The organism is Mycolicibacterium austroafricanum (assembly GCF_000612725.1).
Taxonomy (GTDB): Bacteria; Actinomycetota; Actinomycetes; order Mycobacteriales; family Mycobacteriaceae; genus Mycobacterium; species Mycobacterium austroafricanum.
Genome location: NZ_HG964453.1, coordinates 1 through 57,543, shown reverse-complemented (window position 1 = coordinate 57,543; position 57,543 = coordinate 1). Strand labels below are relative to the sequence as shown.

The 57,543-nt window shown below is 67.1% G+C and carries 54 protein-coding genes and 1 tRNA gene (1 of these 55 only partly in view); 14 read left to right on the top strand and 41 right to left on the bottom strand.

Annotated features, from left to right (window positions below):
- Positions 1–1,253, bottom strand: partial view of a fatty-acid--CoA ligase FadD1 gene (fadD1, locus tag BN976_RS14140; protein ID WP_036371549.1) — the 5' portion only. It extends 328 nt beyond the left edge of the window; only the first 1,253 of its 1,581 coding nucleotides appear in the window; the start codon lies at positions 1,251–1,253; the stop codon falls past the left edge of the window.
- Between the two features lie 102 nt (positions 1,254–1,355).
- Between fadD1 and BN976_RS14135 the strand changes: the two genes are divergently transcribed.
- The gene (locus BN976_RS14135; RefSeq protein ID WP_036371548.1) at positions 1,356–2,012 is read left to right on the top strand and encodes a TetR/AcrR family transcriptional regulator; all 657 of its coding nucleotides are present in this window, start codon (positions 1,356–1,358) and stop codon (positions 2,010–2,012) included.
- Between the two features lie 45 nt (positions 2,013–2,057).
- Here the strand turns inward: BN976_RS14135 and BN976_RS14130 are convergent, their stop codons facing one another.
- Complete coding sequence (locus tag BN976_RS14130; RefSeq protein ID WP_036371547.1) at positions 2,058–2,636, bottom strand: maleylpyruvate isomerase family mycothiol-dependent enzyme; 579 nt, start codon at positions 2,634–2,636, stop codon at positions 2,058–2,060.
- Positions 2,637–2,708: 72 nt separating this feature from the next.
- On the opposite strand from BN976_RS14130, the gene BN976_RS14125 reads away from it, so the two are divergent.
- Positions 2,709–3,143, top strand: a complete 435-nt coding sequence (locus tag BN976_RS14125; RefSeq protein WP_036371546.1) for a MarR family winged helix-turn-helix transcriptional regulator — start codon at positions 2,709–2,711, stop codon at positions 3,141–3,143.
- 49 nt (positions 3,144–3,192) lie between these two features.
- Here the strand turns inward: BN976_RS14125 and rho are convergent, their stop codons facing one another.
- The 6 genes from rho to argS all read right to left on the bottom strand — a co-directional run bounded on the left by rho (position 3,193) and on the right by argS (position 11,893).
- A complete protein-coding gene (gene rho, locus BN976_RS14120; protein WP_036371545.1) occupies positions 3,193–5,172 on the bottom strand; it encodes a transcription termination factor Rho in 1,980 nt (659 codons plus the stop codon).
- Between the two features lie 296 nt (positions 5,173–5,468).
- Complete coding sequence (gene thrB / locus BN976_RS14115) at positions 5,469–6,413, bottom strand: homoserine kinase (protein ID WP_036371544.1); 945 nt, start codon at positions 6,411–6,413, stop codon at positions 5,469–5,471.
- A gap of 11 nt (positions 6,414–6,424) precedes the next feature.
- Complete coding sequence (thrC, locus tag BN976_RS14110; RefSeq protein ID WP_011781502.1) at positions 6,425–7,504, bottom strand: threonine synthase; 1,080 nt, start codon at positions 7,502–7,504, stop codon at positions 6,425–6,427.
- Positions 7,501–8,817 (bottom strand): homoserine dehydrogenase, encoded by a 1,317-nt coding sequence (locus BN976_RS14105; protein WP_036371543.1) that lies wholly within the window; start codon positions 8,815–8,817, stop codon positions 7,501–7,503. Before BN976_RS14105 ends, thrC begins: the two co-directional genes overlap by 4 nt.
- A complete protein-coding gene (gene lysA / locus BN976_RS14100) occupies positions 8,814–10,244 on the bottom strand; it encodes a diaminopimelate decarboxylase (protein WP_036371541.1) in 1,431 nt (476 codons plus the stop codon). Before lysA ends, BN976_RS14105 begins: the two co-directional genes overlap by 4 nt.
- The gene (gene argS, locus BN976_RS14095) at positions 10,241–11,893 is read right to left on the bottom strand and encodes an arginine--tRNA ligase (protein ID WP_011781505.1); all 1,653 of its coding nucleotides are present in this window, start codon (positions 11,891–11,893) and stop codon (positions 10,241–10,243) included. The genes lysA and argS overlap by 4 nt, the downstream gene beginning before the upstream one ends.
- A gap of 100 nt (positions 11,894–11,993) precedes the next feature.
- Here argS and BN976_RS14090 point away from each other — a divergent pair.
- Positions 11,994–12,066 (top strand) — tRNA-Arg (locus BN976_RS14090).
- 63 nt (positions 12,067–12,129) lie between these two features.
- Here the strand turns inward: BN976_RS14090 and BN976_RS14085 are convergent.
- The 4 genes from BN976_RS14085 to BN976_RS14070 all read right to left on the bottom strand — a co-directional run bounded on the left by BN976_RS14085 (position 12,130) and on the right by BN976_RS14070 (position 15,445).
- The gene (locus BN976_RS14085) at positions 12,130–12,627 is read right to left on the bottom strand and encodes a site-specific integrase (RefSeq protein ID WP_051558433.1); all 498 of its coding nucleotides are present in this window, start codon (positions 12,625–12,627) and stop codon (positions 12,130–12,132) included.
- A gap of 365 nt (positions 12,628–12,992) precedes the next feature.
- On the bottom strand, positions 12,993–13,694 hold the full coding sequence (locus BN976_RS14080) for a hypothetical protein (RefSeq protein ID WP_036371539.1): 702 nt from the start codon (positions 13,692–13,694) through the stop codon (positions 12,993–12,995).
- Between the two features lie 392 nt (positions 13,695–14,086).
- Complete coding sequence (locus BN976_RS14075; RefSeq protein WP_036371538.1) at positions 14,087–14,749, bottom strand: pyridoxamine 5'-phosphate oxidase family protein; 663 nt, start codon at positions 14,747–14,749, stop codon at positions 14,087–14,089.
- Positions 14,750–14,812: 63 nt separating this feature from the next.
- Positions 14,813–15,445 (bottom strand): GIY-YIG nuclease family protein, encoded by a 633-nt coding sequence (locus tag BN976_RS14070; protein WP_036371536.1) that lies wholly within the window; start codon positions 15,443–15,445, stop codon positions 14,813–14,815.
- A 196-nt stretch (positions 15,446–15,641) separates the two neighbouring features.
- On the opposite strand from BN976_RS14070, the gene BN976_RS14065 reads away from it, so the two are divergent.
- Positions 15,642–16,544, top strand: a complete 903-nt coding sequence (locus BN976_RS14065) for a hypothetical protein (protein ID WP_036371534.1) — start codon at positions 15,642–15,644, stop codon at positions 16,542–16,544.
- A gap of 16 nt (positions 16,545–16,560) precedes the next feature.
- Here the strand turns inward: BN976_RS14065 and BN976_RS14060 are convergent, their stop codons facing one another.
- Both BN976_RS14060 and BN976_RS14055 read right to left on the bottom strand, forming a co-directional pair.
- Positions 16,561–17,742 carry a TolB family protein gene (locus tag BN976_RS14060; RefSeq protein WP_036371532.1) on the bottom strand — a complete coding sequence of 394 codons (1,182 nt, stop codon included), beginning with the start codon at positions 17,740–17,742 and terminating at the stop codon, positions 16,561–16,563.
- A 12-nt stretch (positions 17,743–17,754) separates the two neighbouring features.
- Positions 17,755–18,279: a hypothetical protein gene (locus tag BN976_RS14055; protein ID WP_133167731.1), complete on the bottom strand. Its 525-nt coding sequence runs from the start codon at positions 18,277–18,279 to the stop codon at positions 17,755–17,757.
- Positions 18,280–18,418: 139 nt separating this feature from the next.
- On the opposite strand from BN976_RS14055, the gene BN976_RS14050 reads away from it, so the two are divergent.
- The gene (locus tag BN976_RS14050) at positions 18,419–18,769 is read left to right on the top strand and encodes a hypothetical protein (RefSeq protein ID WP_133167730.1); all 351 of its coding nucleotides are present in this window, start codon (positions 18,419–18,421) and stop codon (positions 18,767–18,769) included.
- 42 nt (positions 18,770–18,811) lie between these two features.
- Here the strand turns inward: BN976_RS14050 and BN976_RS14045 are convergent, their stop codons facing one another.
- From BN976_RS14045 to BN976_RS14030, 4 genes are all read right to left on the bottom strand, one after another.
- Positions 18,812–21,289, bottom strand: a complete 2,478-nt coding sequence (locus BN976_RS14045; RefSeq protein WP_105387761.1) for a M50 family metallopeptidase — start codon at positions 21,287–21,289, stop codon at positions 18,812–18,814.
- A 37-nt stretch (positions 21,290–21,326) separates the two neighbouring features.
- On the bottom strand, positions 21,327–22,094 hold the full coding sequence (locus BN976_RS14040; protein ID WP_011781528.1) for a hypothetical protein: 768 nt from the start codon (positions 22,092–22,094) through the stop codon (positions 21,327–21,329).
- A 184-nt stretch (positions 22,095–22,278) separates the two neighbouring features.
- Positions 22,279–23,493, bottom strand: a complete 1,215-nt coding sequence (locus BN976_RS32095; protein WP_051558432.1) for a hypothetical protein — start codon at positions 23,491–23,493, stop codon at positions 22,279–22,281.
- Positions 23,494–23,547: 54 nt separating this feature from the next.
- On the bottom strand, positions 23,548–24,489 hold the full coding sequence (locus tag BN976_RS14030) for a lytic transglycosylase domain-containing protein (RefSeq protein ID WP_036371528.1): 942 nt from the start codon (positions 24,487–24,489) through the stop codon (positions 23,548–23,550).
- Between the two features lie 64 nt (positions 24,490–24,553).
- Between BN976_RS14030 and BN976_RS14025 the strand changes: the two genes are divergently transcribed.
- Complete coding sequence (locus BN976_RS14025; protein ID WP_234935334.1) at positions 24,554–25,348, top strand: DUF1460 domain-containing protein; 795 nt, start codon at positions 24,554–24,556, stop codon at positions 25,346–25,348.
- 4 nt (positions 25,349–25,352) lie between these two features.
- On the opposite strand, the gene BN976_RS14020 is transcribed toward BN976_RS14025, so the two are convergent.
- Positions 25,353–26,234, bottom strand: a complete 882-nt coding sequence (locus tag BN976_RS14020; protein ID WP_036372218.1) for an SDR family NAD(P)-dependent oxidoreductase — start codon at positions 26,232–26,234, stop codon at positions 25,353–25,355.
- A 228-nt stretch (positions 26,235–26,462) separates the two neighbouring features.
- Here BN976_RS14020 and BN976_RS14015 point away from each other — a divergent pair, with 228 nt between their 5' ends.
- The 4 genes from BN976_RS14015 (at position 26,463) to BN976_RS14000 (ending at position 30,351) form a co-directional block, all read left to right on the top strand.
- The gene (locus tag BN976_RS14015; RefSeq protein ID WP_036371526.1) at positions 26,463–27,620 is read left to right on the top strand and encodes an acyl-CoA dehydrogenase family protein; all 1,158 of its coding nucleotides are present in this window, start codon (positions 26,463–26,465) and stop codon (positions 27,618–27,620) included.
- 8 nt (positions 27,621–27,628) lie between these two features.
- A complete protein-coding gene (locus BN976_RS14010) occupies positions 27,629–28,744 on the top strand; it encodes an acyl-CoA dehydrogenase family protein (protein WP_036371524.1) in 1,116 nt (371 codons plus the stop codon).
- A gap of 154 nt (positions 28,745–28,898) precedes the next feature.
- Entirely contained in the window at positions 28,899–29,123 is a 225-nt protein-coding gene (locus tag BN976_RS14005) for a hypothetical protein (protein ID WP_036371523.1), read from the top strand.
- Between the two features lie 106 nt (positions 29,124–29,229).
- Positions 29,230–30,351 (top strand): hypothetical protein, encoded by a 1,122-nt coding sequence (locus tag BN976_RS14000; RefSeq protein WP_011781535.1) that lies wholly within the window; start codon positions 29,230–29,232, stop codon positions 30,349–30,351.
- Here BN976_RS14000 and BN976_RS13995 read toward each other — a convergent pair.
- From BN976_RS13995 to BN976_RS13985, 3 genes are read right to left on the bottom strand one after another with little or no spacing between them, the layout of a single operon-like run.
- Entirely contained in the window at positions 30,254–30,928 is a 675-nt protein-coding gene (locus BN976_RS13995; protein ID WP_011781536.1) for a DUF899 domain-containing protein, read from the bottom strand. The genes BN976_RS14000 and BN976_RS13995 overlap by 98 nt on opposite strands.
- 22 nt (positions 30,929–30,950) lie before the next feature.
- Positions 30,951–31,826: an LLM class flavin-dependent oxidoreductase gene (locus BN976_RS13990; RefSeq protein ID WP_011781537.1), complete on the bottom strand. Its 876-nt coding sequence runs from the start codon at positions 31,824–31,826 to the stop codon at positions 30,951–30,953.
- Between the two features lie 52 nt (positions 31,827–31,878).
- On the bottom strand, positions 31,879–33,003 hold the full coding sequence (locus BN976_RS13985; RefSeq protein WP_011781538.1) for a TDT family transporter: 1,125 nt from the start codon (positions 33,001–33,003) through the stop codon (positions 31,879–31,881).
- 161 nt (positions 33,004–33,164) lie between these two features.
- On the opposite strand from BN976_RS13985, the gene BN976_RS13980 reads away from it, so the two are divergent.
- Genes BN976_RS13980 through BN976_RS13970 form a run of 3 tightly spaced genes read left to right on the top strand, consistent with a single transcriptional unit; the run spans position 33,165 to position 36,040 of the window.
- Positions 33,165–34,502 (top strand): sensor histidine kinase, encoded by a 1,338-nt coding sequence (locus BN976_RS13980; RefSeq protein WP_011781539.1) that lies wholly within the window; start codon positions 33,165–33,167, stop codon positions 34,500–34,502.
- Positions 34,490–35,128: a response regulator transcription factor gene (locus tag BN976_RS13975; protein ID WP_036371520.1), complete on the top strand. Its 639-nt coding sequence runs from the start codon at positions 34,490–34,492 to the stop codon at positions 35,126–35,128. The genes BN976_RS13980 and BN976_RS13975 overlap by 13 nt, the downstream gene beginning before the upstream one ends.
- An 18-nt stretch (positions 35,129–35,146) precedes the next feature.
- Positions 35,147–36,040: a DUF4097 family beta strand repeat-containing protein gene (locus BN976_RS13970; protein WP_036371516.1), complete on the top strand. Its 894-nt coding sequence runs from the start codon at positions 35,147–35,149 to the stop codon at positions 36,038–36,040.
- Here the strand turns inward: BN976_RS13970 and BN976_RS13965 are convergent.
- Together BN976_RS13965 and BN976_RS13960 are read right to left on the bottom strand one after the other, a co-directional pair.
- A complete protein-coding gene (locus tag BN976_RS13965; RefSeq protein WP_036371514.1) occupies positions 36,037–37,374 on the bottom strand; it encodes a flavin monoamine oxidase family protein in 1,338 nt (445 codons plus the stop codon). The two genes, BN976_RS13970 and BN976_RS13965, sit on opposite strands and share 4 nt — an antisense overlap.
- The gene (locus tag BN976_RS13960; RefSeq protein ID WP_036371511.1) at positions 37,374–38,396 is read right to left on the bottom strand and encodes a nitronate monooxygenase; all 1,023 of its coding nucleotides are present in this window, start codon (positions 38,394–38,396) and stop codon (positions 37,374–37,376) included. Before BN976_RS13960 ends, BN976_RS13965 begins: the two co-directional genes overlap by 1 nt.
- 73 nt (positions 38,397–38,469) lie before the next feature.
- Here BN976_RS13960 and BN976_RS13955 point away from each other — a divergent pair, with 73 nt between their 5' ends.
- Positions 38,470–38,877, top strand: a complete 408-nt coding sequence (locus BN976_RS13955) for a VOC family protein (protein ID WP_036371509.1) — start codon at positions 38,470–38,472, stop codon at positions 38,875–38,877.
- Between the two features lie 67 nt (positions 38,878–38,944).
- On the opposite strand, the gene dmpG is transcribed toward BN976_RS13955, so the two are convergent.
- The 17 genes from dmpG to BN976_RS13870 form a co-directional block, all read right to left on the bottom strand.
- Positions 38,945–39,958 carry a 4-hydroxy-2-oxovalerate aldolase gene (gene dmpG / locus BN976_RS13950; protein ID WP_011781545.1) on the bottom strand — a complete coding sequence of 338 codons (1,014 nt, stop codon included), beginning with the start codon at positions 39,956–39,958 and terminating at the stop codon, positions 38,945–38,947.
- Complete coding sequence (locus BN976_RS13945; RefSeq protein WP_049778253.1) at positions 39,955–40,863, bottom strand: acetaldehyde dehydrogenase (acetylating); 909 nt, start codon at positions 40,861–40,863, stop codon at positions 39,955–39,957. Before BN976_RS13945 ends, dmpG begins: the two co-directional genes overlap by 4 nt.
- A 44-nt stretch (positions 40,864–40,907) precedes the next feature.
- Positions 40,908–41,759, bottom strand: a complete 852-nt coding sequence (locus BN976_RS13940; protein ID WP_199558949.1) for a 2-keto-4-pentenoate hydratase — start codon at positions 41,757–41,759, stop codon at positions 40,908–40,910.
- 105 nt (positions 41,760–41,864) lie between these two features.
- Entirely contained in the window at positions 41,865–43,316 is a 1,452-nt protein-coding gene (locus BN976_RS13935; protein WP_011781548.1) for an MCE family protein, read from the bottom strand.
- Complete coding sequence (locus tag BN976_RS13930) at positions 43,317–44,447, bottom strand: MCE family protein (protein ID WP_011781549.1); 1,131 nt, start codon at positions 44,445–44,447, stop codon at positions 43,317–43,319. It lies immediately after the preceding gene.
- A complete protein-coding gene (locus BN976_RS13925) occupies positions 44,444–45,763 on the bottom strand; it encodes an MCE family protein (RefSeq protein ID WP_011781550.1) in 1,320 nt (439 codons plus the stop codon). The genes BN976_RS13930 and BN976_RS13925 overlap by 4 nt, the downstream gene beginning before the upstream one ends.
- Positions 45,760–47,052 (bottom strand): MCE family protein, encoded by a 1,293-nt coding sequence (locus BN976_RS13920; protein ID WP_011781551.1) that lies wholly within the window; start codon positions 47,050–47,052, stop codon positions 45,760–45,762. The genes BN976_RS13925 and BN976_RS13920 overlap by 4 nt, the downstream gene beginning before the upstream one ends.
- Entirely contained in the window at positions 47,049–48,077 is a 1,029-nt protein-coding gene (locus tag BN976_RS13915; RefSeq protein WP_011781552.1) for an MCE family protein, read from the bottom strand. The genes BN976_RS13920 and BN976_RS13915 overlap by 4 nt, the downstream gene beginning before the upstream one ends.
- Positions 48,078–48,107: 30 nt before the next feature.
- Complete coding sequence (locus BN976_RS13910) at positions 48,108–49,520, bottom strand: MCE family protein (protein ID WP_011781553.1); 1,413 nt, start codon at positions 49,518–49,520, stop codon at positions 48,108–48,110.
- A 3-nt stretch (positions 49,521–49,523) separates the two neighbouring features.
- Positions 49,524–50,369: an MlaE family ABC transporter permease gene (locus BN976_RS13905; protein WP_036371505.1), complete on the bottom strand. Its 846-nt coding sequence runs from the start codon at positions 50,367–50,369 to the stop codon at positions 49,524–49,526.
- Entirely contained in the window at positions 50,366–51,076 is a 711-nt protein-coding gene (locus tag BN976_RS13900) for an MlaE family ABC transporter permease (RefSeq protein WP_051558453.1), read from the bottom strand. The genes BN976_RS13905 and BN976_RS13900 overlap by 4 nt, the downstream gene beginning before the upstream one ends.
- 226 nt (positions 51,077–51,302) lie before the next feature.
- Positions 51,303–51,935: a 3-oxoacid CoA-transferase subunit B gene (locus tag BN976_RS13895; protein WP_199558960.1), complete on the bottom strand. Its 633-nt coding sequence runs from the start codon at positions 51,933–51,935 to the stop codon at positions 51,303–51,305.
- Between the two features lie 47 nt (positions 51,936–51,982).
- Entirely contained in the window at positions 51,983–52,681 is a 699-nt protein-coding gene (locus BN976_RS13890) for a 3-oxoacid CoA-transferase subunit A (RefSeq protein WP_036371501.1), read from the bottom strand.
- Positions 52,682–52,684: 3 nt separating this feature from the next.
- Positions 52,685–53,572: a hydroxyquinol 1,2-dioxygenase gene (locus tag BN976_RS13885; protein ID WP_036371499.1), complete on the bottom strand. Its 888-nt coding sequence runs from the start codon at positions 53,570–53,572 to the stop codon at positions 52,685–52,687.
- A 2-nt stretch (positions 53,573–53,574) separates the two neighbouring features.
- Entirely contained in the window at positions 53,575–54,630 is a 1,056-nt protein-coding gene (locus BN976_RS13880; RefSeq protein ID WP_036371498.1) for a maleylacetate reductase, read from the bottom strand.
- Complete coding sequence (locus tag BN976_RS13875; RefSeq protein WP_036371496.1) at positions 54,630–56,423, bottom strand: FAD-dependent oxidoreductase; 1,794 nt, start codon at positions 56,421–56,423, stop codon at positions 54,630–54,632. The genes BN976_RS13880 and BN976_RS13875 overlap by 1 nt, the downstream gene beginning before the upstream one ends.
- Positions 56,424–56,651: 228 nt before the next feature.
- The gene (locus BN976_RS13870; RefSeq protein WP_051558431.1) at positions 56,652–57,440 is read right to left on the bottom strand and encodes a PucR family transcriptional regulator; all 789 of its coding nucleotides are present in this window, start codon (positions 57,438–57,440) and stop codon (positions 56,652–56,654) included.
- Positions 57,441–57,543: the final 103 nt, after the last annotated feature.

Sequence of the window (57,543 nt, the reverse complement as noted above, 5' to 3'; positions counted from 1 at the left end):
TCGATCGGTGCCGAGGTCATGTTCTCGCCGTCGACCCGCATCCAGTCCGCGGTGCGGCCGGCGAGGTAGATCCAGCCGTCGGCGTCCCGGTAGGCCAGGTCGCCGGACCAGAACATGCCGTGCCGCATCCGCTCGTCGGTCGCGCCCTGGTCGTTGTAGTAGCCGGCGAACATGCCGGCGCCCTGGGTGTTGACCAGCTCCCCGATCGCGTCGTCGGCGTTGGCCAGGGCGCCGTGCTCGTCGAACTCGGCGACCGCACACTCGGTCAGCGTCTCGGCGTCGTAGATCGCGACTCCGGGAAAGCCCTTGCCGATCGACCCCGGCGGGCAGCCGTCCTCCCGCGTCACCGTCACGGCGTTCTCGGTGGACCCGAACCCGTCCCACACCTGGCACCCGAACCGGCGGGCGAACTCGGCGATGTCCCGATCGCTGGCCTCGTTGCCGAACGCCACCCGCAGCGGGTTGTCGGCGTCGTCGGGGCGTTCGGGGCCGGCCAGGATGTACGCCAGCGGCTTACCCACGTAGTTCATGTAGGTGGCGCCGTAACGGCGGATGTCGTCGACGAAGCGCGACGCGCTGAACTGCGCCGGGGCCATCGCCGCGCCCGAATTGACCGCCACCGACCATCCGGCGAGCACGGCGTTGCTGTGGAACAGCGGCATCGACAGGTAGCAGACATCGTCGGAGGTCAGCTCGTAGCGGCCCATCAGCGCCGCGCCGGCCAGCAACACCATCGCGTGCATCATCTTGACGGCCTTCGGGTCGCCGCTGGTGCCCGAGGTGAAGATCAGCATGTAGGTGTCGGTGGCGGTGACCTCGCGGTGCGGCGTCAGGGTGCCAGCCCGCCCCGTCAGCTCCATCCATTCCGGTGTGCCGACCACCAGCACCCGCACACCGGACAGGTCGAGGCCGTCGAGCAGATGGCGGTGGGCGTCGTCGGTGATCAGGAACTGGCAGTCGGCCCGGCGGATGTCCCGGGCCAGCGCGTCGCCGCGCCGGGTGTTGTTGATGCCGCACAGCACATAACCCCCGAGCCCGGCGGCGGCCATCGCGGTCAGCATGTCCGGTGTGTTGCCGAGCAGCACCCCCACGTGGAGCGGCCGTTCGGGATCCGCGGCGCCGATCAACGCCGCCGCCTGCATCGCGGCCTCGCCGAGATGCTCCCGCCAGGTCCAGGTACTGCCCTCGTATTTCAGCGCGATGCCGTCGCTGTCCAGGCGTTCCCGCAGCAGTTGCTGAACTGTCTCGGCCAAACCCTCGCCCTCCGACGCTGGTGAACAGATCTTGATACTTGTCTACTGGATCAACCGCGCGCAGCGTACCGCAGCCACGGCAGCCCCTTCATTTGCGAAGATATGTCGATGAGCGTGGGTACTGTGCCGAATTCCGCGGGGTCGAACTCCGCGGCCTCCGCCAGAGCCGAGCCCGGATCCGTCCGGGATCGACTGATCGACGCGGCCGAACAGTGCCTGACCGCCAAGGGGATTCGCGCCACCACCGTGTCCGAGGTCGCCGAGGTGGCCGGAGTGAGCCGCGGCTGGCTCTACCGCCATTTCCCCGACAAGGCAGAACTCCTCGGGGCCGCGATCGTGCGGCTCAACGACGCGTTCTGGTCCGAATCGCGGACCCGCCTCGACGCGGTGGCCGGGCTCGACCAGCAGATCGCCGTGGGTGTCGAGCTGGCGCGGAAAGAGTCCGAGACGCCCGGCGCGCTCGTCCTCAAACTCCGTCAGGAGGAACCCGAGGCCTTCACCGCGTGTGTCGGACTCGGTGTTCGCGGGCTCATCCCCGAGATCGCCGCGTTCTGGGTGCCGTACATCCAGGCGGCGGTCGATCGCGGCGAGATCCATCCGGACACAAACTCCGCCGAGGCCGCCGAGTGGATCGCGCGGATCATGATGAGCCTGGCCACCGTCCCCGGCGAGCAGTGCAATGTCGATGACCACGATTCGGTGCTGCGGCACGCCCGTCGGTACATCGTCGCCGCGCTGCGCAGCGATCCGCGCCAGTGATTTCGGCGTGGTCGGTCGCGGTGAGCGCGACCGACCACGCCGAAATCACTTTCGACCGGTCAGCAGCATCAGCAGCGCACTGATCGGCGCGGCCACCTCCCGACCCTCACCGACGGTGAAATCCGCGTCGGTGGCAACCAGCCGGGTGCCGGCCAGGCGCTTGCGGGCATGGAACGGAAAGTCGGCGTTCCAGATGCGTTCGGCAGCTGCGACCGCGGCGTCGACGGGCATCGGCCGGTCGATACCGAGCGGGACGCAGATGTCCTGGGTGTGCACCAGCACGTCGGTCAACGGGTCGCGCTCGGTGGTTCCGGGTGGATGCCTCCGACAACCGACGACGGCGCGCAGGTTCGCCGCGATCTGCGCGGGCGACCTGTCGTCGCTGACGGCCATCCGGTTCACGACGGCGTTGAAGCGGAAGCCGCTTCGGGCCGCCTCGAAGAACATGCGGGGCATCCCGATCGTCGAATGCGTGAGGTGGGCAGCGACATTGCGGACGGTCCACCCGGCACACAGCGACGGCGTGTCCCACAGCGCCTGGTCGCGGGCGTCGATCGCGTCGATGAGGTCGGCGAGTTCGAGACGCTGGTTGTCGATGTGACGCCACACGGTGTCGCGGTCCACGGGTCGCTCCAGCCTGTCGATTAGTCAGGATCACTGACGAATATAGTCAGGAGTTCGTACTAAAGTCAACGCATGGACGCGCAACCGGGCACCGCGGTACTGATGTACATCGCGCACCGCGAGGTCGAGAGTCGTGTGATGGCCGCGTTGGCCCGCTCCGGTGTCGGCGACGTGACCGTCGCGCAGTCGCGGCTGCTGCAGCGGCTCGATCCGGGGGGCATGCGGTTGACCGATCTGGCCGAACAGGCGCGCGTGACCAAACAGACCGCAGGTGCGCTGGTCGACCAACTCGAGCGGGCCGGATACGTCACGCGCCTTCCGGATCCCTCCGACGCGAGGGCGCGCCTGGTGACGCTGACCGACAAGGGTGCCGAGATGTGCCGACGGGCGGGCGCCGAGGTGGCTCGTGTCGAGCAGGAATGGCGGCGACATCTCGGCGACGACGCTTACGCCGCGCTGCGGGCGGCACTTCTCTCGCTGCGCGAGATCACCGACCCGTACCGGTGATTTCGGTGTAGTTGGTCAACCTCTGCGAGACCAACTACGCCGAAATCACTCAGTCGTTGTCGACGCCGCCGGGCGTGTTCTTGGAGACCTGAACCAGGAACTCGTAGTTGTTCTTGGTCTTGCGCAGCTGACTCATCAGCAGGTCGATCGCCTGATGCGGGTCGAGGCCGGACAGCACTCGGCGCAGCTTGTGCACGACCGCGAACTCGTCGGGCGAGAGCAGCAGCTCGTCCTTGCGGGTGCCGGACGGATTGACGTCGACCGCCGGGAACACGCGGCGCTCGGCGATCTTGCGGTCGAGTTTGAGCTCGGCGTTGCCGGTGCCCTTGAACTCCTCGAAGATCACCGTGTCACCGGTGGAGCCGGTCTCGACCATGGCCGTGGCGATGATCGTCAGCGAGCCGCCCTCTTCGATGTTGCGTGCCGCGCCGAGGAATCGCTTCGGCGGGTACAGCGCCGTCGAATCCACACCACCGGACAGGATGCGGCCCGACGCCGGCGACGCATTGTTGTACGCACGTCCCAGACGGGTGATCGAGTCGAGCAGCACCACGACGTCCTTGCCCTGCTCGACCAGGCGCTTGGCCCGTTCGATGGCGAGCTCGGCGGCCTGCGTGTGATCTGACGGCGGCCGGTCGAAGGTCGACGCGATGACCTCGCCCTTGACCGAGCGCTGCATGTCGGTGACCTCTTCCGGGCGCTCGTCGACGAGCACGACCATCAGATGGCATTCCGGGTTGTTGCGGGTGATCGCGTTCGCGATGTCCTGCATGATCGTCGTCTTGCCGGCCTTGGGCGGCGACACGATCAGCGCACGCTGCCCCTTGCCGATCGGCATGATCAGATCGATCACGCGGGTGGTGAGCTTGTCCGAACTGGTCTCCAGGCGCAGGCGGGTGTTCGGGTAGAGCGGTGTGAGCTTCTGGAACTCAGGCCGCTTCCTGGCCTCTTCGACAGGCCCGCCGTTGACGGAGTCGAGGCGCACCAGCGGGTTGAACTTCTGCCGCTGATTGGACTGCTCTCCGTCTTTGGGAACGCGGACCGCACCGGTCACCGCGTCGCCGCGACGCAGTCCGTTCTTGCGGACCATGTTCATCGAGACGTAGACGTCGTTCGGCCCGGCGAGATAGCCCGAGGTCCGGACGAACGCATAGTTGTCGAGGACATCGAGGATGCCCGCGACGGGTTGCACGACGTCGTCCTCGCGGAGTTCGGTGTCGCGGTCACCGCCGCCACCACCCTCGCCGCCGCGCTCACGGCGCCTGCGGTCGCGGAATCGCCGACCCCGCCGGCCCTGACGCCCGTCGCCGTCGTCGTCGTTGTCGGCAGCGCGATTGCCGCCACCTTCGCCGCCGCGGCCGCGGTTCTGCCCGCCCTGCTGGTCACCGCCGTCGGAGCGGGTATCCGAGTCGGCCCTGCCCTCGGCCTTGGAGGTCTGGCCGCCCTGGTTGTCTTTGTGCTCGCGGGTCTCGCGGCCGCCGCCCTGCTGCTCCTGCGGGGCGTTCTTGCCGCGCCCTTCGGCCTGACCCGACTCGGGCCGTCCGGCTTCGGTCTTGTCCTGGTCGCCGGCCTGTTCGCCGGCGTTGGGGCCACCCTGCTCACGCGAGGATCCGCGGCGCTCACGACGCCGCTGCTGCGGCTGCGCTTCGGCGGCCTGCTCGGGGGCCGTGCTGTCGGCCGCGGTATCGCCGGCCGGGGCGGCGGCAGGGGCCTCCGCGATGTCGCTCTTGGCCGCGGGCTTGCCGTTGGCTTCGCCGCGACGCTCGCGGATGGCGGCGATCAGCTCGCTCTTGCGCATGCCGGAGGCGCCTTCGACGCCGATCTCTTTGGCCATGGCCCGCAGCTCGGGCAGCACGAGGCTGGTCAGAGCACCACGGCGGGCGCGGGTCGCCGCCGGGGCCTCGTCCGCGGCGGGCGCCGCAGCGGGCGCACCTGCCTGCTCGGATGAGGCGCTGTTTGTTGCAGTCACGGTGTTCGGCAGCTCGCCGCTGTCGGCGCTGCCAGCCGTGAAGAGGTCCGTATCGGTCACGGATTTCCTTTCTTCCCTCGCTGACCGAGTCACGCGGGGGTTAGTACGTTCAGCAGAACCGCTGAACGCCGAGGTCACACCATTGCCATCGCAACGGTGATCGCCGGGTCTCGCCGGGATACGGCGAACCGTCAGTCCACAAGTTTGAACACCTGAAAGAAGAGTCGTCCTAGTGTCGGCGCAGGTGAAGAAGCTGCGATTGCTGGACGTCAGCGAGAATAACCCGCATCCGGGACGGAAGCAAGAAACGCCATGATTCGCATGGTGCGGGTGTTACTCCCGATCACGACGTCGAACTAGGTTCGGACCGCGACGCCGGAGGTCCAGCTCACCCCGTGTCCCACGGACATTCTCTTGACCGCGAACCCGTGATCGGCACCGTATCGGAGGGCCTCGGCGGGCAACTCGGTCTCGGTGCTCAACGCAAGCACTGCAGGTCCGGCACCTGACAACATTGCTGCCACGCCACAACGCCGGAGCATCGCGAGGTATTCCGCAGAGGCAGGCATCGCGGCAGCGCGCTGGGGCTGGTGCAGCACATCCTCGGTCGCCTCCATCAGCAGGTCCGGTCGCTCCGTGAGCGCGACGACGAGAAGCGCGGCGCGGCTCAGGTTGAAGCGGGCATCGGTGTGGCGGACGTGCTCGGGCAGCAACACCCGGGTTTCGGCGGTCGACGAGCGCACCTGCGGGACGGCGGCGAAGATCGCGATGTCGGGGTGTAACCGGATCGGCGCCGCGGCGTATCGGGGATCGCCCGCGCCGGCCGCGGTCCAGGAGACCACCGCACCGCCGAGCACGGCCGCGGCGGCGTTGTCCGGATGCCCTTCGAACTCCGACGAGACCTGAACCAGCCGCTCCGGCGACATGGGTGTCGAATCCGACTGCGCGGCAAGCCCATTGGCAGCGGCAAGGCCACCCACTACGGCGGCCGCGGACGATCCCAGGCCGCGTGAATGCGGAATATCGTTGCGGCAGCGCACAATCAACCCGGGCGCTGATACCCCCGTCTCGCGCAGGCCACGCTCGATCGCCCGCACCACGAGGTGGGAACCGTCGAGCGGAACCTGACCCGAACCCTCGCCCTCCACCTCGACAACGAGGCCGGATTCCGTTGTCTCGACCACAATTTCGTCGTACAGGCCAATCGCCAGGCCCATGCTGTCGAAGCCTGGGCCGAGGTTGGCGCTGGAAGCGGCCACAACGGCGGTGGCCGTCAGACCGGGTGGCAATGTGCGGGTCACGGTGTCCGTTCCTAGACCAGGCCGAGCTTGGCGACGACGGCGACCGGGTCGACGGGAACCGGGATCACCGCGGGCATGCCCTTGAGCGCGGTGTCGGGGTCCTTCAAGCCGTTTCCGGTCACGGTACAGACGACCGTCGATCCCTTGGCGACCCAACCGTCTTCGATGGACTTCAACAGCCCGGCGATACTGGCCGCCGACGCCGGCTCGACGAACACGCCCTCGGCGCGGGCGACGAGGTGGTAGGCGGCCAGGATCTCCTCGTCAGTGGCGGCCACGAAGCGGCCACCCGACTGCTGTTGCGCCTCGACCGCCGAACTCCACGACGCCGGTGAGCCGATGCGGATCGCGGTGGCGATGGTCTCGGGGTCGCTCACCGGCTCGCCGAGCACCAACGGTGCGGCACCGGCGGCCTGCGTGCCGAGCATGCGCGGCAACCGGGCGGCCAGGCCGTCGCGGTGGTACTCCGTGTAACCCTTCCAGTAGGCCGTGATGTTGCCCGCGTTGCCGACCGGAAGCGAGTGCACGTCGGGGGCGTCACCGAGCGCGTCGACGATCTCGAACGCCGCGGTCTTCTGCCCCTCGATACGAAACGGGTTGACCGAGTTGACAAGCGACACCGTCGGGAAGTCGCTCGTCAGCTTGCGGGCGAGCTCGAGGCAGTCGTCGAAGTTGCCGTCGATCTGGATGATCTTCGCACCGTGCATGACGGCCTGCGCCAGCTTGCCCATGGCGATCTTGCCTTGGGGCACCAGCACGGCACAGGTGATCCCGGCCCGCGCCGCATACGCGGCCGCCGAGGCCGAGGTGTTGCCCGTCGAGGCGCACAGCACCGCCTGCTGTCCCCGCGACACCGCCTCGGTGACCGCCATCGTCATACCGCGGTCCTTGAACGAACCGGTCGGGTTGAGCCCCTCCACCTTCAGATGCACTGTGCAGCCGGTGTATTCGGACAACCGGGGCGCCGGGAGCAGCGGGGTGCCGCCCTCACGCAGGGTGATGGTCGTCCAACTGTCCTCGATCGGCAGTCGGTCGCGGTAGGCCTCGATCAGGCCCGGCCAGGGCTGGTGCACGGCACGAGCGGTACTCACTCGGAGGTCCCTTCCATCCGGAGAACGCTGTTGATGCTCTGGACGACGTCGAGATCAGCCAGCGCGGCGACAGTTTCCGACAGTGCGGCGTCCTTGGCCTGGTGGGTGACGACGACGATGCGGGCACCGCAGCGCTGCCCCTCGTCGTCGACCATGCCTTCCTGGCGCACCTCGGCGATGCTGACCTCCCGCTTGCTGAACTCCGCCGACACCGCGGAGAGCACACCGGGGCGATCGGCGACGTTCATGTTGACGTAGTAGCGGGTCGGGATCACACCGATCGGCGCGACCGGAAGCTTGGCGTACTTGGACTCACGCGGACCGCGACCGCCCTGCACGCGGTTGCGCGCCGCCATCACCAGGTCGCCGAGCACCGCCGAGGCCGTGGGCGCCCCACCGGCGCCCTGACCGTAGAACATCAGCCGCCCGGCCGCCTCCGCCTCGACGACGACGGCGTTGAACGCACCGTTGACCGATGCCAGCGGATGCTCCAACGGCACCAATGCCGGGTAGACGCGGGCCGAGACCTGTTGCTTGCCTTTACCGGTGGTGAGTCGCTCACAGATGGCCAGCAGCTTGATCGTGCAGCCGAGCGCCCGCGCGGAGGCGAAGTCGGCGGCGGACACCTTGGTGATGCCCTCGCGGTAGACGTCGTCGGCGGTGACCCTGGTGTGGAACGCGATGGACGCCAGGATCGCGGCCTTGGCCGCCGCGTCGTACCCCTCCACATCGGCGGTCGGGTCGGCTTCGGCGTACCCGAGTGCGCTCGCGTCGGCCAGCGCGCTCGCGTAGTCCGCTCCTGTGCTGTCCATCTCGGACAGGATGTAATTGGTGGTGCCGTTGACGATGCCGGCCACCCGCAGCACCGTGTCACCGGCCAGCGACTGGGTCAGCGGACGGATGACCGGAATCGCACCGGCCACCGCAGCCTCGAAATACAGGTCCACATGGGCCTTCTCGGCGGCCTCGGCCAGTTTGCCGGCGGACACCGCCATCAACGCCTTGTTCGCGGTGACCACGGACTTGCCCTGCTCCAGCGCGGCCAGGATCGCCTTGCGGGCCGGCTCGACAGGACCCATGAGCTCGACGACGATGTCGACGTCGTCGCGCGAGACCAACGCCTCGATGTCATCGGTCAACAGTTCCACCGGAACGCCGCGGTCCGCGTCGACCCGGCGCACCCCGATGCCGCGGATGACCAGCGGCGCCCCGATACGGGCGGTCAGGTCGGCCGCGCTCTCCTCGATGATGCGCACCACCTCGCTGCCGACATTGCCCAGCCCCAATACGGCTACGCCGATTTCGTCACTCACCGCTTCACCTCACTCACTTCCAGACTCAAGAGGTCGTCGACCGTCTCCCGGCGCAGGATCAGGCGCGCCCGCCCGTCACGCACGGCCACCACGGCCGGCCGGCCGATCAGGTTGTAGCGGCTCGACATCGAATAGCAGTATGCGCCGGTGGCCGCTACGCCCAGCAGGTCCCCCGGACCGACGTCGTCGGGTATCCAGGCGTCGCGCACCACGATGTCGCCGCTTTCACAGTGTTTCCCCACCACCCGGGACAGCGTCGGCTCTGCGTTGCTGGTCCGCGACACCAACCGGACGTCGTATTCGGCGTCGTAGAGCGACGTCCTGATGTTGTCGCTCATACCGCCGTCGACGCTCACGTACCGACGGTTCCTGTCCGACGAGATCGCCACGTCTTTGACGGTGCCGACCTCGTAGAGCGTGATCGTGCCGGGACCCGCGATGGCGCGGCCGGGTTCCACCACCAGCCTGGGGGCGGGCAGCCCGACGGCGGCGGACTCGTGGCGCACGATCGCGTGCAGCTTGTCCGCGAGTTCACCCATCGGGGGCGGGTCGTCGTGTGGAAGATACGAGATACCCAGTCCGCCACCGAGATCGACGATCGACATCTGAGAGGTCTTCTCGACACCGAACTCCGCGACCGCGTCCCGAAGCAGCCCGATCACGCGGTGGGCCGCCAACTCGAAACCGGCGACGTCGAAGATCTGTGAACCGATGTGGCTGTGCAGGCCGACCAGGCGCAGGTGGTCGGTCTCGAACACCCGGCGCACCGCGGTCATCGCCGCCCCGCTGGCCAGCGACAGCCCGAACTTCTGGTCCTCGTGCGCGGTGGAGATGAACTCGTGGGTGTGCGCCTCGACTCCGACGGTGACGCGGATGAGCACGTCCTGCACCACACCGGCCTCGCCGGCGATCTTGTCCAGACGGTCGATCTCGGTCATCGAGTCGACCACCACGTGCTCGATGCCGGCCTCGACCGCCGCGGTCAGCTCGGCGACCGATTTGTTGTTGCCGTGCAACGCAATACGTTCCGCGGGAAAGCCGGCGTGCAGCGCGACGGCCAGCTCTCCCCCACTGGCGACGTCGAGGGACAGACCCTCTTCGTCGATCCAACGCGCCACCTCGGTGCACAGGAACGCCTTGGCGGCGTACCGGACGTGCTCACCACCACCGAAAGCGGCGGCGATGTCGCGGCAGCGCGCCCGGAAATCCGCCTCGTCGATGACGAACACCGGCGTGCCGAACTCCGCGGCGATGTCGGCCACCGACACGCCTGCGATCGACACCACACCGTCCGCTCCGCGAACCGCGTTCTGCGGCCATACATTCGGAGCCAACTGCAGCACCTCGGCAGCGGTCCGTGGCCGATCGGGCGTGGCGACGGGATGCACCTCTTCGGCGTGCCGGGGGCCGGCCGGATGCGCGATCACATTCGCTCCGGAGCGCTGACGCCGAGGATGCCCAGCCCGTTGGCGATCACCTGGCGGGTCGCCGCACACAGCGCCAGCCGCGCCGCATGCAGGTCGCCCGGTGTCTCGTCGCCCTGCGGCAGCACCCGGCACGAGTCGTAGAACCGGTGGTAATCCCCGGCCAGATCCTCGAGGTAGCGCGAAACGCGGTGTGGCTCACGCAGACTCGCGGCGGTCTTGAGCACCCGGGGGAACTCGCCGATGTTGCGAATCAGCGTGCCCTCCTTGTCATGGGTGAGCAGATCCAGATGTGCGGTGTCGGCGGCGACACCGAGTTCGGCGGCGTTGCGGGCCAGCGCCGACAGCCGCGCATGCGCGTACTGCACGTAATAGACCGGGTTCTCGTTGGACGCCGAGGACCACAGCGCCAGGTCGATGTCGATCGGGGTGTCCACCGAGCTGCGGATCAACGCGTAACGGGCGGCGTCCACCCCGATCGCGTCGACGAGGTCGTCGAGCGTGATGACGGTGCCCGCCCGCTTGCTCATCCGGACCGGCTGGCCGTCACGCACCAGGTTGACCATCTGGCCGATGAGCACCTCGACGGTGTCGGGGTCGTCACCGAGGGCCGCCGCGGCGGCCTTGAGCCTGGCGATGTAGCCGTGATGGTCGGCGCCCAGCATGTAGATGCACAGGTCGAAACCGCGCTTGCGCTTGTCCAGGAAGTACGCCAGATCACCGGCGATGTAGGCGGGCTGGCCGTCGCTCTTGATGACCACGCGGTCCTTGTCGTCACCGAAGTCGGTGGTGCGCAACCAGACTGCGCCGTCCTTCTCGTAGATGCTGCCGGTCTCGCGGAGCTTGGCAATGGCCTGGTCGACGCGCCCCGAGGTGTGCATCGAGTCTTCGTGGGTGTAGACGTCGAAGTCGGTGCCGAACTCGTGCAGCGATTCCTTGATGTGGTCGAACATCAGGTTCACGCCGACCGCCCGGAACGTCTCGCGCATCTCGGCGTCGGGCAACTCCAGCGCCCCGGGCTCCTTGGCCAGCACCTGCGCGGCGATGTCGGCGATGTAGGTGCCCGCGTAGCCGTCCTCGGGGGCCGGCTCGCCCTTGGCGGCCGCGATCAATGAGTTGGTGAACCGGTCGATCTGCGCGCCGTGGTCGTTGAAGTAGTACTCGCGCACCACCTCGGCGCCCTGCGTGCTCAGCAGCCGGCCGAGCGCGTCACCCACCGCGGCCCACCGGGTGCCGCCGATGTGGATCGGGCCGGTCGGGTTGGCCGAGACGAACTCCAGGTTCACCCGCCGGCCGTCCAGCTCCCCCGATGCCCCGTAGGTTGCGCCCGCGGCGATGACGTCGCCGACGATGACGTTCTGCGCGGAGGCCTCGATGCGCAGATTGACGAAGCCCGGGCCGGCCACGTCGGCGGCCGCGATGCCGTCCTTGGCGACCAGCGCGGCGGCCAGCCAGCCGGCCAGCTCGCGCGGGTTGGCGCCGACCTTCTTGCCGAGCTGAAGTGCGAGGTTGGTGGCGTAGTCACCGTGCTCGGGGTTGCGCGGGCGCTCGACCGTGACGATGGCGGGCAGCGCGGCGGAGTCGAGTCCGTGCTCGGCGAGCACCGCGGCTGCGGTGGCCTTGAGCAGCTCGGCCAGATCGGCGGGGGTCACGGGGAACCATCCTATGGTCTGCGCTGTTCACGACCGAATCCGTTTCCGCCTGCGGGATGCGCTAGGCTATCCACGCCCAACGGCGCAGCAGTGATCGTGCGCCCCCGTAGCTCAGGGGATAGAGCGTCTGCCTCCGGAGCAGAAGGCCGCAGGTTCGAATCCTGCCGGGGGCACTCCATTCGCCAGGCAATATGTCGACCCGGCCCTCGATCGCAGCCCTGCATCTGGGCTCTGTGTCACGACGATGTCACAACTGCGGCCCAACCCTTCGCGGCCGCATTGAGCGCGTCGCCCTGAGAATGCACGTAGACCTCAGTGGTAATTGTCGGGTTGGCGTGGCCCAGCCACTGCGCGATGACGGCAACGCCCCCCGACAGTTGCATTGCGGTGCCGAAAGAATGGCGGGCGTCGTGCAGCCGGATCTGCCTTACCTCGGCGGCCTTGGCCATCTCGCGCCACATGCGGGTGAGGCCGTCAGGGGTGTTGGGCTCTCCGATCTCGTTGCATGCGCCATGGCCGCTGTCACGATGCCCGGCGCAGAGAGCCAGCCGCTCCTCCGCGTGGCGCGCCGACTCCCGCCGCAGGACCGCCGCCAGGCCGTCGTCGAGCGGCAGTGTGCGTCGCGAGGAGGCCGTCGTCGGGTCATTCTCGACGACGACACCCACACCGGCCTGGACCCGGTTGCGCTCGATCCTGATGGTTCTTGCGTCGATGTCGACGTCGGACCACCGCAACCCCGGCGATCTCGCCCCGCCTCAGTCGGCTCAGGGCGAAGTACCAGAGGTGTCCGTTGCGATCGCGGTCGGCCGCCTTCGGCATCTTGCCGATCTCTTCGGGCGCGTAGGTGGACATCTCCGCGTGCACCTTCGGCGCCTTTTCATCTCGGCTGCGACGTTGTGAGCGACCTCCCGGCGCTCGACACCGTAGGCCAGCATTGAGCGCCAGGCGTCGACGCCCTTGTTCAGCGAGCACGGGGACCACTACCGTCGCTCGCATGCTGTACGGTCCGGGGGGTATTACATAGATGATCTATGCGCAGAAGAGTACCGTTAGAATGTGTTGCGTAACAACGTATTTCGCATTCCGAGGATTGAGTCGCCTATGACGGCGCTGGGCCGAGTGCGCGCTCGACGTCTTCCATGGCGAGGCTGAAGTGCTCGTGCGCCAGGTTGAGATGATCGTTTCGCCTACCCGCGATTTCTCGCCATGCATCCTTTGCAGGGTTCACATCAACACGTTCACCCTCAAATACCGACCGCATCATCGTCGGGAGTGTGGTTTCCATCATCGTCCGAATGTCAGCGTTAAGCCCCTTCACGGGCAGATACAGCTCGCTACCACGCATTAGCGTCAAGGCTTTGAACAGGGGCGGTTCGACCAACTTTGTCCATGACAAGTAGAAAGTCTGAACCTTCCGACCCACTTCGTCAGCCAGTGGTTCGTCTGGCACTTCCGGTGTCCCGCGTGGCTGGTTGAGGTTCAAACCGTGGAGATCTTCGACGTAGCTGATGAACGCCAACAACTCGATCGATATCGCGGTAATCGCAGCCCATACATCGCTGAGTGCGTTGATGCTCTCACGGCGTCGAGACAGCTCATGGTCGACCAGGCGACTTCGCGCGGCCCGAGCGGCTTCATTCCGGGCGCGGGCAGCTTCGCGGAGGGCTACCACAACTGCAGCCAGTGTCACCGCGCTGGCAAGCCATTCGGAGAACGGACCCCACTGAGATGCACCCCAGCCCTGCATGAACCCAAACCCGATGGTGAAGGTGAGCAGCAAGACCGCGATCGCGATCGTCACGGTTGTCCGCCACGGCCAGGATCTGGCGACAGCAGAGTCCTGGCGTAGCGCTGAATCCCTGCCCATAGTAGTTGAGTGAACCAGTCGGACCAGCTGTCAAGCACAGAAGACACGCCGTTGTCGTGGGTCAGGGCAGCGCCCCAGGATGACGCTCGGGTTCTCGGCTGACGACTTCGCCAAGCTTTCGACCGAGTTGTGCGACGACCCACATCGGACCCTCATTGAGCTTCGAGGCACCTTTCGCCGAATCGTCCGGTCGACACCCACGCCAATCGGCGACAGCAGCCGGATGGCCGGAGATCTAGATGTCGCGCCAGATCTGATCAGCCTTCCGCGACTGTGCCAGTGCCGTCTCCCCCGCTGACCGTCCGTCGTATCACGACCGGCAATACCTAGCGCCGGTGATTGGCCAATTCGCCCATCATCGCCAGCACCGACCGCGGTGTCGGCACGTCAGCGGGGCAATCAGGGGCGCGCCTGGGTTCTCCGTAGCGGGTGCTCAACGGCACCACGCCGGCCCAGGCTCCCGCCGCGACGTCCTCCTCAGGGTCGTCGGACCAGCCGTCGCTGACCTTCAGCGACCAGTTGTCGTCGCCGATCGCGAGCCGTAACACCATGGTGGCGGCCAGTTCCCTGCGGCTGCTGGGGCGCAGCTCGGCCACCCGGCCGGGGATGAAGGTGTCGGTCAGTGCTTCCAGATACCCGGTCTTCTGCTCGGTACCCACCACATCGAACGTCCCGAACAGCACCGCACTGCGGTAGTGGAACGACGACTCGAAGGCGCTGCGCGCCACCACGACTCCGTCCAGCGTCGTCACCGACACCGCCACCGCGGCCCCGTCGGCGACGGCTCGCATCCACGGCGATCCGGTGGAGCCGTGGATCACCAACGAGTCCTCGATGCGGGCGAATCCGGTGGGAAAGGCTACGGGATGGCCGTCACGCACCAGGGCTATCGTCGCCAGCGGTGTGGCATCGAGAAGCGCATTCAGCTCCGCGCGAGACGCGCTCTGCTTTTCAGCGAGGCGGGATATCCGGGTCGATGGCTGACACACGGCAGCAAGCCTTGCACCATCGGCGTCCGTGCGCGCGCCGTTTTCTGCTCAGCAGCCGATCCGCTATGACCATTCGGCCAGCACGCGCATCTTGCCGGCTTTCACGGCCGCGTCCCGGCGCAGCCTCTTGAGCTCGGGCGCGAAGGCATTGCTGTCGTTGTCCTGGAAGTTCAGCGGCAGCTCAAGTGCGTCGATCAGCTTGCGCTCGAGGTACCACGGCTCGGGATGCAGCACCCACGACACGGCGGCGTTCTCGGCCATCCACTGGGTCAGGACGCTTTCGCCTCCCGCGAAGGTCATGCGTTTGCCCGACCCGACCCGGCGCAGCGCGAACCCGAGCTCGCCCCCGAGCAGGACGCCCAGCGACTTGCGCAGCGTGGAACCGTCCGCACTGGCGCCGCCGGCGCCGAAGTGATACCTGATCCGCTTGCGCAGATCTTGGGGCGCCCGCGGCTTGCCGTCCGCTCTGGGCGGGCCGGAGGTGATCCCCACGTAGAGCAGTGTCCAACCGTCCTGTTGTTGACACCCCGCGACGTCGATGCCGCCGGGGATGTCGCGAAACCACCAGCCATGGACACCCGCCTCGGCGGGGACCGGACACGGCTCGCCGAACACCTCGTCACGGGTATACCGCTGCGCCGCGAGGAACCTGGAAACGGCATCCGCGTTGCGCTTCGCAGAGATCGACTCGGCCATCGGCTCACCCTAGCCGCCGGTCGGACCGCTCGAGACGTCGCTGTCCCGTCCCCGACCCGCCGCAACCCGATCCGTTCACCCAGGTCGCTGCGGGTTCACACCGCGTCGTCCCGGCGGGCGTACCCGGCCCCCTGGGTCGCTGGATCGGTTCGTCTGTTCGCCGGGATCGCGGCAGCGTCGGGTGCTGTACTGAGTAATGCGGTCAGCAGCGCTGCTTGTCCTCATCTGCTTTCTGGCGTCGGCGCCGATGGTGTCGGCGCACACGGAGCCGCCTGGGATACCGGATCTGCGGGGCTACCGCACGGTTCCGCTGGATGGCTACGTCGTCGACGGTGCGGCCTACTTCCAGACCCCCGACGGGCTTGATTGCGCGATCCTGCCGACGAACGGCACAGCCGGCTGTGACGGGCCTCTACCTGCGACGCCGGCCGGCGCCAACGAGATCGTGCTGGCCGCCGAGGTCGACACGCGGGGCCTGCGGACCACGGCGAATCCGTCGTTCCTGGCTCCGCCGGGCCACGCGGCCCCGGTTCTGCCGGAGGGCGCCAAGATCGTGTACGGAGACTTCGAATGCGCCGCCGGCTCCGGGCCGATCACGCTGTGCGCCAAGGGGACTCCGGCGATGCAGTGGATGATGATCTCTGCCGAGCGGACCGGAATCGGCCCCGCGACCGACGGCCTCCCGCCGGGTTTCCCCGATCCCAACGATTTCGTCGTCGGCGACGACGAATACCTCGTCGGCACCGGGCCGAAGAACATGTTTCCCATCTTCACCGTCGAGGGCGGTCTCACCTGCTCGATCGTCACGTTCAGCGGGGGCGAGATCGGCTGCAACGGGCCGCTTCCCGGGGTCAGCGGCGGCGAGAACGAGATCTTCGCGCAGCTGCCGGGCGCCACGGGGATCCGGCGCACGGACAACCCGAAGTTCAGCACACCCGACTACCCCGGCCAGATCCGTCAGCTGCCCGTCGGGCACAGGGTGAACGGGATCGGCGGCACCTGTATGGCGATCGCCGGAGGTGTCGCGTGCTACGGCACCGTCGCCGGCCGCGCGCAGGGATTCGAGGTATCCGCGACGGAGACCACGACGTTCGGGTGAGGTCGCCGCCGATCGGCTAGCGCGGCGGTGGCGGCCACGCGAACGCATCCACCCCGGTATCGATCGGTTCGGGCGTGCGGTTCTCGGAATCGGTGACGATCAGGGGTCTTGAAGGCGCTGCGTCGACGTAGGCGACCACATCGCCACGTCCCCAGACCGGCCCGGGGCTGTCGGCCGCCACATCGGCAACCGCGGTGCGTGGCACTGACGACCGCGGGTCCAGCACCTGAATGGTCTTCGAATCTCCGTCCGCACCCGTTTCGGTGAAGGCAACCGCTCCCGATTCGAGGACCGCGACGTCTCCGAACATCGCCTGGCCGGCGAACAGCGAAGTCGGTGCGGCGGGGGGATCGATGGGCATCGCACCAGGCGCGGCGACGGAGTAGACGCCTCCGCCGCGGAGTGCGAACGGGATGTCGGCGAACAGTTCACCGGACGCATCGCCGTTGGCGAACAAGACCGACTGGCCGTCGTCCCCGTAGGTCACCGAGAAGGCGTTGGTGTCTCTCACCACAGGGGTTGAGTCACCGCCCACCGCGAGGACGTTCACGTCGACCGGGGACACGTCGCTGCGCCCGCCCGTCCAGGCGATGTGTTGGCCGTCCGGCGCCCAGGCGTACCCGGCGTCGGCGAAGAGTCGTTGTTCGGGCGAGACGATCTCGCCATTGACTGCATACGCGACGAGAAGAAGGCCGCCCCCCTCCCCGGCGTCGAGGAAGGCGACCTGGTCCCCCGTCGGCGACCAGCGCGGCGACACGATCCGACGCGGTACATCGCCCACCTCGGTGTCGGCGTATATCGACGGCAGCGAGGCCGGCTCGACGAGTCGGTACGGTGCACCCTCAGGTTCGCGATCGGGCGAGAGGTCGAGCACCCACAGCTCGCCGCCGTAGCCGGAGGCATGCGCCTTCCGGATGAACGCCACATGCGCGAGGTCGGGCGAAGGCGCGGGCTCGGAGTCCGCCGGCCCGTCGGTGAGTTTGCGGCCCGGCGCGCCGGCGGGGTCGCTGATGTAGAGCGAGCCGGCCTTCGAATAGAACAACGCAGGCGGCGCCAGCATCGGCGCGGTGGTGACGTCCGATGTCGAGGGAGCCGTCGTGTCCGGACTCGGAGCGGGCGCCGACGTGCACGCCGCAACAGCCAGTACGGCCACCTGCGCCGAGATCCAAGCGGTGGCGACGCCGCGTCGCACTTTCATGACCTACCCCCGTCACCTCGTCCGCAGTTGTGCTGCGGCCCACTCGAACAGGGCGACAGGGAACGCCTGGCCCTGGTAACCGACATAGGCCACCCCGAGAAAGCCGTCGGCATCGTGCGTCCACGCCACGGCGCCATCTCTGAGCTGCCAGTCGGTGCCGGTCCCCCGGCCGCAGGCGATCAGACCGTACGGGCTGCCGTCCGCACCCAGAACCGGGGCGGCCTCCGCCGACTCCCTGCCTGGGCAGGTTGCGGGCACCCAGTCCGGACGCTCGAGGTGGGCGGCGAACGCGTCACGCAATGCGGTGTCGTCGCCGAACAGCCAGTAGGTCGCGAATGTCGGACCGCCCGGCAAGGAATTGTCCCGGCAGGTGGCGGCGGCCAGCGCACGCCCTGGATCGGCTGGTTCGCATGAGTCGCTGCCGTACCCCGAGGGCAGCATGCCCATCAGATCGGAAGACGGATCAGCACCGGCTGGAGGAACCGCGCCGACGACGGCCATGGTGATGGCCGCAGCAATGCATGATCCGCGAAGCACAAAGCCAGCGTCGGCCCAGAGACTGATTCGACATAAGGGACTTTCTGCCTGCACCCGTGCGCCATAAGGCCCTCCCGCAGAGCGACACCGCCGGGTTTGACTGGTAGATCTCACGTTGGTCTTCGGGGAGGAGCTTCCGATGTTTTCACGTTCTGTCGCCCGGCTGGCGCTGGCGACACTGCTGCTCTCCCCGCTCGCCGGCGTTTCGGTGAGCCCGGCGGCGGCTCAACCGCAGGCGACGCCCTGCGTCGGCGGAGGCCAAGCAGTCGACCCGCTCTCCCTGATTCTGTCCCAGGACGGGCTCTTCGAACCGCCGCTGCAAGAACCGGACACTCCGTCACCGAGCTGTGACAGCCAACGGCAGGAATGCCTTTCGGGCAGTGCGCAGACAGGCATTTATGGCGAGAGATACGTGCCGCCGGAGGCTGTCGCGATGTGCATGGAGCAATACCGGGCCTGCATAGGCGCGCAGTCCGAAGGCGAGGGCTAGACCACGGCACGCGGTGGCCACTTCGGCCGCCGCGGACTCGAATCACCCTGTCGTGTCGGCGTCCGCCGTGTCGGCACCTGTGGATGCACCGCTCGCCTCCGGTTCGCTCGTCGCCGACGGGTCTGGCGACGACACCGAAGTGGTGGGGCCGGCCGTCGGTTCGGCGACCTCGCTGCTGGCGGCGGTTTCGGTGGTCGCCGGCGCCACCGCCTGGATTGTCTCCGGGGCCGTCGTCTCCGTAACGGGCGTCTCCGGGGCCGTCGGCGACGGGGCGCTGGTCGTCGCCGGGGCATCGGCCGTTGGAGTGGGCGCGCCGTTGGAAGTGGTCGGCGCGGTCGAGGTCGCGGTCTGCTGCGGTATCGCCGTCGGTGCAGCGGTCTGGAGGACGCCCATCAGCTGCTCGGTGTACACCGCCAGCCGCGCTTCGATGTCCTCCGGCGGTACCGTGCCCGCCTCGATCTGTTCGGCGAAGGCCGCGATGTTGCCCCAGAGCGCGTCGAGTTCGTCCATCGCCTGTTGCGACAGCGGGTCGTCGAGAGTGACGAAGATCTGGCGGGCCAGTGCATAGGTCAGGCAGTTGACGCAGTTGTAGTTGAGTGCGCCCGCGAGGTTTTGGGGAGCCACCACGTTGTCGTCGGCGTCGTCGGTGTCGACGACGAAGATCACCTGGTAGGCCACCGCGACCGCGGCGCACGACTCGCACGACGCGTAGGCCTGCGCCTCGTTGACGTTCATCGCGTCGGAGTTGTCGGCGATCCACACCATTGCGAACGCGGCCTCGTACACGGTGGTGCCGTCGGTCGTGTTCACGGCCAGCGCCTGGGTGTCCCCCGGTTCGGGCGCGAGCGGCTTGTCGACGGGGAACACCCAACCGTCGGCCACCTGATCGGGCGCCGCGGCGGCCGCTCCCCCACCACTGCCCCCGCGAAATGGCGTTTCCGCCACCGTGGTCCGCGGCGTCAGCACGAGCGCGAGCTGCGGCGACTGCTGTGTGGGCGTCGGCATCCGGGCGTCCCAAACCGCCTGCATCACGCCCTGTTGCCCGTTGACCAACCGACGCGGCGCGGCCACGGTGTCGGGCTGCGCCGGCCGATTCATCCGATCGATCTTCAACGCATAGACGATGTCGCCGAGGGTGCCGCGCTCCCACGGCTGGATGGGTTGATACCGCCCCTCCTGCGGCCACCATGCGTACGCCACCCCGCACAGGACGACACCACCGGCCATCATCGCCATCGTCCGCATCAGCGGCTTGCCCGCCGTGGCCTTCCAGGAGCCGGCAGCGGTGCGACGGGCGAGCCGCCCCAGCATGTAGAGCACACCGGCCACCGGGATGACGATCGCGATCATCGCCAGCACGCGCGCGACCGCCTGAACGACATCGCCGTCGGCCCAGGCGGTGCCGAAGACCTCCCGCTGAGTCCTCAGGCTCGCCCATGCCGAACCCAGCACCCGGGGCAGCGCCCACACGGCGATGGCGACAGTCGCGAGCAGCAGCGGCACGACGAGGATCACCCACAGCGTCACCACGGCGCGCGCCCACCACTTGAGCTGTCGGGCCTGCGGGTCGCCCCACCGCCACGGCAGTACGCCGAGCAGTGTCGGCTTGATCCGCGAGTAGAGATCCGGCACACCGGTCAGATCGGCCAGCACGTGGTAGCCGTCGAACCGCACCAGCGGGGCCAGTTGGCGCAGCATCTGCAGGATCTGCGTGGCGACGACGAGCAGCAGCGCATCGTAGCGCAGCCACAACCACAGGCCGGTGATCACGATCGCGACCAGCGCATTGAAGTAGAGACCGCCCAGGTCGGTTCGCAGCCGCCCACCTCGTCCGAGCCGGTAGGAATCGGTGACGTCGGTGTAGAACGCCGGCCAGACCAGGTACACGCCGAAACCCATCACCCCTGGTGTGGCGCCGCCGTACCGCGCGGCCGCCGCGTGACCGAACTCGTGGAATCCCGCCGAGACGATGGTGACGACGAAAACCAGGATCAGCAGCCCGGGCCGCTCGAAGGCGTCGTGCGCGGCCGACGCAAGACCCTTCTCGAAAAACACCCACCAGCACACGACGGCGAACGCCGCCAGTGCGGGCACTGCCACCCACGGCCGGAACAGCACCCGGAACGGGTCGGTCAGCCTGCGGGTGCGGTCGGCATCGGTGACCGCGTAGCGAAAGCGCAGCCCCAGCAACGGGTTTCGCTTCCTGGTGGCCGGCTGGCTACCGTCGGGGAGTGTCATCAGCCCGAGTGGACGCAGTTGCTCCTCGACCAACTGGTCGACGTTGGCTTCGCTGACCGAGCGCCCGGTGGATTCGCTGACCGCCGCGGCCACCTCCGCGGCGGTCTTGTCACCGTCGACGGCCTGCAGGATCGCGTACAGGAGCGGCGTCAGTTGCACCGTCTGACCGTCGGCGCGGCGCACCAGCGCCGGCGGCACCCGATATCCAGAGCCCGGCAGCTTCCCGATCATCTCGACGTCGTCGGCCCGTTGCAGGCGAACCTGCAGCGGCGCCGCGTCCATGGTGGTCACGGTGATGCCTTCCGCGCGATGTCAGGCGTCAGCCCGCGGTGGAACCACCGTCGGTGCTGCCACTGTCACCGGAGGTACCGCTGTCGGTGGTTGTGCCCGCGTCGCCGTCGCCCTGCGAGATCGTGGACTCCTGATCGGCCTCCGCGACCGCTTCCCCGATCACCGTCTGCTTGATGATGGCGTCCTGTTCGGCGACCGAGATCGCATCCGAATCGATCGATCCGATGTTGGCCGACACTCCGGCGTTGATCGGCGCCGCGACGTTGGCGTTGGCCGCAACGGCGCCGCTGATCGGGGCCGCGAGGTCGGAGTCGAGGTCCACATTGACGTTCACGTTGAGCAGGTTGCCGTCCAGCAGGGCGCCGGGGCTGGTGTCCACGGTGGTGCCCGTGCCGTCGGTGCCGTCGGTGACGTCGGTGCCATCAGTGACGGTGCCGTCGGTGACGGTACCGCCTGTGGTGTCGTCGCCGTCGGTGTCCATGCCACCTTGGTCGATGCCACTCACCTGCGTCGACGTGGCGTAGGCGTCCGCGTCGAGCATCTGCTCGATCGACGTGCCCTGGTCGACCGTCGCCTGGCTTCCAGACCCGTAGGTCAGGACGTTCGCGCCGGCCGCAGCGTCGATCGGCGCCGCCACGTTGAGATTGGCAGCGGCCGCCAGGTCGATCGGCGAGGCGGCGTCGATCGCGACGTCGACATCCGCGTTGAGGTCGAGGATCGACACGACCTCTTTGTCAGGGAGCGCCAGAGCGCTCTCGGCCAGGAGTTCTTCCCGGGACAATCCTTGCGTGCTCATCGTCTTCTCCCTTTCGTGATGTCGGCCCTGGCGTTGCTGCCTTGAGGCGCTGGTCATCGCTCTGATGCCGCAGGGGGTACCCCGCTTGCGCCAAGATCACGAAATTTTCTGGAAAAGATTTCTTTGAACTGCGGTAATGACGCCCCGCTAATTAACTCGCCCGCAAGCTATAAACGGTCCCACGTCAGGATTCGTCGTTCTTCACGTCCCGCGCCGCTCCGGATGAGTTTGCTGGATCGGAGCCCGCTGCATCCGGCTCGTCATCCGCCTCGTCGATCCGGCCGGATTGGCCGTCGCGCGCCTGCGCCCCTTCCGCCTCGGTGGCGTCGTTGCCGGTCGCAGCCCCGGCCGGGTCCGCGGAGGCGGCAATGGTTGCGCTGTCGGAATCCGGGGCGTCGTCGTGGCTCCTCACGGCGGGACCGTCGGACGGCTCGCTTCGGACCCGTTCCAGAGCCTCGGCATCGTCCGGCGCCCCGGCCACGTCCGCATGGGCGTCGGTGCCGGCGTCCGGTTCCGGAGCCCCCGGTCCCGTGTCGGCGGTCTGCACCGGCTCGTCTTCAGCGTGCGATTGCTCGACGGCGTCGCCGATGTTGCGCAGCGCGGTGTCCGCCGACTCGGCGATGACGGTGCCCGCCGCAACCAGGCGCCCGGCCAGCGCACGCGCAGCGGCCCCTACGGCCCGCGCCGGATCGCCGGTGGCGGCGAGCTCCCGGGCGAACGCGTCGGGCGTTTCGAACACCGCGGACAGCACGTGGTTGAAGGCCGGAAAGACGACCGCCGCAACAATGTTGGTTGCCTCCACGACGGCGACCTGCAGCACGCCGCGCGGACGGACCGTCGGGGTGGGGTTGGCCACGATCGGCGCGTTGAGGGCCGCGAACGTGTCCTCGCGGGCCGTGTCGAGTGCCCTGACCACGCCAGGAAGCCCGTCGGCGGCGGCGGGGAGGACGTTGAGCAGACCGACGACACCGACCTGGAAAGCGTTCAGCGCACGGGGCGCCACCATGGTGCCGTCGGCGAGGATCGCGGCCTGGGCCGCTGCGTTCGTCGGGCCGGTCACCGACGCGGCGGCGGCGCCGAACGCTCGCAGCAGATCACCCGACCCTGAGGCGGTCACAAAGGTGACCGGCGCGTGCACCGTCGTCACCGCTGCCGTCACCGCGGTGTCGACCAGCAGCGGGCAGATGATCGCGCAGTACCGGATCTGGTTGCCGACGAAACTGGTGATGAGTCCACCCGGCGGCACCGTGGTGGCAGCGAGGTGGACATCTCGCGACACCGCAGGCGGTGGGGGTGGTGAGGTCGCGATCGGCACGACGGGCAGCGCCGCGGCCGCGGTGAGTCCGAGGACGGCGACGCCTCTGCTGATGACGTGGCGAAGATGGTCGGCGCGCTTCATCGGGCCCCCTCGGTCGACGGTGTGTCGTGGACACGAGCGACGGGCCCGATCGGTTCACTGTGGGTGCGTCTTCAAATACTCCTCCACCGGGATCTGCGTCGTGGACGCGTACCCGACAGGGAGGATGACATCGCCTGCGGTCGAGTTGTAGTAGACATCCCACCGGTAGTAGCCGGAGAACGCAGCCGGGTCTGCGGCGATCAGCGTGGCGTACTGGTTGATCGCACGAACGTACTGCCGGGAATTGTTGTACCGGTAGATCGCCTGATCGCGGTCGCGCGCGAAGCCGTGGGCGGCGAGGAAACGGCCGGCGGCCATGATGCTGTCGTGCGGCGAGTGGATGTCGGTCCCCGCCCCGTATGCCGCGAACGTCGACGGCATGAACTGCATCGGCCCCTGCGCTCCGGCGGTACTGACCCCGGTGATCCGGCCGAACGCGGTCTCCACGAAGTTGATCGCCGCCAGATAGTTCCAACTCACCCCGGAGGCTGCTTCGGCCTTGCGGTAGAAACCGAGCAGCTGGTCGGCCGCCGGCGGGCGCTCGACGCGCCATGCCGGCAACGCGACTTTGCCTCGGCTCATCGCGCCGAGCTGCCTGCGGGCGTCGATGTTGCGGTCGTAGACGTCGAGCAGCGGCCGCGGGACCCGTGGCCGCACGACGGCGTCCCACTCCGGGTGCCGAGCAAGCACCCGGTACGCCTTCTGCTGCCGCCTCGCCGCCGCGACCAGGGCGGCTTCGGGCGCTCCGGGCGCGCGCAGCGTCTGCTCGTCGGCCGTCAGGTCGTCGACGATGCGCGCGGGATCGGACTCCAGCGCGGGCTGCGCGGTCGCCGGTGCTGCGGGCGCGGGCGCAGGGGTCGGCCGGGCAGATGTCAGCGCCCCGGCGCCGGTGGTGGCCGCAGCGGTGTCACCGGTCGACGGCGTCGTCGGCGACGAACAGCCGACCAGGAGGCACGCGATCAACGCCGCGAGGCCGCCAACACGGTTGCAGCTCAATGACTTCTCCTCGATGGTCCTGCGATACCTCCTCCAGTCTGAGGGCACGACGTACAGTGGCCAAATGCCGCGGTACCACCACATGCTCGCGTTCGTCGCCGTGCTCCTGGCTGCTGTCGCGGGCTTGAGTACCGGCTCGGCACACGCGGCGCCGCCCGTCGAGATCTCCGAGCAGAGCGAACAGATCCTGCAGTCGATGCTGGCCGCAGACGGCGGGTCGCCGGACGCGGAGTTGATTTCCCGCCAGTTCCTGGGAACACCTTATGGCGCAAACACTCTCGTCGGTTCGGCCACCGTCCCCGAACAGCTCGTCGTCGACCTGAAGCAGGTCGACTGCTTCACCTACGCGGACTATGTCGAAGCCCTCAAGCGCGCCGACAGCCGCGATGAATTCATCAGAAGCCTCGTCGACGTCCGATACAAGAACGGCGACGTCACCTTCGAGAACCGGAAGCACTTCTTCACCGACTGGGCCGCGTCGGCCCCGGCGGTTGCCACCGACATCACCGCCACCGTCAGCGAAAACGCGTTGCAGTCGATGAAGAACCTCAACGCCAAGGATTCCGGCGGGGTGTATCTGCCGGGGCTACCGGTCGTCCCCCGCTCCGTCGCCTACATCCCGAGCGCCGCGGTCGACGCTGCAGTCGTCGGCCGGCTGCGCACCGGCGACTATCTCGGGGCGTACGCCGAGGACGGCGGCCTCGACGTCACCCATGTCGGTATCTTCGTCGACACCCCTGACGGGCCCGTCTTCCGCAATGCTTCGTCGTCGAGCGCCGACGGCAAGGTGGTCGACAGCGCACTCGACGACTATCTGCAGACCGTTCCCGGGATCGTGGTCCTGCGCCCCGTCGTGTGACCCGTCAGGCGGGCAGCGTGGTGCCCGTCTCGCGTTCGGCGAATTCCCAAAGCCGTTGCGCGTCCGCATAATCGCATGCGACAGGGGCGCGGCCACTCAGCGTGGGTGGCCCCTTGAAGCCGAGCCGTCCGGCGATGCCGACGTAGCTGCCCGGCGGGATCGGTTCGGTGAGGCAGTACAGCGTCGGCGCGGCGCCGGCGTCGATGTCGTTGCCGATCACGTTCGCCACCGCGGTCACCGCCGAGTGGACCCGCGTCATCAGAGCGGTGTCGGACACCTTGGCCAGGTTCGACGACACCCAACCCGGATGCGTCAGGTATGTCGTCACCGGGGAACCCGCCGTCCGCAACCGGCGGTCCAGCTCCAGCCCCCAGAGCATCACCGCCAGCTTGGAGCGCGCGTAGGCCGGGAAGGATGACCACCTGCGGGAGCGCAGGTGCAGATCGTCGAACGCGAGCGAAGCCGACTTGTGGGCATCGGAGCCGACGTTCACGATCTTCGACCGCACCCGCCCGAACATCAGATTGGTCAGCGCGAACGGGCCCAGGAAGTTCGTGCCCATCGTGATCTCGAACCCGTCGACGGTGTCGCTGCGATGCTGGGCGACCTGACCGGCGTTGTTGATCAGGACGTCGACGTCGCCGTCGACCAGACCAGGGAACGCGCGCACCGACGACTGGTCGGCCAGGTCGAGTTTGACGACGGAGGTGTCGCCGCCCATCTCGGCCGCCCGCTGGGCGCCCAACTCGAGATTGCGGACGGCGAGGATAACGTGCGCGCCGGCACGAGCGAGCGCCGTCGCGGTTGCCAGGCCCACCCCGTTCGTCGCACCGGTGACGATGATGCGCTGACCGCTCATGTCACCGAGCCGCGCCGGCGACCACATTGTTGCCACGCCCGAGATTACCTCGCTGACACGACGGATCGTGGTCGGCTGGCCACCGGCGATGAGCGCTGCCGCTGCAGCCGAATCGGCGGCCCGGCCGCCCGCGGACGATAACCTGGCGTACACCTCCGCTGAGCGCATCGACGGGCGCTCCGGAACCCGCCTGTCTGTCTCCCAACCAAACGGTTAGTCTGGCCGTGGTACGCCGATGAACCAGGGAGTCCGCACATGCAGCTGGCGCTGACAGCCGAGGAAGCCGCTTTCCGCGACGAGCTTCGCACCTTCTACCGCACCAAGATCCCGGCGGAGATCCGCGAGCGGACCCGCTCCGGTACGGAGGCCAACCGCGATGACATCGTCACGGCCAACAAGATCCTCAACGACCACGGGCTGATGGTGCCGAACTGGCCGGTGGAATGGGGCGGCAAGGACTGGACGCCGATCCAGCACCAGATCTGGCTCGACGAGATGCAGCTGGCGAGCGTGCCGGAACCGCTGACGTTCAACGCCAAGATGGTCGGCCCGGTGATCGCCGAGTTCGGCAGCCAGGAGCTCAAGGAGCGCTTCCTGCCGCCCACCGCGGCCGTCGACATCTGGTGGTGCCAGGGCTTCTCCGAGCCCGAAGCCGGCTCGGACCTCGCGTCGCTGCGGACCACCGCGCTGCGCGACGGAGACAGCTACGTCGTCAACGGCCAGAAGACGTGGACGACGCTCGGCCAGTACGCCGACTGGATCTTCTGCCTGGTGCGCACCGATCCCGACGCGCCGAAGAAGCAGGCGGGCATCTCCTTCCTGCTCATCGACATGAACACCCCCGGCATCACGCTGCGGCCGATCAAGCTGATCGACGGCAGCTACGAGGTCAACGAGGTCTTCTTCGAAGACGTCCGGGTGCCCGCCGATCAGCTCGTGGGCGAGGAGAACCAGGGCTGGTCGTACGCGAAGTTCCTGCTGGGCAACGAGCGCACCGGGATCACGCAGATCGGCCGCACGAAGCTCCGGCTCTCGGAGGTCAAGGAACGCGCGAAGGCGAGCGGCCTGCTCGACGACCCGTTGTTCGCGGCGCGGCTGGCCGAGACCGAGAACGACGTCCTGGCGCTGGAACTGACTCAGATGAGAGTCGCGTCCGGCTCCAAGGACGGCAAACCCAACCCCGCCTCGTCGGTGCTCAAGTTGCGCGCCAGCGAGTTGCAGCAGGCCGCCACCGAACTGCTGGTGGAGGTGGCCGGTGCTGACGCGCTGCCGTTCGAGAGCGACGGCATCGCCTCGGCGGACTGGGCGCAGGACGCCGCGCCGCGCTACCTGAACTACCGCAAGACCTCGATCTACGGCGGAAGCAATGAGGTCCAGCGCACCATCATCGCGTCGACCATTCTCGGATTGTGAGCTAAGACATGGATTTCCAATTCAGTGAAGAGCAGGTCCTGCTCCGCGACACCACCCGCGACATGCTCTCGCGCAAGTACGACCCGGAGACTCGCCTCAAGGCGATCGATTCCGAGCTCGGCTGGAGCCGCGACGTATGGAAGCAACTCGCCGAGGTCGGCGTTCTCGGCCTCGGTTTCGACGAGGATGCGGGCGGACAACTCGAGGTCCTCGTCGTGCTGACCGAGATCGGCCGCCGGCTGGCGCCCGAGCCGGTACTGCACGCCGCGCTCGGGCCGGGTGCGCTGATCGCCGAGGTCGGCACCGAAGCGCAGCGGGGTCTACTCGACGAGGTGGCCGGCGGCGAACGCCTGCTGGCGTTCGCCCATCTCGAGCCGGGGATGCGCCTGCCGACGGCCAAGGTGTCGACAACCGCTGTCCGCGAAGGTGATTCGTGGACCCTCAGTGGCCGCAAGAATCCGGTGCTGGCCGGTGACTGCGCCGACACCCTGGTGGTCAGCGCGGCGCTGCCCGACGGCGGCACCGGCCTGTTCCTGGTCGATGCCACCAGCAGCAACCCGGTGCAGCGCACGCCATACCGCACGTTCGACGGTCAGCGCGGCGCCCAGATCGACTTCGACTCTGTGGCCGCCGAACCGCTGGGCGAGGCCGCCGATGCCTCCGACGCGATCTCGCGTGCGCTGGTGCGCATCTCGTCGGGCCTGTGCGCCGAAGCACTGGGCGCGATGGAGGAGGCGCTGCGGTTGACGAGCGAATACCTCACGCAGCGCAAGCAATTCGGGGTCACGCTGAGCAAGTTCCAGACGCTGACCCAGCGGGCCGCAGACATGTACGTCTCCCTCGAGCTGGCCCGAAGCATGGCGTTCTACGCGAACATGTCGGTCGCCGACGGCAACCTCGACCCGACCATCGCCGCACGCGCCAAGCTGCAGATCGGCCGCTCGGGGCGTCATATCGCCCAGGAGTCGATCCAGCTGCACGGCGGCATCGGGGTGACTGCCGAGTACCCGATCAGCCATTACGCGGCGCGGCTGACGGCGATCGACCACACGCTGGGGTCCACGCAGGATCAGCTCCATGTGCTGATCGGCCAGCTCGGCGACTACGAGATCGTCACCGTCTAGCACCGGATCCGCGTATCGAGCAAATCCCCGACGCCACTGGTCAGCGAAGTTCCCCTGGTTCTCGGGCCACCGGGAAATACCCGCTTCGCCGAAACGCGATACAAAGGATAGAGAACCGCAGCGAGCGTCCAGCCCAGGCAAGGAGGAGTGCACGATGCAGGTGAAGAGATTTGTCATCACCGCGACAGTCGCGGGAGGATTCGGAGCCGGCCTGTTCCTAGGTGCAGGCCAGGCAGCAGCCGACCCGAACTGGTGGGTGCCGGCACCACCGCCGCCGGGGCACATCGGTCAGATCGTCAACGTTCCGCCGGGTCACGTGGGCCAGTGGGTCGGTGTGCCGCCGGGACACTGGGACAAGCCCTGGAAGTGGGTCAAGTAGCGCCACCTTCAGGCCTTTGGCCCCTGTTTCGGCCCACGACCCCGTGTCACGCTGAGGCGGTCATGCGGTGGCGTCGGCGTCACCGCAGCGGTCCCGCGGAGGATCCATGCAGGTCGCCGTTCGCACGATTCGCGTCGCAGGGGTGACCCTGCTGGCCACGAGCACAATCGCGGCCGCTCCAGCCCTCCCCACCACCGGGATTTCCCCGGCATCCCGGGACGTGCATCTGGCGGCCACCACAGCGGTCATCAAGCCCGCGGACTTTTATCGCCACATCGTCGTGGAGACGACGAGAAACGTCGGCGGACTGTGGGGGGCGTTCTCCGCGCAACCGTTTCCGGTCGCCCAGGTCGCGGTGGGCAATCAGGTTGCCTTCGTCTCCGATCTGGTGGAAACGGTCTCCGGAGTGCTGCGGGGCGAGTACCCGCCCACCGAGATCCTCGCCCCCATCGGTGATGCGGTCGCCACCGCGTCGCGCAACGTGGTGACGGTGGCGGCCGGCCTGGTCGCGGCCCTGCCTGCGCTCACGATCAGCGTTGTGCTGCCCGTGGTGAGCACCGTGGTGTCGGCTGCCTTCGCTGTCGCCGACATCGTGCGCGCGGTCGCCCATCTCGACGTGGTCGAGCTCGTCGATGCCATCGTCAACGTTCCCGGGTGGATCGTGAACGGGTTCCTCAACGGTACGGTCATCCCGAATGAGGCTGTGCCGCTCGCCATCCCGGGATTCCTCACGGTCGAGAACGGGTTCCTGCCGGTCGGACCGGCAGCCACCGTCATCGATCGAACCCAGCTCGTCGCGGAACAGATGTCGCGCTATCCGACAACTGCCCCAGCCGAACCGGACGCCGGCCCGGTCGACGAGGCAGACGTGGACTCGACGGACGCGGTACCTTCACCGCCCGGCGAGGATGCTGATGTGCCCGTCGACGACGACCGGGTCCCGGCGGACGGCAACGAACCGGCCGCACCTGGTGCCGTCGAACTGCGGGGCGACGTCCTCGACGACCTCGACGTCCTCGCAGCTTCCGAACCCGCGCCCGAAACGTCCACGGCGGACACACCTTCGGACGCGGCGGCCATGATCGACCCGTCGGACACCACCGCCTCCGAGGACGGCGTCCCCGCCGAGGTCAGTACGCGTCGTGCAGCCGAATCCACTCATAGGGCGGTTGCTGCGGCCACCCCGGAGGGGAGTCCTCCCAGTTCTCCTGCCGCCCGTACGGAGTGAGGTCGAGCAGATCGAACACCATCATGAACGGTTCCTCACCGCGGTCGAACGTCTGCCAGGTGTGGAACACCCGGTCACCGTCGCGCAGAAACACGCTGATCGAGTGGCGCTCCTGACCGTCGACGGTGGTGTGGAAGTCCTCGTTGAACGTCGTCCGCCCCGACGACACCCACGGCAGATCCCAGCCCATCCGGTCCTTGAACGCGACCAACTTGCCGACCGGGGCGTGCGACACCAGCACCAGTGAGGTGTCCTTGGCGTACAGATGCGACAGCGGGCCGATGTGGTCGGCCATCATTGAGCAGCCGGAACATCCTTCGTCCCAGTCGGATCCGAACATGAAGTGCTGCATGATCAGCTGGCTGCGCCCCTCGAACAGGTCCAGCAGCGTCAGCGGACCCGCCTCGGTGTCGAACAGGTAGGGCGTGTCGATCAGCACCATCGGCAAGCGCCGGCGTGCCGCGCTGACCGCATCCTTGAGCCGGAAGAGTTCCTTCTCCCGCACCAGCAGTTCAGCGCGCGCCCTCTCCCACTCGCTACGCGACACGATCGGCGGCAGGGCCTTGGCGGTCTCCATACCCCGAGCTTGCCATCGCAGCTCAGGAAAAGTCGTCGATCACCTCGGCCACCCGGCGCACCTGGTCGATGTCCTGACTCGTGGGGATCAGGTGCACCTCGTCGGTGCCGATGTCGGCGAAGCGCTGCAGCACCTCGCGCAGGTCGTCGGCCGTGCCGGCGAAACCGGTGGTCGGGGCCAACGCGTCGACGAACTCGGCGGGAATCCAGTTCATGTACCGCAAGAGGTGACGGTGCACCTGGGCGCGTGGCGCGTCGCCGTCGCCGATGGCGAACCAGAACGACGTCGCCAGATGCGGCTTGCCCTTGCCCGCCTGCTGCCACGCGTCGCGGGCGACGTCGAACAACTCGCCCTGTTTGTCGACGGCCAGGTCCATTGTGATGCCCGCCAGTCCGTCCGCCCAGGCGGCCGCGCTGCGCACCGTCTTGGGGCCCAGCGTTCCGACGTGGAGCTCCGGACCACCCGGCTGCACCGGCGGCGGGCCGACGGGCAGCGTGGATTCGGTGACCTTCTCGCCCGCCCACACCCGTTTCATGACCGCCACCCGTTCGGCCATCTGCCGCATCGTCTGGGTCGCCGGATCCACGCCGACGGCGCGGTAGTCCTCGTGGCGTCCGCCCACCCCGATGCCGACGGTCAGCCGTCCGCCGCACAGCATGTCACCGGTGGCCAGCTGTTTGGCCAGCATCACCGGGTCGTGCAGCTGCGGGATGACCACGGTCGTCACCAACCGCACCCGGTCGGTCCAGGCGGCCAGCGCACCGAGAAGGGTCAGGCTCTCCGGGTTGTCGAACGCGATCCGCTCACCCCAGCACAGCGAGGAGAACGGGCCCCCGTCGACCAGCTGCGCCCAGGATCTGAGCGTCGCGCGGTCAAGGTCGGGCTCCATCACCGGCATCGTCATCCCGATACGCACGACGGCGATTCTGGCATGCCGGGTGCAGGGAAGGTCAGCCCGTCGCGGTCGGCGGGTCTTTGTAGGCCCGGATCTGACCCGCGGCGGGGGGCGCGAACAGGCCGCCCCGCAATCCGCCGCGCACCGTGCGCACCGCGACCAGCAGCCATGTGCACAGCAGCCCGAGGTAGGCGACGGCCGCGGCGTAGCGGAAGGCGGGCAGGCCGGTGTGCAGCGCGAGCTGCGCGGTGCCGGTGACGAAGGTGCCCACCGGGAACGTCAGGCTCCACCAGGTCAACGCGAACGGCATGCCGCGGCGCAGCGTGCGCACGGTCAACGCCGCGGCGAGCGCGATCCACAGCACGGCGAAGCCCCATACCGGGACGCCGTAGAGCACGGCGAAGACGGCCATCCCGTCGGCGAGGCGAGCGTCGACCGCCAGCGCCGCGTCCGTGCCGAGAAGCCCTGCCACAGTGATCGATTGGCCGAGCGGACCGAGCACGATCCACAGCGTGGGCACGCGCGCGGTGCCCGAGGTTCCGTAGTGCGCCAAGCGGCTCCACACCATCGTGATGATGATCAGTGACGCGACGAGTGACAGGCCGAACATCGCGTAACAGCCGTACAGCATCGTGGCGCGGCCGGGGCCCTCGGCCATGTGCGGGATGAGCAGACTACCGGTCGCGGCGGCCACCATCGGCGGCACGACGGGCATCAGCCAGCCGCCGAACGCCGCGTCAGGTTCGACGCGGTACTGGGTGAACATCAGGTACGGGATGGTCATCGCGGTGAACAGGGCGCCGAGCGTGCCCGTCGTCCAGAGCACCCACGCCAGGTCGACCGCCGCCCGCTCCCCGATCAGGTCCCTGCCGACCAGCAGCGCGCCGGAACCGACGGTCAGCAACGCCATCGGAGCGGCGCCGTAGAAGTGCGCCATCTGCGGGTTGCGGACATGGCTGCGGGCCACCACCGGGTTGCGCAGCCAGTGCGCGAACGTCGCGAAGATCAGCACCAGCAGCCACAGCGCCGAGAGGACCCACACCACCAACGCGAACCCGCGCAGGCCCGGGACGTGAACCGGCAGCGACGCGCCGGCGGTCGCGACGATGCCGGTGCCCATCACCGAGGCGAACCAGTTCGGCCCGAGGTAGCCGAGGATCGTCGGCGGCGGGTTCGTCATCAGAGCAGTATGGTCAGCCGCCGGCGCGCGCCCACCGCCACCCTCGACCGGCGTGTCGGTGTGTTGTCATGCGTTCGCGGCGCCGAAGTGGGGGTTTTCCCCCGGGGCAATCGCGGGAAAACGCTGTGTCGCCGTCGCGGCCGGATCCATAGGTTGGAGACATGACCGCAGTCACTCACGCCGACGCTGCCACCGATCGGGTCCCGGTGAGCTCGCACGACCACGCCGGCGCCGCACCGCCCCGCCCCCGGACACTCGGTGTCGCCGCGAGCGCGTCGCTGCTGGTCGGCGGCGCGATCGCGTCCGTATGGTTCTGGGTTCCGTTGGGAATTCTGGTGATCGCCGTTTCATCGATACCCAGTGTCATCGGGTTCCTGCTGGCCGGCGTGGTGTTCATCTACCTGATCCGCGGCGTGGACCACGTCGAGCGGGTGCGCAGCGAAGCCGTGTTCGGCATGGGCATCCCCGTTCCGCCGCGTGCCCTGTCGCACTACACCGGGTTTCAGCGCTGGGCCCACCAGCTGTGGCTGGACCTCAGCAGCGCCCGCTTCTGGAAGACGGTGGCGCACCATTACCTCCGCATGGCATACGACGCCCTGGTCACAGGGCTGGCGTTCGCGTTGACGGTATTCGCGTTCCTCGCGCCCGCCGCCGCGATCGCCATCGGCCACAGCGATCCCGAGGCCGGTCTGTCGTTCCTGCCGACACCGCTCGCGTGGCTGCTTGCCCTGGTGGCGCTGGCCGCGGCGGCCGCGCTGGTGGCGTTCGCGCCGACGCTGGACGCGATGATCGACCGCTGGCTGTTACCCCCGTCGTCGACCGCCGAACTGCAGCACCAGGTGACCGCGTTGGCCGACGCCAGGCAGGGCGCAGTGACGTCGGCACAGACCGAGCGGCACCGCATCGAGCGCGATCTGCACGACAGCGTGCAACCGCGACTGGTGTCGCTGGCGATGACGATCGGCCTGGCCCAGACCAAGCTGGACTCCGACCTGCCCGCCGCCAAGGCACTGATCGCCGAGGCGCACGACGACGCCAAGAACGCTCTTGTGGAGCTGCGCAACGTCGTGCGCGGAATCGCGCCGACCATCCTCTCCGACCGCGGACTGGACGCCGCGCTGTCCTCGGTGGTGCAGCGGTCCGCGAACTCCGGTGTGCCGACCACGCTGAGCGTGCACCTGCCGCACCGGCTACCGGACGAGGTCGAGGCCTGCGCCTACTTCGTCGTCGCTGAGGCGCTGACGAACGTCAGCAGACATTCCGGGGCCTCGCACGCAGCGGTCACCGTCCGCCTCGACGAATCCGCGAACCAGTTGCACGTCAGCGTGTTCGACGACGGGCGCGGGGGCGCGCGGATCGTCGGAGACGACGGCGATATGGACGCCACCGGCCTGCGCGGGCTCGACGAACGGGTGCGGGCCGCGCGGGGAACCTTCTCGGTGTCCAGCCCGGTCACCGGACCCACCATCGTCACCGCGGTGCTGCCATGCGGATCGTGATCGCCGAGGATTCGGCCCTGCTGCGCGCAGGCATCGAGCGGATCCTCACCGATGCCGGCCACCAGGTGGTTGCGGGGGTTCCCGACGCGACCAACCTGCTGCGCCTGGTCAACGACGAACGGCCCGACCTGGCCATCCTGGACGTCCGGATGCCACCGACCTTCACCGACGAGGGCATCCGGGCGGCGGCGCTGCTGCGCAGCCAGAACCCGGAGTCGCCGGTGCTGGTGCTGTCCCACTACGTCGAGGAGCGCTACGCGGCAGACCTGATCGCCTCCGACACAAGGGGTTTCGGGTATCTACTGAAAGACCGGGTGGCCGACGTCCCGGCTTTCCTCGATGCGGTCGAGGTGGTGGGTTCCGGCGGAACGGTGCTCGATCCGGAGGTGGTCTCCCAGATCCTGGTCCGTTCCCGGCGCCGTAACGCGCTCGACGCGCTGACACCGCGCGAGCACGAGGTGCTGCAGCTGATGGCGGAGGGCAAGACCAACTCCGCCATCGCCGCGGCCCTGCACATGTCGGTCGGTTCGGCCGAGAAGCACATCGCCTCGATCTTCACCAAGCTCGACCTCGCCCCTGACGAGAACCGTCGCGTTCTCGCGGTGCTGCGCTACCTCGACTCCTGAAGCCCTGGAAGGACTCCCATGACCTCCTCTGTGACAGCCGCAGCCCCACCGCCGGCCCCCGCAACCCCACCGCCGCCACTGTCCCCCGGCGGCCGCACCGCCGTCCGCGTCCTGCTGATCCTCGCCGCCACAGCCCTGGTGCTCGGCACCGTGGCGGCACTGACCACCGCGGCGTTGGGGGTCAGCACATTCCGGGTCGTCAAGGACTCCATGCCGCTGCCGCGCACGCTGACTTCGGTGGTCATCGACACCGGCTCCGTCCCGGCGGCGGTGCGCATCACCACCGACCGGGCCGCCCGTGATCCGCGGGTGGACATGCGCATGGTCAACTCCACCCGCGCGGGCTCAGACCCGTTGGCGGTCACCGCGGACGGCACCACGGCCCGGGTGACGATCGACGCCGAGCCCTCGGAATTCCTGCAGTGGGGACGGGCCGGCGAGATCACCCTGGTGCTGCCCCCCGAACTCGCCCGCCGGCTGACCGTGACCACCCAGCAGGAAACCGGCGTCGTGTTCGCCCAGGCAGACATCGACCAGTTGTACGCGCGGACCGTCGACGGGGCCGTCTTCCTCAGCGGCTCGGCACGCCGGATCGAAATCACCAACGAGCACGGCGATATCACCACCCGGGAGCCGATCGCGGTGTCGGATTCGTTCCGGGCGACCACCACCACCGGCGACGTCAACGTGGACTTCTCCGAGGCCCCCAAGACGGTGGACGCCGAGACCGAACACGGCGACGTCGTCATCTCACTGCCGCCGCCGGGGCCGTACTTCGTCGACGCGACGACAGGCATGGAGCACGGCACGACGGTGGTGCGGGTGCCCCAGACCCGTGATCGGGGCAGCGCTGCGGCGGTGGTCACCGCCCGGACCGAGACCGGCGACGTGGTCGTCGAGGAGCAGCGCTAGCGCAGGATGCGGTCGGCCTCCCGCAGTCCGCTCAGATAGGCGCCGTGCACCGTGGCGAAGAACTCGGGATGGGTGGCCTCACCGGCGAAAGCGACCCGGTCCGCCACCGGTTCGGCGAGCGCCTGTTGATCAGCGGGACTCGAGCCCACGGCCAGGAAGCTGTAGGACCCGCGGGCGTACGGGTCGGCGGCCCACCGCGTGACGAGGACGCCCACCGGGTCGGGGGCCCGCAGCGCAGCCAACACCTCGCCAACGGTCTGCTGATCTGAATCCGCTTCGCGGGCGCGGGCGTTCGCCCCGCCGCGCAAGCCCACGAGCAGGGGGACGTCGGTGAACCGCAACCCGTTGACCAGATCGGAGACCGGCTGAGCCCCGCCGGCGATCCCCAGCATGTCCGAGTGAATGTCGTACGCCTCGGTCCAGAACGGTTCGTCGAAGACCAGCACCACCTTGTCGAGCAGCCCGAACCCGAGCCGTTCGACGGCGGCGCGCTTGGCTTGCGGCAGTGGCGGATCGAACACGATGACGTCGGCCTTGAGCACGCCGAGCGGCACGGTGACGATCACCCTGTCTGCCCGCAACACCTCCTGCGCGGTCTCGACGGTGACGCCTGCGTCGTCGTACGCGATGCGGGTGACCTCGGCGTCGAGCCGGATGTCCAGATCCCGTGCCAGAAGGTCGATCAGTTGCCGGTAGCCGCCCGGCAGGATCAGATCGGGGCCGTCGAACTCTCCTTCGCGCCCGAACCAGCGCAGCGCCAACTCCTCGGGATCGGCCGCGTACTCGGCGCCGATCGCGGCGGACACCATCCACTGCATCAGTGGATCGTCGAGATCGGCGCCCGTCCGCACCAGTCCATCGGCCAGTGACGCATCGGGGCCGGCGTCGGCGGTCATCGGTTCGATCTCGTCGAGGACACCCACCCAGTCGCGCGAAACCTCCTCGACCGCAGCAGGATCGACCACCCTCCCGCCGTCCAGGACAACCACGTCATCGAAGTTCGTCTCCACCGTGCGGGCGCCGGCCTGCGCAGCCAGGCCGGTCAGCGGGTTGCCCTGCGAACCGTGAATCCAGGCCGCCCCCAAGTCGACCGGCAGCCCCAGCGAGGTGTCCGTCCAGGTGCGTCCGCCGATACGGGAGCGGGCCTCCACCACCGTCACGGGCACACCGGCGTCGGTCAGGCGTCGCGCGGCGGCCAGCCCGGACATTCCCGCACCGACCACCACCACGTGCCCACGCGTCGTGTCGCCCCCACCGCCGCACGAGGTGAGCAGCGGCGTGGCCGCCACTGCGCCGAGTCCGAACGTGAACTGCCGCCGGGTCAGCGCGATCATCAGTCTCGACCGATCAACGTGTCCATGATGTCGCGTACCGAACCGCCGCCGGCCTGCCGGAACCCGCTGCCGGCCCAGATGTTGACCGCCTGCGGATCGCCGGCCCGTACCGCCGCGGCCCGAAGCGGGCTGGTCAGGTAATGCACCTCGGGGTAACCGAACGGCGCCTCCGCTTCGTGCTCGACGATGAACCGGTTGCGCAGTCCCCGCGCGTACCGTCCGGAAAACGCTTTCGTGACAGCCGTTTCGGTGAACTGCGGGTCGATCAGCGCGGCCCGATGCACCGGGCTGCTGCCCGCCTCGTAGGACAGCAGGAACGCGGTGCCGAGCTGCGCGGCGACCGCGCCGGCCTGCCGGACCCGGCGGATATCGGTGGCGGTCATCAAGCCGCCCGCCGCGACGACGGGGATCGCGTGGTCGGCCGTGACCGCGGCCAGCAGTTCGTCCAGTGGCTGCCCGGAGGGCGTCGCGGTCGGGTCGAAGGTCCCGCGGTGCCCGCCCGCCGACGGGCCCTGTGCCACCAGGATGTCGACGCCGCAGTCGGCGGCCAGCCGCGCTTCGGCCGGCGTGGTCACCGTTGCCGCCGTGGCGATTCCGGCCGCGCTGAGACGGCGCCGCTCCTCGACGGTGGGCAGCCCGAACGTGAACGACGCCAGCGCGGGCCTCAGGTCCAGCACCACCTCGAGCTTGGCGTTCCAGTGGTCGTCGTCGAACCGGGGGGCGCCGAGCTCGGTGCCGTAACGTCGCGCCTCCTCCGCCAACCTCTCCGCATAGGCCGCGACCGCCGCAGGAGTGCCGGCACTGGGTTGCGGCACAAAGAGATTCACCCCAAGCGGCCCGGTGGTCAGCTGTTGCGCGGCCCGCACGCGTTCAGCGAACGCGTCGGCCGTCAGGTAGCCGGCGGCGACGAAGCCCAGACCGCCGGCGTTCGTGCCCGCCGCCGCAAGCTCGGGCGTCGAGGGTCCGCCTGCCATCGGGGCGACGAGCACCGGCACGGACAGGTCCCGGACGTCGAAGCTCACCTGCTGTTCGTATCACGACCGACGCACCGTTGACGCTGGAACCGGGCCGCCGGCGGTTCTATCCTGGACTGCGATGGCCATCACCCTCAACCACACGATCGTCGCCGCGCGAGACAAGACAGCGTCCGCCAACTTCCTGACCGAGTTGTTCGACCTGCCGAGTCCGAAACCGTTCGGGCCCTTCCTGGTGGTGTCCGTCGGATCGGACAATCCGGTGAGCCTCGACTACGCCGAGGTGGGCGAGGACGAGGACATCCACCCCCAGCACTACGCGTTTCTGGTCTCCGAGGACGAGTTCGACGCGATCTACGGGCGCATCCGCGAGTGGGGGCTGCAGCACTGGGCCGATCCCCGAAGCGCGCACCCGGGCGAGATCAACCACAACGACGGCGGCCGGGGCGTGTACTTCCAGGATCCCGGCGGCCACTACCTGGAGATCCTCACCCGCCCGTACGGATCTGGCGGCGGGTCGGCGTCTTAGTGGATTGTTCGATACATTTTTTGTGACGGCTTGACGTAGCTGCGCCAAGGATCCGGCGGACGCAGAGTCACGGGACTCCAGCCGAGAGACTCAGTGCTATATCGACGATCATGTCCTCTTGTCCGCCGATCAAGCCGCGACGACCGACCTCAACGAGAATGGCTCGGGTGTCGACCCCGTAGCGGGCGGATGCGTCCTCCGCATGTCGCAGGAAGCTCGAATACACTCCCGCGAACCCGAGGGTCAGGGTTTCCCGATCGACTCTGACGGGTCGATCCCGCAGCGGCCGGACGATGTCGTCGGCGGCATCCTGCAAAGCGAACAGGTCGCAGCCATGCTTCCAGCCGAACAGGTCGGCCACCGCAACGAACGGCTCGATCGGACAGTTTCCCGCACCGGCGCCCTGACCGGCCAGCGAGGCGTCGACCCGGGTAGCCCCTGCCTCCACCGCCGCCACGCTGTTGGCCACCGCAAGCGACAGATTCTCATGCGCGTGGATACCGATCTGCGTCGACGGCGCCAGCACATCGCGGTAGGCGAGAACCCGATCGCGGACATCGTGCATTGTCAGGCGGCCGCCGGAGTCTGTGACATACACGGACTGGGCGCCGAAGGACTCCATGAGCTTGGCCTGAGCGGCCAGGTCGGCAGGCTGGGCCATATGGCTCATCATGAGGAATCCGCTCACATCCATGCCGAGCTCGCGCGCGTGCGCGATGTGCTGCGCGGCAATATCGGCCTCCGTGCAGTGGGTCGCGACACGCACCGACCGAACGCCGCGCCGGTACGCTTCGTCCAGTTGGGCCACCGTACCGATGCCCGGCAACAGCAGGGTGGTAACGGTGGCGTTTGTCACCGCGCCCGCGACCGCGTCGATCCACTCCCAATCGGTGTGGCTACCTGGACCGTAGCTTAGCGAGCTGCCCGCCAGTCCGTCGCCGTGGGCAACCTCGATCGCATCCACACCCGCACGGTCTAGCGCTGCCGCTATCCGAGCGACATTGCGTGGGCTGATGCGGTGCCGGATCGCGTGCATACCGTCGCGCAGCGTCACGTCCTGGACGTATACCGTCGTGGTCATGCGCGACTCCTTCTCGGGGCCTCGGCATGGTTCAGCCGCTCTGCGATTCCTTCCCCGACCCGCAAGGCGGCCGAGGTCATGATGTCAAGATTGCCCGCGTAGGCGGGCAGATAGTGAGCTGCACCTTCTACCTCGAGGAAAACCGAGATCTGCGTGCTGACTGTTCCCACACCCGCCGGCAGCAGTGTCCGGACGTCGGCGGCGGACACTCGGTCGAATTGGACCTCCTGTTTGAGGTGGTAGCCCGGGACGTAGCGGGATACCTCTTCGACCATGGTGCTGACCGAGTCGCGAACGGCGTCCTGATCAACATCGCCGGTGAGGCAGAGAACGGTATCTCGCATGATGACCGGAGGATCGGCGGGATTGAGGATGATGATGGCCTTGCCCCGCGCGGCGCCACCAACGCTCTCGATGGCTTGCGCTGTGGTTTCGGTGAACTCGTCGATGTTAGCCCGCGTTCCCGGCCCGGCTGATTTGGATGATATCGAGGCAACTATCTCTGCGTAGGCCACCGGCGTCACCTGCGACACCGCCGCAACAATGGGGATAGTCGCTTGCCCGCCACAAGTCACCATATTGACGTTGTCGACATTGCGGTTCAACTGGTCGGTGAGGTTAACTGCGGGCACCACGAACGGCCCGATAGCGGCCGGCGTCAGATCCACGAGATACTTGCCGAATTTCCTAAGCGTTTCGGCGTTCTTGATGTGGGCCCCGGCCGAGGTCGCATCGAAAACGATGTCGATCTCGTCGAATTCGTCGAGCGCGAGTAGCCCCTCGACTCCCTCGTGAGTGGTCTGCACCTTCAGGCGACGCGCGCGAGCCAGACCGTCTGAGTCAGGGTCGATACCCACCATCGCCGCCACCTCAAGCAAGTCCGACACCCGGAGCACCTTGATCATCAGGTCGGTTCCGATGTTCCCCGAGCCGATTATCGCCACCTTCCTCACGGCTGCAGCTCATCTCGATGGCCGAGCCAGGCGGAAACCTCTCCGAGAGAACTGATTTCGGCAGTCACCTTTGACCCGGGCGCGACCGGAACCATCGCCCCGAGCGCACCCGATAGGACGACCTGTCCGCCCCGGAGTGGACGTCCATACTGCCGGGCCGTCCGGGCCAGCCACAGTAGAGCCTCGAGTGGGTCACCCAGACATGCAGCGCCGGTCCCTTCCGACACGGGCTCACCGTCGATGAACATGCGCATCGTGACTTCTCTGGGAACGAAGTTCTGCAACGGGATCCGGGAACCGGACAGTACGTAGAGACCACTGGACGCGTTGTCCGCGACGGTATCGGTGATGCGGATGTCCCAGTTGGCGATTCGGCTGTCGACGATCTCCAGCGCCGCCGCCGCCCATGCCACCGAGTCCCGCAAAGTCGGCATGTCGATGTCAGGGATGTCCAGGTCGCGTGACAGTCCGAATGCGATTTCGGCTTCGACTTTCGGCTGCAGGAGCAGGTGCGCGGGTACGCGCGTCATCGACGAGACATCCATGTCGGCGAACAACACTCCGAAATCGGGTTGGTTGACCCCGAGTTGCTGCTGAACGGCCGGGGCCGTCAGACCGATCTTGCGGCCGGTGACGACCCCGCCACCGTGGATCCGATCGTTGACGATCGCCTCTTGGGCCTCGTAGGCCAGAGCGATGTCGGACTCGCCGAGGATGTCACGGACAGGCGCACAAGGCTTCCGTTGTGCCGCGGCATCCATCAGACGTTTGGCCGCCCGGCCAGGCCCGTCGGCCAAACCCGCGGAAGGCCGCTGGTTTTCCTGCGCAATAGGATCAGAGACGTGCATGACTTCGACTCTGGTCCATGTAGGCCTTGCGCGGATGCCACAAGTTCCACCGCGTGGAAACCGCACGCCGGAACGGCGAATCACTTGCAGTTCCGGCGATTTCACTCAGGTTCCGGGCGGTGTCAGCATGGACTGCCAGCTCTTCTCGGCCGGGCCCGTCTCGGCCAGGTTCGATTGCGTGTACTCCCGCCCGTCGGGCGCGAGGTAGGTGCCGGTCGCCGGGTCGTACTCGGCGATGGGTAACCGCGGCAGCGGAAGCTCTGGTGATTCCGCCTGGTCAGGGGTCGCGTGATGCACCTGGGGTACATCCTGTCCGGACATCGTGGCGTTCGGGTCGCCCTTCCAGTTGTAGCCGTCGTTCAGCGGAACGTACTGCTGATCGGATTCACACATTTTCACCGAGGGCGCGCGCTTGCCCGGCACGGTGAGGCAGGGATAGTTCTTCGCTCCCCGCACGTTGAACGGTGAATCCTGGGGTGTACGGCAGTACAGGTCCCCCTCGGGACGGTCGGGGTAGTCCACCAGTGTCGGATTGCGCCGCTGTTGCGGCGGCAGGAACCCGGTGACGCAGGGCGGCGGAAGATTGATGTTGAGCGCCACACTCTGATACAGGCCACGGTAGCCGTCCTTGGTGTCGCCGTTGGCCATGGTGCCGCCCTGGGCGCCTTCGACGAACGGCGGGAGCAACACGAGTAGCTGCTCCAACGCGGGCTGATAGGCCACCGCGACCTGGCCCACCGTAACCAGATTCGCCATCAGCACCGGCAGCGTCGGCTGAAAACGTTGGAAGAGCGTCTGCAATTCATCGAAGCTGGGGCCGACCTTTTCCAGCACGCCGGCCAGCTCTTCGTCGCGATCCCGGAACTGACCGGCGATTTCGGCCATCTGGGACGACCAGTCCTGGATGGCCGCGCTGGTGTCGACCTGAGTATCCAGCACCGGCGCCGTCCCTTCGATGAGAGCGACCAACGGTTCGAGGTTCTTGCGCGCGTCGACGGCCAGACGCGTCGAGCCCTCGACGATACGCGCCAGCTCTGGCCCCAAACCACCGAATGCACGGTAGCTTTCGTCGACGAGTACCGACAGGTTCTGGTCCGGTATCGCCTCGAAGGCCCGGTTGGTGCTTTCCAACAGCGTGTTGACGTCCGGTGGCACCGAAGCCCGATCGCGGGGGATGACGTCGCCGTCGCGAAGCGGAGGTGCAGCAGCCCGCGGTGTCAGCGCCACGTACTGCTCACCGATGGCGGTGACACTGTGAACGGCAGCGTCGAGGTCTGAGGGAATCGGCACGTCGGTGCGCAGCGACAACACCGCCTCGACACCCGAAGCGCCGAGCCGTACATCGGTGACCCGGCCGACATTGGTGCCGCGATAGGAAACGTTGCCTGTCGCGTAGAGACCTGCGGCGTCGGGTAGTTCGACGATCACGGTGTAGCGGCCTACCCCGAGCCAGGTCGCCGGAGCGTTCAGGTACCCGAAGCCCAGGACCCCGAACGCGCCGAGCGTCACGGCCATGAACAACGCAAGTTGGATCCGGATCCGTCGACTGAGATGCATTTACCGACCTTGCTCGTGGTGATATGGCGCAAGCAGCGGGTTGCCAGCGGTGTACGGGCTCGGCAGTTGTCCGATGGTCCGGCCCCATTGCAGTTCGAGGGCGGTAAGGTCTCCTTCCCACCGGGTGCCGGTAAGCAGCCCGGCATCCAATCGGTTCAACGTCAGGTCGAGGACCATCGTGAGGTTGCCGTAGTCACCCCGGAACCACTTGGTCAGGTTCTCCTTGGGCCAGATCGTCGTCAACAGGCTCGCCGACCGGGTGAGAGACGGTCCGGCGGCGGCCAACGCGGCGAAGACCGGGCCGAGGTCGCTGACCTCCCTGACGAGGTTCTCCTCGCTCTTCTCCAGGGTTTCGGTGGTGAGAGCGCTGAGCCGACCGAACTCGACGAGTGCTTCCACCATGTTCTCGCGTTGATCCTTGAGCACTGTGAGCGCTTTCGGGATCGTGCGTAGCGCCGCATCTAACGTTTCCTGCCGCTCACCGAATCGGCTGACGAGACGGTTGAGGCTCTCGGTCGCGGCAATGATGTCATCGCGCTGCATGTTGAGGCTTTCCATGAACATGCCGACCTGTTCGTTGAATCCGCGCAGGTCGTCTTCGCGGCCGTTCAATGCAGTGCTGAATGCCGCTGTGATGTCCTGCATCTGGCCGATTCCTCCGCCGTTGAGCAGGAATGACAGCGATGCCAGGGTCTGTTCGGTCGTCGGGTACGACCGGGTATTGGACAGCGGGATCAGCGATCCTTCGCGCAGCCGTCCGACCGGCGCTGCGTCGATCGGCGAGAACAACTCGACGTGCAAGGTCCCGAACAGGCTGGTTTGGCCCACGGCCGCATGGGTGTTGGCCGGCAGCTCAATGTCACCATCGAGCTTGATGGTGGCCAACGCGTGCCAACCCTGTCGCTCGATCTTGACGACGTTGCCGACGGTGACGTCACCGACGCGGACCCGGGAGTTGGGTTCGATGTTGCTCACATCGGGCAGCTGTGCGGTCACGGTGTACGCCCCGGATCCACCGCCCGCGGTGCCGGGCAATGGCAGCGAGTTCAACCCGCGCCACTCACAGCCGGCCACGCACGTGACCATCACGGCCGCGACCATCGCGGCGCCCAGCTGCAGGATGCGCTTCACCGTCCACCTCCGGCGGGAACCATCAGCCCCTGCAAGCCCGCAGCGGGGTCGGTACTGATCGGCGGCTCGGATTGCTCTGGTGGTGCTGCAGGGACGGTGTTGGGATCGGCCGCCGCTGGCGCGTGGTAGTCCGGCCGCATCCGGTCGTCGCTGTAGGTGATTTCGTTCGGGCGCGCTTTCGCCCCGGTGACGGGGATCAGCGCAGGACTGATCGTGGTGCCGATCGGCGGGAAGTTGTACTGACGGTTCTTCAGGATTGGCGCCAGATACTGCACGCACAGCTTCGCTGCCTGCTCGGCACCGAGCCGGGACGCCGCCTGCACCCCACCGCAGATGAACTCGATCGGGTTGGCGAAGTTGTTGACGGCCAGTGCAGACGCTGCACCCCCGAGCGCGGGGTAGTACATGTTGTTGTAGTTGGACAACACGTTCGGTGCCAGATGCAGGATCTGCTTGATGTCGTCGGTGCTTTCCACCAGGGCGGTGGAAATCGAACTGAACTTCTCGGTGGCGGTGCCGAGCGGCTCTCGATGCTCGGCCACGAAGTTCGTGATGTCGGTCGAGACCGCGTCGATGGCGGCGATCGCCTGCCCGACCTCGCCGGGGTCATTGGACAGCACCTCCGTGACCCCTGCGAGGTTTGAATTGAGTTCACGCATCAGTACGGTGCTCGACTGCAATGCCGAGACCAGCACTGAGAGGTCTTCTACGGTGCCGAACACGTCATCACTGTGATCGCCGAAGGCCGACATCGCCTGTGAGAGTTCGATGACAGCCTTGCGCATCTGATCGCCTTGGCCCCGCAGGTTCTTTGCCGCGGTATTGATGAACTCGCCCACCGGGCTGAGCTGGCCTGAGCCTGACGGTTGCATGCTGTCGCTGAGCTTTTGAAGTTGCACCCGCAGATCGTCGTACTCGACCGGCACAGCGGTCCGTTCCAGCGGGATCGTCGCGTCGTTGCCGATCGTGGGCCCTTCGGTGTAGGCCGGCGTGAGCTGGATCGCCCGAGCCGTGACCAGCTGCGGGGAAATTATGGCTGCGTGAACACCTGCCGGTATCTGATATTCGTCCGCGACATTGAATGTGATCCCCACCTGATGCGGCTCCGGCTCGATCGATTCGATCTCGCCGACCTTGACCCCGAGGATCAGCACATCGTCACCGGGATAGATTCCCGTGCTGCTGTCGAAGTAGGCCACCAACTGGGTTTGCGACGATGAGCTCCAGGATCGCACGGACACGAAGCCGATTGCTACCGCGAGCACCGCAACAAGGACCAGCGCGATGGGCAATCTCAGTTTTTCGACTCGGCTCATGTTGGCCCCCCGGTCTCAATGGGACTCCCTGGTTCGGGCGACTGTGGTGGTGCCGGAGCGCTCCCGGCTGGCGTGGTGCCGGCCGGCGGTCCTGGCGGCGGCCCTCCGGGACTCGGCGCAGGGCGCGGCTCCCGGTACGGGTAGCGCTGATCTCCGGGGTTTCCGGTGATCGCGTCGGGCAAGGTCAAGTGCGGGTCCCCCGCCTGGCCGGTGCGCGGATAGGGCACGGGTAGCGCCGGTGTGGCCGGCTGACCGGTCTGAGGGTCACTGAGTTGCGAGGGCAACAGAACGTTGGGATCGAGGCCCAGGTCAGAAAACGCTGCTTCGATGAAAGGCTGGATGAACTGTCCGGGAAGCAGATTGGTGATGTAGGGCTTGAAGAAGGGTCCTGCGGAAACGCTTTCGCCGAGCGACAGCATGAACGGATGGAGCAGTTTGAGGGATTCCTGCACCTTGTCCCGGCGATTGTCGATCAACGCCATGACGCCGCTGAGCTTTTCCAGCGCAGGACGCAGCGAAGTGCGGTGCTCGTCGATGAGGGCAGACAGTTGTTCGGTTAGATCCGAGATGTTTCCGGAGATGTCATCGAGCGCTTCGCGTTCCACTCGTAGTTGCGCCAACAACGCGGCGGAGTGCTCAATGAGCGTGACGACCTGATCGGTCCGGTCAGCCAGCACGGTGCTGGCGCTGCGCGCGTTGGCGAGCAGGTCCCGCAGCTGCTGATCGCGGCTGTTCAGCGTGGCTGAGAAGCGCATGACGCCCTCCACTGCATTCTTCAGATCATCTGGGGTGTCGGCGAACTCGGCCGCCAGCGTGGCGAGTGAGTCGTTCAGGGACGTCGTGTTGAGATTGCTGATGGTCGACGACAGGTCCCCCAGTGCATCCGGTAACTGGTAGGCCGGGGTTGTGCGGTCTATGGGGATCGGTTGGGCGAGTGAATCTGCACCGCGGGGAGTCACTTCGAGCACCTTCAGACCGAGAAGGCTGTTTGTCTTGATCGCCGCCTCGCTACGGTCGCCGATGGCGATGTTCTCCCCGATCTCGAAGTTCACCAGAACGCGACCGCCGTCAAGGTTGATATCGGAGACTTTCCCGACCTTGTGTCCGGCGACCTGTACGTCGGCGCCGGGTTGCAGACCGCTGGCTTCGGTGAAGTACGCGGAGTACCGCTCTCCGCCGGAGAAGACGGGAAGCTTGTCATACTGTAGCGCCGCCAACACGACTCCGGCTGTGACGCCGACCCCGATCGCGCCGATGACTGCCAGGTTCCGCTCCTGTAGAGGTTTCATCGTGGCGCGCACCGTCCTGAATCCTGCCCAGCCACTTTGACATACACCGGCTGGCCGCCCTTGCCGTTGACTTTCAATACGAGATCGCAGAGGTAGAAGGCGAAGAAGTCGCCGTAGATGCCTTGTCTTCCGAGCACCCGGTAGGCGTCGGGCAGGGTCGCAAGCAGGTCGTCGACGTACTCATGATCAGACAGAACGACGCTGTTCATCCGGTCGGACTGGGCCACCGTCTCAGCGAACGGCGGTCTGATATCGGCCAGTAGATCGGTGATCGACGCGGCCGCAGCGTTCGAGTGCGATACCGACTCTCCGATGTCGGTCTTGCGTGCCGCCAGGCCTTCGACCAGTTGCGACAGTGAGGTGACCGCTTCATCGAAGTTGTCGCTCTCGTCGGCAAGCGATCCGAGGACGGTGTTGAGGTTGGTGATCACTTCTCCGATGAGCGCATCCCGGTCGGCCAGGGCGGCGGTCATCTCGGCGGTTTGGGCCAGGAACGAGTTTATGGTGGTCCCCTGCCCTTGGAAAGCCTGGACCAGTTGCGCGCTCAAGGCATTGACCTGGGTTGGATCCAAGGCTTTGAACAATGGCCGGAATCCGCCCACCAAGGCGTCGAGGTCGAGGGCTGGCTGGGTGCGCGCGACTGGGATGGTGCCACCGGGTTCCAGTGCCTGCACTGCACCGGCGCCCTCCTGCAACTCCAGATACCGGTCGCCGATGAGGTTGTCGTAGCGGATCAGCGCGCGTGTACCTTCGGTCAACAGCACCGAATCGTCAGCGCCGAACGTCACGGTGGCGGTCCCGTCCTCGTTCACCGCGATGCGTTTCACCTTGCCCACTTCCACCCCGGCGATGCGCACGAACTCGCCCGCCTTCAGCCCGCTCACGTTCACGAACTGTGCGTCGTAGTGGTTCGAAGGAGCGAACCGCAGCTGCGCGAAGATCATGATCAGCGCGAAAGTCCCGGCCGCGCATGCCATGGTGAACAGCCCGAGACGTGCCGCCACGCCCGGCAGGTCACTTCTCATCAGCCCAGTCCTCTCGATTGCGTTGGGCGGTCACGGGTTCGGCGCCGGGTGCGACTGTGGCGGAATGCCGGTCCCGTAGGGCGGAGGTGGGTTGGGTACACCCGGCACTGGGGGCGGTGGCATGCCGGGTGGAGGAGCTGCCCATAACGGAAGACCGTCCGGCCCGTACAGGGATCCGCCATATGGTGGCGATCCGGGATACGGCACCGGACCGATCGCCGGCGGACCCATGCCCCGTAGGCTCGGCGGCTCGGGCACAGCGCGGGTGACCGGCAGGAAGTTCCCCCACCATGGGTGTGCGATACCCGGGTTGGGCCGCAGGTCCAATCCGGTGCCGTAGCCCGTGTCGGTGACCAGGTGACGCACCGGCCAGTTCTTCGACACATCAGGTAATGAGCCGCAGCCGGGCTTGCCGTCGGCACCACCGGTGGCCGCGACCTTCGGCAGATGGTCGGGGTATCGGTACGGATCGGTTGCCCAGGTCAGACCGGCGTCAAGCACGATCGACTTGCCGTTGCCACCCGCTGCGTCGTACCAGCCGCGGTCCAGCGCCAGCTTTGCTCCCTGCAACAGGCAGGTGTACTCGGGCGAATACTTCAACAGCAGCGCGGTAGTCGGAGCGAGTATGTTGACCGCTTCCGGGAAGCTGTCCCGGGTGCTGCTCAGCAAGTCCGTGCCGGTTTGGCTGAAACCCATTGTGCTCAGCAACAGTCGGTCCAGATCGTCGGCGTGGCTGGTGATCGTGGCGCTGGTGGTGCTGGCTCCTTGGAGGATGTCCAGGATGTCGGGCGCGGCCTCTGCATAGGTGTCGGCGAAACCCTGCAGGGACTGCCAATCCCGCTGGACTGTCGGCATCAGCGGGTTGACCGACGCCAGAACCTGATTCGAGGCGGTGATGGCTTCGCCGATGCGCTCGCCGCGGCCGCGGACAGCCTCCGCCCACGCGTTGAGCACCGCGTTGAGTTTCGCCGGGTCGATGTGCTCGAGCAGGTGCACAAGGTTGTCGAACACCGTGTTGACCTCGATGCTGACGTTGCGCGAGACGAGCTCAGCGCCGGCGGCGAGGCGCTGGCCACTGGGCTGTTCGGGGTATACCAGATCGACGTACTTGGCGCCGAATATCGTGGTGGCACGCACCTGAGCTTCCACGTTGGCCGGGATGTGGCTGATCTGGTCCGGGAAGATCTGCAGCTGCAGACTCGCGGCTTGGGCACCGTGTCTGATGTCGCCGACACGTCCCACCTCTACGCCGCGCAGCTTGACCTTGGCGCCCGGTTCCATGACCAGTCCGGACCGCTCCGAGGTCAGTGTCACCGGCACATAGCTGCGGAATGTGCCCGCGAACAGCGACCAACAGATGAAGATGATCAGAGCGAGTGCGGCACACAGGGCCAGGCTCCACCATGCCGGGCGGACCTTGCGATGTCCTTGGTAGTGATTCATCGGCTAACCCGAGAAGTTGAAGTCGCCGGTCTGGCCGTACAAGGCCAGGGAGACAAACATCGTCATCACCGTCGCCGCGACGAGTGAGGCTCGTACCGACTGACCGACTGCCTGGCCGACCCCGGCTGGTCCCCCGGCCGCGTTGAAACCGTAGTAGGTGTGCACGAGCATGATGACCACTGCCATGGTCACGGCAAGCAAAAAAGACCAGACCACGCTGTCGGGGTTGAGGAAGGTATAGAAGTAGTGCTCATAGACGCCGACTGACTGGCCGTAGAACACCGTGGTGCCCACCTTCGCGGCGACGAACGCACTGATCAGCGCAACGCAGTACAGCGGGACGACCACGAGAGTTCCAGCGATCAACCGGGTCGAGGCCAGATAGGAGACTGATCGCACCCCCATCACCTCAAGGGCGTCGATCTCTTCGTTGATCCGCATTGCGCCGAGCTGCGCTGTTGTCCCGGCGCCGATGGTGGCAGCCAGGGCTATGCCCGCGATCAGCGGTCCGATCAATCGCACGTTGAAGAAGGCCGAGATGAATCCGGTCAGAGCTTCGACCCCGACCTGTGACAACTGATTGAAGCCGATGACCGCGACCAGGGCTCCCACCGAAACAGTGAGAAAGCTGACGATGACGACGGTACCGCCGATCACCGCCAAGGCGCCGACACCGAAGCCCATCTGCGCGATCTGTCTCAGAATCTCCGCGCGGTAGTGAATGGCCGCGTCGCCGGTGGAGCGCAGCGTATGGCCATAGAACAACGTTTGCAGGCCGAGCCGGTCCAACCCGGCCGCCCACTGAGACAGTCTGCGCTGCAACCGAAGCGGGGGGCTCACCGCGCTCAACTGAGCACCTCGATTGCTACCGCAGACGTGACGATGTTGATGCCGAACAGCGCCATGAAGGTGAATACGACTGTTTCGTTGACGGCGAGGCCGACACCGGCCGGCCCACCACCTACCGACAAGCCCTTATAGCAGGCGATAAGACCTGCGCAGAGGCCGAACATCGCCGCCTTGATCAACGCGACCACAACGTCGCCGACCCCGGTCAGCAAGGTCATGCCGGCCGCAAAGGCGCCGGGTGTCACGTTCTGGATGAAGACACCGAACACGTAGCTACCGACCAGGCTCACCAGGATCACAGCCGAGGACAGCATCACCGCCACGAAAGACGCCGCGAGCACGCGAGGAAGGACGAGTGCCTGTAGCGGATTGATGCCCATCACCCGCATCGCGTCGATCTCATCCCGGATTGTGCGCGCTCCGAGGTCTGCGCACATGGCGGTGGCGCCGGCGCCGGCGACCACGAGAACCGTCACGATCGGGCCGATCTGAGTGACAGCGCCGTACGCCGCGCCCGTCCCAGAGAAGTCAGCTGCCCCGAACTCGGTGAGCAGAATGTTGAACGTGAACACCAGTAGGACCGAAAACGGGATGGCCAGTAACAGCGTCGGCAGCAACGACACGCGTGCGACGAACCACGATTGACGCAGGAACTCCTGCCAGGCAAAAGGCCGGCGCGACAACAACATCATCGTGTCGACCGACATGGCGAAGAGCCCGCCCAGGCCCTGCAACGACCGGGTCAGCACGATGCCCACCTCCGGAATCGGGGTTTTCGCAACGGGGGTTCCTGTTGCGCGCTCGGGTGATATGCGGGGACTGCGCCCGAGTTGTGTGATCGCAATCACCCGCTTGACGATAGGCGCTGTGCTCCCAGACCATCTCAGCTCGCGTTCCACCCTGCGGCACGAACCTGAGGGGCCTTGTGAGTGGTCAGGGTCCGGTCCATGCATCGATTCGGCAATCACCGAGCCGGTTCTTCAACTCCGCCAGCGAAATACCGAATGTTCGCCTGACCTGTATTCCGCTCGGGTGGACATCGAGTACCGCGTGATCGGTGTAGATCCGGCTGACACAGGCCACACCGGTAAGCGGATAGCTGCATGCCGGGACCACTTTTGGGACACCAGCCTTGGTGAACATCGACATCATCACGAAGACGCTCTTCGCGCCGATCGCAAGGTCCATCGCCCCGCCCACCGCAGGGATGGCGTCCGGTTGCCCGGTGTGCCAGTTGGCGAGATCACCGGAATCGGAGACCTGGTAGGCACCGAGCACGCACACGTCGAGGTGTCCACCGCGCATCATCGCGAAGGAGTCCGCATGGTGGAAGTAAGCTGCCCCAGGGAGTTCGGTGACCGGCTCCTTCCCGGCGTTGGTCAGGTCGGGGTCGACGGCCACTCCGATGGCTGCCGGCCCCATGCCCAACATGCCGTTCTCGGTGTGCAACACCACCCCTGAATCCGCGGGAAGGTGCTCGGCGATTTTCGTAGGGTGGCCGATTCCCAAGTTGACATATGAACCCGGGGCAATGTCCTTGGCGATCAGGATCGCCAGTTCGTCCATTGACAGGGGTGGGCGGTCCGTGCGTTGCACCACCTCGTGCGCGGCGGTCACGAAGCCGCCCCGCCGATCGGCGACCTGGGCCCTGGTATCTGCACCAGGTCGTCGACATAGATGCCGGGGGTGACCACCGCTTCCGGATCGAGTTGCCCGGAACACACAATGTGCCGGGCCTGAGCGATGGTGGTTGTTGCCGCAGTGGCCATTACAGGTCCGAAGTTGCGTGCGGTCTTGCGGTATACGAGGTTTCCGGCGCTATCGGCCGTATCGGCGGCGATCAGTGCAAAGTCCCCGGAGATCGGATACTCCAAGAGGTAGGTTCGATCACCGATCTTGCGGCTCTCCTTGCCCTCGGCCAGTGGTGTGCCCACGCCAGTGGGACAGAAGAACGCGCCGATACCCGCACCGGCGGCCCGAATTCGTTCGGCGAGGTTGCCCTGCGGGACGAGCTCGAGCTCCACGCGCCCCGTTCGGTAGAGCTCGTCGAACACAAACGAGTCGGACTGCCTGGGAAACGAGCAGACGATCTTCCGCACCCTCTCCGCTTTGAGCAGCGCTGCGATCCCGACCTCTCCGTTGCCGGCGTTATTGGACACTACTGTCAGGTCGCGGGAGCCTTGCCGGACTAACGCATCGATGAGGTCGAAAGGCATTCCGGCCAGACCGAATCCGCCGATGAGAAGGGTCGCCCCGTCGCCGATCTCTGCGACTGCGTCATCAGCAGACTCATGGATCGTGGTGAAGCTCACCCGTCACGCTTCCGCCGGCGCCAGCACGATGTCGAATTGGACTGCCGACCAGGGGCCGTCGATACTGCGGCCACCGGGTGCAGACGTTGTCGAAGGTCGCTGAAAATCCTTGACCAGGCTGTCCTTGACACCGAACACCGTGTCGCTGCCCAGGTACTCGTCACCGCGCACGAAGATGTGGGTGACCAGCCTCCGGAGGCCCGGCGCGGTAACCATGAAGTGCAGGTGTGAGGCGCGCATCGGCGACCGGCCGACCGCTTCAAGCATTTCTCCGACCGGTCCGTCGTGCGGGATAGGGTAGGGCGTAGGCGTTATGGCCCAGAAGCAGTACGTGCCGTCGGCGCCGGTGTACAGATGGGCGCGTGCCGCGGTGCGGCCGTCCCCGTACTGCACGTCGTAAAACCCCTCCGCGTCGGCTTCCCAAACCTCGATCAGGGCATTGGCGACCGGGTTGCCGCTGGTGTCGGTGACTGAACCGTGTACCCAGCAGGGTTCGCCGGCCGCGCCACCGGAGATGTCGCCGCCCATCGCCACCTCCGGGCTGCCCTCGGCGAAGAACGGTCCGAACACGGTCGCTTCGGTGGCGTTCTTGTACGCGGCATTGTTGATGGCGATGGTCTGCATGGATACCCCGAGCACGTCCGACAGCAGGATGAATTCCTGACGCTTGTCGTCGGTGATGCGGCCTACCGCGGTGAGGAACTCGATCGCCCGAGTCCATTCCTCCTCAGTGAGCCGGGTCTCGCGCAGGAACGCATGCAAGTGCTCCACTAACGCGTACATCAACTCCTTGAGTCGCGGATCGGTGCAGTTGTCGAACGATCGCTGCACCCGGTCGATCAGGTCGAGTTCTCGGCGATCCTGCTCCGCCGCGATCGCGGCATCGGACATGGTCACTGCGGTTCGTCTCCTTCCCACGCCGCACGTAGCAGCGCAGCGATTCCTTCCGGTGTCACCGGGGTCGGGTTCGACGCCGGCGCGACCGCGACGATCGCGTCTACCGCCTCGGCCAGACCGCTCTCCGGCATTCCGTAGTCCCGTAGCGCCGACGGCGCATCAAGCGCACGGCGCAGATTCGCAAGTCCGGTCTGCGCCGACTCTGAGTCGAACGCCCGCGCTATGCGCTGCTGTGCCTCTTCGGCATTGGATGCGTTGAAGGCGAGGACGTGGGGTAGGACTATGGCGTGGGTCTGGGCGTGCGCAAGGTTGAAGATGCCGCCCAGCACATGACAGATCTTGTGGTGCAGCCCCGAGCCGGCCGCGGAGAAGGCAGCGGCCGACAGATACGTACCCTGAAGGGCCAGCTCGCGTCCCGGTATCGCCGACGCGTCGGCGGCCACCTTCGGCAGACCTGCGTTGAGTGCGCGGATACCCGCCTCGGCCAGCGCGGAATTGATCGGGTTGGCATTCGGCGCCCACAGTGAATCGACGCAATGCGCCAGTGCGTTGAGGCCGCTGGAGACGCTCATGTCGACGGGCAGGCTGAGGGTGAGCGCCGCGTCGTAGATGATCGCCCGGGGCAGGACCCGCTCGTCCACACCGGTGGTCTTCTTCGCTCCCTCGGTCAATCCCCAGACGTTGGTGGCCTCAGAGCCGGCGTACGTCGTCGGTACGGCGACGATGGGCACACCGGTGGTCAGCGCGACGGCTTTGGCCAGGCCGGTGGTAGACCCGCCACCCACCGAGACCACCGCGTCGGCATGCCGGTCCGTCGCCACTGCGCGGGCTCGTTCTGCCACCTCGATCGGCACGTGCATCGCGACCTCGTGGTGCCATGCCGCCACCGGCAGCGCGCCGGCAATCGCTCTGGCCAAGTCTGCTTCCTCATCGGCGGCGATCACCATGACGCGCGAAACCCCAAGCGCGGTGATCTCTTCGGCGAGTTGTCCGGTTGCCTCCCCAGTGGCGAACCGGACACGTTGGCGGTGTCCTTCGTGGACGAACCCCATCAACCGCGTCCCAGGATCTGTGCCATCGCGGTGCGAAGCGCGGCGTGCGGCTGATCCGGCATGGACATCGACCGCCAGGCGATGTGTTTGTCGGGCCGGACCAGCAGTGCCCCATCCTCATCGACTTCGCGCAGCTTGGCCCAGTCGTAGTACAGGTCGGTCACCTCGCGACCGGGACCAATCACAACGGTCCGCAGGGGAATTCCCAATTCATGGCCGACCTTGTCCGCCGCGCCCGCCCAGGCCTCGCCGGCGATACCGGTGATAACCGTCCACTCGGTGTAGGGCGCCAGGTCCATCAGTGCCAGCTTGGTCCTGCTGTCCCCGACCCAAGCGTGCGGGAGATGCGAGCCCGGCACAGTTGACATCTCGTAGAACAACTCCGGGTCGCGTGCGGGGATGGGCAACGTTGAGCCCTCGGAGACCACCGCAGCGGACTGGTATGTCTGGCCGAGGTCGACGCCGTGGGCATTGAACTCGTAGTTTTTCAGCTCCATCGCCGCTACCAGCGCCTCGCGCATGGCGGCCCCGCGCGGGGTGGCGGCCTTGCGCTCTTCGATGCGCGCGGCCATCTCCTGCTCATCTTTGGCGTCGAGCAGCCCGAGCACTTCGAAGAACTGGCCGTACTCACGACTGGACTTGTTGGCCCGCTTGACAATCTGCTCGGCTATCGGGGCACGTTCGGCCGAATAGGTCTCCAGCAGAGCCGGATCGGCCTGCCCGCGCAGTACCGCGGCAATCTTCCAGGCCAGGTTGTAGGAGTCCTGAATGGAGGTGTTGGAGCCCAGCCCGTTGCTCGGGGGATGCCGGTGCACGGCGTCACCCGCGCAGAACACCCGCCCCTGCTGCAGGTGGGTGGCGTACATCTCGTTGTTGCCCCACAGGCTCGCGCCGGTTATCTCGACGGGCAAGTCCGAAATGCCGAGCAGTTGCCGGACGATGTTGACCGCTTCGTCCTCATCGAGTGCCGGTGGTTCGTCGTTGATGTCATAGCCCCAGACGATCAACCACTCGTTCCAGGGGCGCACCATCCGCACCAGCCCCGCGCCGATTCCGCCCACGTTGGCACCCGGCTGGATCACCCAGTACAGCACCGAGGGCCGGTGCGCGACATGAGACGCGATGTCGGCCTTGAACGTGATGTTCATCGACCCGGCGATATCCATTGCCCCCTCGAAGGGGAGTCCGATATCGGCGGCGACCTTCGAGCGGGCGCCATCGGCACCGATCAGATACTTCGCCCGAATCGTGTATTGGTTGCCGGTAAGCCTGTCGCGCACCTGTACATCCACTCCGCTGGTGTCCTGGGCGTGCGATACGTACTCGGTGGAGAATCGCGTCTGGGTGCCCCGGGATGTGGCGTTGCGCACCAGGATCGGTTCCAGATAGGTCTGCGGAATGTCCACCAGTTCACACGGTGAGGCCAGTCGGTAGTCGGCTTCACGATCCGGGCGGGTTCCCCAGGTGTGGATCCGTCCGATTTCCTCGCCGGCAATCGAAGTGCAGAACACGGTGTCCCCCACAAGTGCGTGGCGGGTCGCGTCGGCGAGCACCTGATCCTCGATACCCATGTCGCGGAAAATCTCCATCGCCCGCTGATTGGTGATGTGCGCACGGGGGGTGTCGGCTGTCCACCGGTACTTGGTGATCATGATGTTCGGTATCCCGAGCGTCGACAGGAACAATGCCGCCGAGGCGCCGGCGGGGCCGCTGCCAACGATCAGTACATCGGTCTCGATGACAGCCGAATCAGGCAACGGCGTTTCGGCAATTCCATCGTTGAATTCGGGCACTCGACTACACCTTCCTCTTGTCCACCCGGATCGCTGTGCGGCGGGTCCGGACGGCGTGGTGACGCGATTCCGTCCTCAGCGGCGTGTCCCCGCCCAGCGGTCAAGGGGCCGTCGATGCACGACAACCGTTCGTGCTCTTCGCTTCCGGGGCTCTACGGGCGTCACCAAAGATTCTGCGCAGCGACCACTCACCATGGTGATGGTCGATTGCCACGAAGGATCAACGAGTCATTGGACGTTTTCGCCAGCGGAAGAAGGGGCTTGCCGGCTGTCGTTGGGTCCGAGTCCGACGACACCTCTCAGGCGTAGTGCCAGCAGAATGAAGAACCGCTTCTCGGGGTCATCCAGGTCCGTCTTGAGTAACCGGGCAATCCGGTCCACCCGGTACCGCAGGGTGTTGACGTGCAGATGCAGCGCCCGTGCGGTTTCGGCAATCCGCCTGTCGTGCTCCAGGAAAGCGTGCAGGGTGTTGAGCAGATCCGATCCGTCGCGGCCATCGGCATCCAACAACGGTCCGAGGGTCTCCAGCACCGCGCCGAGCAGGGCGTCGGTGCCCCCCACATGGGCGAACAACCGATACATGCCCAGCTCCGCCGATGACACCACCGCCTTGCCCGTCCTGCTCTGCGCGGCAACCTGTCTGGCGAACAGTGCCTCGCGGACCCCGAGCGGATAGTCGTCCGCCTTTCGGCATACCGGACCGATCCCTGCGGTAAGCCGCTCCGGTCGGCAAGCCGTGACGATCGACTCCACCTGGCCGACCAGCTTCGCCTCTTGCTCGACCTCCGGCACCGGACACAGGAGCACGACGTCACCCCCATAGGTGGTGGAGTATCCCCCACTGATGCGCGACCGCATCTCACGCCGTATGCGGTCGAGCAGCATCCGGTCGACGGGTCTGTCACGACCGATGCTGACCAACACGCGAGGCACCGCGGGGTTCATACCGAGCAAGGCGGTTCGTGACCACAACCGTTCCAGTTCCTGGAAGTCTCCGGTCAGCAGACTGTGCACCATTTGGTCGGTGAGCGCGAGCTCGGTTGGCAATGTCAACTTGAATTGGCCCCGGTGTGACGACGTGATTTGGCTCCACCTCGGTCGGGTTGGGGCTGTCGCGTTG

Coding starts and splice junctions, on each gene's coding strand:
- BN976_RS14135 (WP_036371548.1), top strand. CDS start 1,356: ATGTCGATGAGCGTGGGTACTGTGCCGAATTCCGCGGGGTCGAACTCC.
- BN976_RS14125 (WP_036371546.1), top strand. CDS start 2,709: ATGGACGCGCAACCGGGCACCGCGGTACTGATGTACATCGCGCACCGC.
- BN976_RS14070 (WP_036371536.1), bottom strand. CDS start 15,445: ATGGCCGAGTCGATCTCTGCGAAGCGCAACGCGGATGCCGTTTCCAGG.
- BN976_RS14065 (WP_036371534.1), top strand. CDS start 15,642: ATGCGGTCAGCAGCGCTGCTTGTCCTCATCTGCTTTCTGGCGTCGGCG.
- BN976_RS14060 (WP_036371532.1), bottom strand. CDS start 17,742: ATGAAAGTGCGACGCGGCGTCGCCACCGCTTGGATCTCGGCGCAGGTG.
- BN976_RS14050 (WP_133167730.1), top strand. CDS start 18,419: ATGTTTTCACGTTCTGTCGCCCGGCTGGCGCTGGCGACACTGCTGCTC.
- BN976_RS14045 (WP_105387761.1), bottom strand. CDS start 21,289: ATGGACGCGGCGCCGCTGCAGGTTCGCCTGCAACGGGCCGACGACGTC.
- BN976_RS14040 (WP_011781528.1), bottom strand. CDS start 22,094: ATGAGCACGCAAGGATTGTCCCGGGAAGAACTCCTGGCCGAGAGCGCT.
- BN976_RS32095 (WP_051558432.1), bottom strand. CDS start 23,493: ATGAAGCGCGCCGACCATCTTCGCCACGTCATCAGCAGAGGCGTCGCC.
- BN976_RS14025 (WP_234935334.1), top strand. CDS start 24,554: ATGCCGCGGTACCACCACATGCTCGCGTTCGTCGCCGTGCTCCTGGCT.
- BN976_RS14020 (WP_036372218.1), bottom strand. CDS start 26,234: ATGTGGTCGCCGGCGCGGCTCGGTGACATGAGCGGTCAGCGCATCATC.
- BN976_RS14015 (WP_036371526.1), top strand. CDS start 26,463: ATGCAGCTGGCGCTGACAGCCGAGGAAGCCGCTTTCCGCGACGAGCTT.
- BN976_RS14010 (WP_036371524.1), top strand. CDS start 27,629: ATGGATTTCCAATTCAGTGAAGAGCAGGTCCTGCTCCGCGACACCACC.
- BN976_RS14005 (WP_036371523.1), top strand. CDS start 28,899: ATGCAGGTGAAGAGATTTGTCATCACCGCGACAGTCGCGGGAGGATTC.
- BN976_RS14000 (WP_011781535.1), top strand. CDS start 29,230: ATGCAGGTCGCCGTTCGCACGATTCGCGTCGCAGGGGTGACCCTGCTG.
- BN976_RS13995 (WP_011781536.1), bottom strand. CDS start 30,928: ATGGAGACCGCCAAGGCCCTGCCGCCGATCGTGTCGCGTAGCGAGTGG.
- BN976_RS13990 (WP_011781537.1), bottom strand. CDS start 31,826: ATGCCGGTGATGGAGCCCGACCTTGACCGCGCGACGCTCAGATCCTGG.
- BN976_RS13985 (WP_011781538.1), bottom strand. CDS start 33,003: ATGACGAACCCGCCGCCGACGATCCTCGGCTACCTCGGGCCGAACTGG.
- BN976_RS13980 (WP_011781539.1), top strand. CDS start 33,165: ATGACCGCAGTCACTCACGCCGACGCTGCCACCGATCGGGTCCCGGTG.
- BN976_RS13975 (WP_036371520.1), top strand. CDS start 34,490: ATGCGGATCGTGATCGCCGAGGATTCGGCCCTGCTGCGCGCAGGCATC.
- BN976_RS13970 (WP_036371516.1), top strand. CDS start 35,147: ATGACCTCCTCTGTGACAGCCGCAGCCCCACCGCCGGCCCCCGCAACC.
- BN976_RS13965 (WP_036371514.1), bottom strand. CDS start 37,374: ATGATCGCGCTGACCCGGCGGCAGTTCACGTTCGGACTCGGCGCAGTG.
- BN976_RS13955 (WP_036371509.1), top strand. CDS start 38,470: ATGGCCATCACCCTCAACCACACGATCGTCGCCGCGCGAGACAAGACA.
- dmpG (WP_011781545.1), bottom strand. CDS start 39,958: ATGACCACGACGGTATACGTCCAGGACGTGACGCTGCGCGACGGTATG.
- BN976_RS13945 (WP_049778253.1), bottom strand. CDS start 40,863: ATGATCAAGGTGCTCCGGGTGTCGGACTTGCTTGAGGTGGCGGCGATG.
- BN976_RS13940 (WP_199558949.1), bottom strand. CDS start 41,759: ATGCACGTCTCTGATCCTATTGCGCAGGAAAACCAGCGGCCTTCCGCG.
- BN976_RS13935 (WP_011781548.1), bottom strand. CDS start 43,316: ATGCATCTCAGTCGACGGATCCGGATCCAACTTGCGTTGTTCATGGCC.
- BN976_RS13925 (WP_011781550.1), bottom strand. CDS start 45,763: ATGAGCCGAGTCGAAAAACTGAGATTGCCCATCGCGCTGGTCCTTGTT.
- BN976_RS13920 (WP_011781551.1), bottom strand. CDS start 47,052: ATGAAACCTCTACAGGAGCGGAACCTGGCAGTCATCGGCGCGATCGGG.
- BN976_RS13915 (WP_011781552.1), bottom strand. CDS start 48,077: ATGAGAAGTGACCTGCCGGGCGTGGCGGCACGTCTCGGGCTGTTCACC.
- BN976_RS13910 (WP_011781553.1), bottom strand. CDS start 49,520: ATGAATCACTACCAAGGACATCGCAAGGTCCGCCCGGCATGGTGGAGC.
- BN976_RS13900 (WP_051558453.1), bottom strand. CDS start 51,076: ATGTCGGTCGACACGATGATGTTGTTGTCGCGCCGGCCTTTTGCCTGG.
- BN976_RS13895 (WP_199558960.1), bottom strand. CDS start 51,935: ATGGACGAACTGGCGATCCTGATCGCCAAGGACATTGCCCCGGGTTCA.
- BN976_RS13885 (WP_036371499.1), bottom strand. CDS start 53,572: ATGTCCGATGCCGCGATCGCGGCGGAGCAGGATCGCCGAGAACTCGAC.
- BN976_RS13880 (WP_036371498.1), bottom strand. CDS start 54,630: ATGGGGTTCGTCCACGAAGGACACCGCCAACGTGTCCGGTTCGCCACT.
- BN976_RS13870 (WP_051558431.1), bottom strand. CDS start 57,440: ATGGTGCACAGTCTGCTGACCGGAGACTTCCAGGAACTGGAACGGTTG.